This window comes from Martelella sp. FLE1502 (assembly GCF_053484255.1).
The window spans coordinates 1-57,253 of record NZ_JBAKFQ010000007.1 but is presented as its reverse complement, the minus strand read 5'-3'; the positions used below and the strand labels follow the sequence as shown (position 1 = coordinate 57,253).

General features: G+C 63.1%; 51 protein-coding genes and 1 riboswitch. Of the genes, 34 read left to right on the top strand and 17 right to left on the bottom strand.

Going from position 1 to position 57,253, the window contains the following annotated elements:
* Positions 1 to 71: 71 nt before the first annotated feature.
* From V6767_RS08265 to rpsA, 17 genes are all read left to right on the top strand, one after another.
* Positions 72 to 1,031, top strand: coding sequence for a 2-hydroxyacid dehydrogenase (locus V6767_RS08265; protein WP_448473028.1), 960 nt, complete (start codon positions 72 to 74; stop codon positions 1,029 to 1,031).
* Positions 1,032 to 1,105: 74 nt separating this feature from the next.
* Positions 1,106 to 1,327 (top strand): hypothetical protein, encoded by a 222-nt coding sequence (locus V6767_RS08260; protein ID WP_448473027.1) that lies wholly within the window; start codon positions 1,106 to 1,108, stop codon positions 1,325 to 1,327.
* 3 nt (positions 1,328 to 1,330) lie between these two features.
* Positions 1,331 to 1,570, top strand: coding sequence for a hypothetical protein (locus tag V6767_RS08255; protein WP_448473026.1), 240 nt, complete (start codon positions 1,331 to 1,333; stop codon positions 1,568 to 1,570).
* Positions 1,571 to 1,709: 139 nt separating this feature from the next.
* Positions 1,710 to 3,014: a nicotinate phosphoribosyltransferase gene (gene pncB / locus V6767_RS08250; RefSeq protein ID WP_448473025.1), complete on the top strand. Its 1,305-nt coding sequence runs from the start codon at positions 1,710 to 1,712 to the stop codon at positions 3,012 to 3,014.
* A 1-nt stretch (position 3,015) separates the two neighbouring features.
* The gene (locus tag V6767_RS08245) at positions 3,016 to 3,645 is read left to right on the top strand and encodes a GNAT family N-acetyltransferase (protein WP_448473024.1); all 630 of its coding nucleotides are present in this window, start codon (positions 3,016 to 3,018) and stop codon (positions 3,643 to 3,645) included.
* 119 nt (positions 3,646 to 3,764) lie between these two features.
* On the top strand, positions 3,765 to 4,274 hold the full coding sequence (locus V6767_RS08240) for a DUF421 domain-containing protein (RefSeq protein WP_448473023.1): 510 nt from the start codon (positions 3,765 to 3,767) through the stop codon (positions 4,272 to 4,274).
* Between the two features lie 68 nt (positions 4,275 to 4,342).
* Positions 4,343 to 4,531, top strand: a riboswitch (cobalamin riboswitch).
* A 150-nt stretch (positions 4,532 to 4,681) separates the two neighbouring features.
* The gene (locus tag V6767_RS08235) at positions 4,682 to 6,601 is read left to right on the top strand and encodes a TonB-dependent receptor domain-containing protein (protein ID WP_448473022.1); all 1,920 of its coding nucleotides are present in this window, start codon (positions 4,682 to 4,684) and stop codon (positions 6,599 to 6,601) included.
* Positions 6,602 to 7,462: an ABC transporter substrate-binding protein gene (locus V6767_RS08230; protein WP_448473021.1), complete on the top strand. Its 861-nt coding sequence runs from the start codon at positions 6,602 to 6,604 to the stop codon at positions 7,460 to 7,462.
* Positions 7,455 to 8,456 (top strand): FecCD family ABC transporter permease, encoded by a 1,002-nt coding sequence (locus tag V6767_RS08225; RefSeq protein ID WP_448473020.1) that lies wholly within the window; start codon positions 7,455 to 7,457, stop codon positions 8,454 to 8,456. Before V6767_RS08230 ends, V6767_RS08225 begins: the two co-directional genes overlap by 8 nt.
* Positions 8,453 to 9,229: an ABC transporter ATP-binding protein gene (locus tag V6767_RS08220; RefSeq protein WP_448473136.1), complete on the top strand. Its 777-nt coding sequence runs from the start codon at positions 8,453 to 8,455 to the stop codon at positions 9,227 to 9,229. The genes V6767_RS08225 and V6767_RS08220 overlap by 4 nt, the downstream gene beginning before the upstream one ends.
* Before the next feature lie 201 nt (positions 9,230 to 9,430).
* Positions 9,431 to 10,681: an aspartate kinase gene (locus V6767_RS08215; RefSeq protein ID WP_230719811.1), complete on the top strand. Its 1,251-nt coding sequence runs from the start codon at positions 9,431 to 9,433 to the stop codon at positions 10,679 to 10,681.
* A 77-nt stretch (positions 10,682 to 10,758) separates the two neighbouring features.
* Positions 10,759 to 13,026, top strand: coding sequence for a phosphoenolpyruvate--protein phosphotransferase (gene ptsP, locus V6767_RS08210; protein ID WP_448473019.1), 2,268 nt, complete (start codon positions 10,759 to 10,761; stop codon positions 13,024 to 13,026).
* 69 nt (positions 13,027 to 13,095) lie between these two features.
* Entirely contained in the window at positions 13,096 to 14,178 is a 1,083-nt protein-coding gene (prfA, locus tag V6767_RS08205) for a peptide chain release factor 1 (RefSeq protein WP_448473018.1), read from the top strand.
* Positions 14,174 to 15,037: a peptide chain release factor N(5)-glutamine methyltransferase gene (gene prmC / locus V6767_RS08200; RefSeq protein ID WP_448473135.1), complete on the top strand. Its 864-nt coding sequence runs from the start codon at positions 14,174 to 14,176 to the stop codon at positions 15,035 to 15,037. The genes prfA and prmC overlap by 5 nt, the downstream gene beginning before the upstream one ends.
* Positions 15,038 to 15,450: 413 nt before the next feature.
* Positions 15,451 to 16,221, top strand: a complete 771-nt coding sequence (locus tag V6767_RS08195; RefSeq protein ID WP_448473017.1) for a DUF4167 domain-containing protein — start codon at positions 15,451 to 15,453, stop codon at positions 16,219 to 16,221.
* Positions 16,222 to 16,512: 291 nt separating this feature from the next.
* Positions 16,513 to 17,151, top strand: a complete 639-nt coding sequence (gene cmk / locus V6767_RS08190) for a (d)CMP kinase (RefSeq protein WP_448473016.1) — start codon at positions 16,513 to 16,515, stop codon at positions 17,149 to 17,151.
* Positions 17,152 to 17,312: 161 nt separating this feature from the next.
* Positions 17,313 to 19,019, top strand: coding sequence for a 30S ribosomal protein S1 (gene rpsA, locus V6767_RS08185; RefSeq protein ID WP_448427842.1), 1,707 nt, complete (start codon positions 17,313 to 17,315; stop codon positions 19,017 to 19,019).
* Between the two features lie 77 nt (positions 19,020 to 19,096).
* Here rpsA and V6767_RS08180 read toward each other — a convergent pair whose 3' ends face one another.
* The 10 genes from V6767_RS08180 to V6767_RS08135 all read right to left on the bottom strand — a co-directional run bounded on the left by V6767_RS08180 (position 19,097) and on the right by V6767_RS08135 (position 28,676).
* On the bottom strand, positions 19,097 to 19,780 hold the full coding sequence (locus V6767_RS08180; protein WP_448473015.1) for a YoaK family protein: 684 nt from the start codon (positions 19,778 to 19,780) through the stop codon (positions 19,097 to 19,099).
* 240 nt (positions 19,781 to 20,020) lie between these two features.
* Positions 20,021 to 21,094 (bottom strand): saccharopine dehydrogenase C-terminal domain-containing protein, encoded by a 1,074-nt coding sequence (locus V6767_RS08175; RefSeq protein ID WP_448473014.1) that lies wholly within the window; start codon positions 21,092 to 21,094, stop codon positions 20,021 to 20,023.
* Positions 21,095 to 21,097: 3 nt separating this feature from the next.
* Positions 21,098 to 21,871: an amino acid ABC transporter ATP-binding protein gene (locus V6767_RS08170; RefSeq protein WP_448473013.1), complete on the bottom strand. Its 774-nt coding sequence runs from the start codon at positions 21,869 to 21,871 to the stop codon at positions 21,098 to 21,100.
* Between the two features lie 16 nt (positions 21,872 to 21,887).
* Positions 21,888 to 22,553 (bottom strand): amino acid ABC transporter permease, encoded by a 666-nt coding sequence (locus V6767_RS08165; RefSeq protein ID WP_018066810.1) that lies wholly within the window; start codon positions 22,551 to 22,553, stop codon positions 21,888 to 21,890.
* A 260-nt stretch (positions 22,554 to 22,813) separates the two neighbouring features.
* The gene (gene dapA, locus V6767_RS08160) at positions 22,814 to 23,731 is read right to left on the bottom strand and encodes a 4-hydroxy-tetrahydrodipicolinate synthase (protein WP_448473012.1); all 918 of its coding nucleotides are present in this window, start codon (positions 23,729 to 23,731) and stop codon (positions 22,814 to 22,816) included.
* A gap of 23 nt (positions 23,732 to 23,754) precedes the next feature.
* Entirely contained in the window at positions 23,755 to 24,501 is a 747-nt protein-coding gene (locus tag V6767_RS08155; RefSeq protein ID WP_448473011.1) for a 4-hydroxy-tetrahydrodipicolinate reductase, read from the bottom strand.
* 10 nt (positions 24,502 to 24,511) lie between these two features.
* Positions 24,512 to 25,912 carry an aldehyde dehydrogenase family protein gene (locus tag V6767_RS08150; protein WP_448473010.1) on the bottom strand — a complete coding sequence of 467 codons (1,401 nt, stop codon included), beginning with the start codon at positions 25,910 to 25,912 and terminating at the stop codon, positions 24,512 to 24,514.
* 7 nt (positions 25,913 to 25,919) lie between these two features.
* Positions 25,920 to 27,257, bottom strand: coding sequence for an FAD-dependent oxidoreductase (locus tag V6767_RS08145; protein ID WP_448473009.1), 1,338 nt, complete (start codon positions 27,255 to 27,257; stop codon positions 25,920 to 25,922).
* Positions 27,250 to 27,504: a 2Fe-2S iron-sulfur cluster-binding protein gene (locus tag V6767_RS08140; protein WP_448473008.1), complete on the bottom strand. Its 255-nt coding sequence runs from the start codon at positions 27,502 to 27,504 to the stop codon at positions 27,250 to 27,252. The genes V6767_RS08145 and V6767_RS08140 overlap by 8 nt, the downstream gene beginning before the upstream one ends.
* Positions 27,501 to 28,676, bottom strand: coding sequence for an NAD(P)/FAD-dependent oxidoreductase (locus V6767_RS08135; protein WP_448473007.1), 1,176 nt, complete (start codon positions 28,674 to 28,676; stop codon positions 27,501 to 27,503). Before V6767_RS08135 ends, V6767_RS08140 begins: the two co-directional genes overlap by 4 nt.
* 154 nt (positions 28,677 to 28,830) lie before the next feature.
* On the opposite strand from V6767_RS08135, the gene V6767_RS08130 reads away from it, so the two are divergent.
* Both V6767_RS08130 and V6767_RS08125 read left to right on the top strand, forming a co-directional pair.
* Positions 28,831 to 29,754 (top strand): LysR family transcriptional regulator, encoded by a 924-nt coding sequence (locus V6767_RS08130; protein ID WP_448473006.1) that lies wholly within the window; start codon positions 28,831 to 28,833, stop codon positions 29,752 to 29,754.
* A 145-nt stretch (positions 29,755 to 29,899) separates the two neighbouring features.
* Complete coding sequence (locus V6767_RS08125; protein WP_448473005.1) at positions 29,900 to 30,724, top strand: transporter substrate-binding domain-containing protein; 825 nt, start codon at positions 29,900 to 29,902, stop codon at positions 30,722 to 30,724.
* Positions 30,725 to 31,024: 300 nt separating this feature from the next.
* On the opposite strand, the gene V6767_RS08120 is transcribed toward V6767_RS08125, so the two are convergent.
* Entirely contained in the window at positions 31,025 to 31,888 is an 864-nt protein-coding gene (locus V6767_RS08120; RefSeq protein WP_448473004.1) for a LysR substrate-binding domain-containing protein, read from the bottom strand.
* A gap of 449 nt (positions 31,889 to 32,337) precedes the next feature.
* Here V6767_RS08120 and V6767_RS08115 point away from each other — a divergent pair, with 449 nt between their 5' ends.
* From V6767_RS08115 to V6767_RS08105, 3 genes are read left to right on the top strand one after another with little or no spacing between them, the layout of a single operon-like run.
* Positions 32,338 to 33,462: a C4-dicarboxylate TRAP transporter substrate-binding protein gene (locus tag V6767_RS08115; RefSeq protein ID WP_448473003.1), complete on the top strand. Its 1,125-nt coding sequence runs from the start codon at positions 32,338 to 32,340 to the stop codon at positions 33,460 to 33,462.
* A gap of 43 nt (positions 33,463 to 33,505) precedes the next feature.
* On the top strand, positions 33,506 to 34,027 hold the full coding sequence (locus V6767_RS08110) for a TRAP transporter small permease subunit (RefSeq protein ID WP_448473002.1): 522 nt from the start codon (positions 33,506 to 33,508) through the stop codon (positions 34,025 to 34,027).
* A 12-nt stretch (positions 34,028 to 34,039) separates the two neighbouring features.
* Complete coding sequence (locus V6767_RS08105; protein ID WP_448473001.1) at positions 34,040 to 35,347, top strand: TRAP transporter large permease; 1,308 nt, start codon at positions 34,040 to 34,042, stop codon at positions 35,345 to 35,347.
* A gap of 18 nt (positions 35,348 to 35,365) precedes the next feature.
* On the opposite strand, the gene V6767_RS08100 is transcribed toward V6767_RS08105, so the two are convergent.
* Both V6767_RS08100 and V6767_RS08095 read right to left on the bottom strand, forming a co-directional pair.
* Complete coding sequence (locus tag V6767_RS08100) at positions 35,366 to 36,778, bottom strand: NAD(P)/FAD-dependent oxidoreductase (protein WP_448473000.1); 1,413 nt, start codon at positions 36,776 to 36,778, stop codon at positions 35,366 to 35,368.
* Positions 36,775 to 38,262: an aldehyde dehydrogenase family protein gene (locus V6767_RS08095; protein WP_448472999.1), complete on the bottom strand. Its 1,488-nt coding sequence runs from the start codon at positions 38,260 to 38,262 to the stop codon at positions 36,775 to 36,777. The genes V6767_RS08100 and V6767_RS08095 overlap by 4 nt, the downstream gene beginning before the upstream one ends.
* Before the next feature lie 639 nt (positions 38,263 to 38,901).
* Here V6767_RS08095 and V6767_RS08090 point away from each other — a divergent pair.
* Complete coding sequence (locus V6767_RS08090) at positions 38,902 to 40,938, top strand: hydantoinase/oxoprolinase family protein (RefSeq protein ID WP_448472998.1); 2,037 nt, start codon at positions 38,902 to 38,904, stop codon at positions 40,936 to 40,938.
* A gap of 3 nt (positions 40,939 to 40,941) precedes the next feature.
* Positions 40,942 to 42,609 (top strand): hydantoinase B/oxoprolinase family protein, encoded by a 1,668-nt coding sequence (locus V6767_RS08085; protein WP_448472997.1) that lies wholly within the window; start codon positions 40,942 to 40,944, stop codon positions 42,607 to 42,609.
* 82 nt (positions 42,610 to 42,691) lie between these two features.
* Here V6767_RS08085 and V6767_RS08080 read toward each other — a convergent pair whose 3' ends face one another.
* Genes V6767_RS08080 through V6767_RS08070 form a run of 3 tightly spaced genes read right to left on the bottom strand, consistent with a single transcriptional unit; the run spans position 42,692 to position 45,475 of the window.
* Complete coding sequence (locus V6767_RS08080; RefSeq protein ID WP_448472996.1) at positions 42,692 to 43,690, bottom strand: LacI family DNA-binding transcriptional regulator; 999 nt, start codon at positions 43,688 to 43,690, stop codon at positions 42,692 to 42,694.
* Between the two features lie 42 nt (positions 43,691 to 43,732).
* Positions 43,733 to 44,722, bottom strand: a complete 990-nt coding sequence (locus V6767_RS08075) for an ABC transporter permease (RefSeq protein WP_448472995.1) — start codon at positions 44,720 to 44,722, stop codon at positions 43,733 to 43,735.
* Positions 44,723 to 44,734: 12 nt separating this feature from the next.
* Positions 44,735 to 45,475, bottom strand: coding sequence for an ATP-binding cassette domain-containing protein (locus tag V6767_RS08070; protein WP_448472994.1), 741 nt, complete (start codon positions 45,473 to 45,475; stop codon positions 44,735 to 44,737).
* Positions 45,476 to 45,628: 153 nt separating this feature from the next.
* Here V6767_RS08070 and V6767_RS08065 point away from each other — a divergent pair, with 153 nt between their 5' ends.
* From V6767_RS08065 to V6767_RS08045, 5 genes are all read left to right on the top strand, one after another.
* Positions 45,629 to 46,609, top strand: a complete 981-nt coding sequence (locus V6767_RS08065) for an NAD-dependent epimerase/dehydratase family protein (RefSeq protein ID WP_448472993.1) — start codon at positions 45,629 to 45,631, stop codon at positions 46,607 to 46,609.
* A gap of 44 nt (positions 46,610 to 46,653) precedes the next feature.
* A complete protein-coding gene (locus V6767_RS08060; RefSeq protein ID WP_448472992.1) occupies positions 46,654 to 47,646 on the top strand; it encodes a sugar-binding protein in 993 nt (330 codons plus the stop codon).
* 148 nt (positions 47,647 to 47,794) lie between these two features.
* Positions 47,795 to 48,742, top strand: a complete 948-nt coding sequence (locus V6767_RS08055) for a sugar-binding protein (RefSeq protein WP_448472991.1) — start codon at positions 47,795 to 47,797, stop codon at positions 48,740 to 48,742.
* A 96-nt stretch (positions 48,743 to 48,838) separates the two neighbouring features.
* On the top strand, positions 48,839 to 50,341 hold the full coding sequence (locus V6767_RS08050; RefSeq protein ID WP_448472990.1) for a sugar ABC transporter ATP-binding protein: 1,503 nt from the start codon (positions 48,839 to 48,841) through the stop codon (positions 50,339 to 50,341).
* A gap of 12 nt (positions 50,342 to 50,353) precedes the next feature.
* Positions 50,354 to 51,355, top strand: coding sequence for an ABC transporter permease (locus tag V6767_RS08045; RefSeq protein WP_448472989.1), 1,002 nt, complete (start codon positions 50,354 to 50,356; stop codon positions 51,353 to 51,355).
* A 28-nt stretch (positions 51,356 to 51,383) separates the two neighbouring features.
* On the opposite strand, the gene V6767_RS08040 is transcribed toward V6767_RS08045, so the two are convergent.
* Positions 51,384 to 52,289 carry a LysR substrate-binding domain-containing protein gene (locus tag V6767_RS08040; protein WP_448472988.1) on the bottom strand — a complete coding sequence of 302 codons (906 nt, stop codon included), beginning with the start codon at positions 52,287 to 52,289 and terminating at the stop codon, positions 51,384 to 51,386.
* A gap of 148 nt (positions 52,290 to 52,437) precedes the next feature.
* On the opposite strand from V6767_RS08040, the gene V6767_RS08035 reads away from it, so the two are divergent.
* The 5 genes from V6767_RS08035 (at position 52,438) to V6767_RS08015 (ending at position 57,143) form a co-directional block, all read left to right on the top strand.
* A complete protein-coding gene (locus tag V6767_RS08035) occupies positions 52,438 to 53,622 on the top strand; it encodes a muconate/chloromuconate family cycloisomerase (protein WP_448473134.1) in 1,185 nt (394 codons plus the stop codon).
* Between the two features lie 2 nt (positions 53,623 to 53,624).
* The gene (gene catC / locus V6767_RS08030; protein ID WP_448472987.1) at positions 53,625 to 53,915 is read left to right on the top strand and encodes a muconolactone Delta-isomerase; all 291 of its coding nucleotides are present in this window, start codon (positions 53,625 to 53,627) and stop codon (positions 53,913 to 53,915) included.
* 53 nt (positions 53,916 to 53,968) lie between these two features.
* Complete coding sequence (catA, locus tag V6767_RS08025) at positions 53,969 to 54,907, top strand: catechol 1,2-dioxygenase (RefSeq protein ID WP_448472986.1); 939 nt, start codon at positions 53,969 to 53,971, stop codon at positions 54,905 to 54,907.
* Positions 54,908 to 55,062: 155 nt separating this feature from the next.
* The gene (pcaD, locus tag V6767_RS08020) at positions 55,063 to 55,842 is read left to right on the top strand and encodes a 3-oxoadipate enol-lactonase (RefSeq protein ID WP_448472985.1); all 780 of its coding nucleotides are present in this window, start codon (positions 55,063 to 55,065) and stop codon (positions 55,840 to 55,842) included.
* A gap of 344 nt (positions 55,843 to 56,186) precedes the next feature.
* A complete protein-coding gene (locus tag V6767_RS08015) occupies positions 56,187 to 57,143 on the top strand; it encodes a sugar-binding transcriptional regulator (RefSeq protein WP_448472984.1) in 957 nt (318 codons plus the stop codon).
* The last annotated feature ends 110 nt before the right edge of the window (positions 57,144 to 57,253 follow it).

Here is a 57,253-nt window from a genome sequence, read left to right as displayed (position 1 = left end):
CATCTTTGCTGTTGATCATCGCGTCGAAAACATGGTGTCTGTCGGCTTCGCAAAACTTGCCGGAAGCCGTCATGACCAAACCGCCGCTGCTGATTGATCTCAAATTCTCCGACCGCGCCGCCGTCGTCGCCGCGCTAAAGCGCCATTTTGCCGGTCGCGAGGTCATCGATCTCGGCGCGGCGGAAAATGCCGGGCGCGACCTTTCCGATTGTCGCTACGCCGTGCTCTGGCAGCCGGACGCCGACCTGTTTTCCCGCGCGACAAACCTTGATGTACTGTTTTCCGGCGGGGCGGGCGTCGACAAGGTTCTGGCGCTGGAAGGCCTGCCGGAGGTCCCGCTGGTGCGCTTCGTCGATCCCTCGCTGACCCGGCGGATGAGCGAATATGTTGTGCTGCAGTGCCTTTATCACCTGCGCCAGGTCGCCGCCTATCGCGCCAGCCAGAAGGTCCGGCGCTGGCAGCCGTTGCCGCAGACGGAGGCCGGCGCGGTGACGGTCGGGATCATGGGGCTTGGCGAACTCGGCCGCGATGCGGCGGTGAAGCTGAAGATGATGGGTTTCAACGTGATCGGCTGGTCGCGGACGGCCAAGAGCATTGAAGGGATCGAAACCTTCGATGAGGCGGGCCGCGATGCCTTCCTCGCCAGGACCGATATTCTGGTCGGTCTGCTGCCGCTGACGGCTGAGACCACGAGCCTTTTCAATCTGGCGCTGTTCGAAAAGCTGAAAAGCGATGGTCCGCTCGGCGCGCCGGTGTTCATCAATGCCGGCCGCGGCGGCTCGCAGGTGGAGGCCGATATCGTCGCGGCGCTCGATCGGGGCCTTCTCGGCGGCGCATCGCTCGATGTGTTCGAGACCGAGCCGCTTCCCGCCGAAAGCCCGCTCTGGGATCGCGAAAACGTCGTGATCACCCCGCATGTGGCAGCCGACAGCGATATCGGCGCGCTGTTTGCCCATGTCGAACGCCAGATCGCGCGGTTCGAGGCTGGAGAGCCGCTCGAGCATGTCGTCGGCCGGAAGCGGGGCTACTGAGAAACGGAACAATCGGCGCGGCCTTGACGTTTTTCCTTCAGCTGAACCCGTAAGTGGCAGGCAAGGAGGAAGTCATGGCAACGCATTTCGATCCCAAGGAAGTCCGCCCCGTCAAATATCCGGGTGAGGAAGACTATCCGCAGAACAAAGAAGACAATGGCGGCGTGTCGCCGACCGAAAGCCGGCATCTCAATCGCGGGCAGACGGTGATCATGATCCTGATTGCGATCATGGTCGGCGTCGTCCTGATCTGGGGCGGCGCGGAATGGCTTTTCGATACGACGGCAGTGGAGTGATTGATGACTGAACCGAACAAACCCAACCAGACCAATGAACCGGAAACCGGAAAGTCCGAATTGTCCCCTAACGAGGCGCGACAGTCCGAGCGGGGCCGCGGCCTGATTTATGTTCTTGGCGGCGGGATCGCGCTCGCTCTGGTGGTCTGGGCGGTGATGGAACTGTTCGCGCCTAAGGGCGCAAGCCCGGACGTGGAGACCGTGACCGAGGACGCCGAACAGGTCGCTCCAGCCGCCGACTAGATGTCCGTCCGGTTAAACTCGGTTTGAGCAAAAGCGCCGCCGCGCTCTGGATTTCCGATAACAGAGCGGCTAAATCATGGGCCCTGAGGGGCGCATGACCGCCCTTCACGCGAATGACGCCTGAAGGGAGCGGGAGGCGATGGCCAAGACCGATATTGCCACACGGGTCTATGATCACAGCTGGAAGCTCGACCCGATCATCCGCAGCCTTCTGGATACCGATTTCTATAAATTGCTGATGCTGCAGATGATCTGGAAGCTCTATCCGGACGTCAATGCCACCTTCTCGCTGATCAACCGCACCGCCTCCGTCCGCCTTGCCGACGAGATCGACGAGGGGGAGCTGCGCGCCCAGCTCGACCATGCCCGCGAGATCAAACTCACCAAGAAGGAAATGATCTGGCTTGCGGGCAATAGTTTTTACGGCCGCTCGCAGATTTTCGAGCCCGAATTCCTGACCTGGCTCGCCAATTTCCGCCTGCCCGAATATGAGCTGACGCGCCATGACGGCCAGTATCAGCTCACATTTCACGGCCGCTGGATGGAAACCACGATGTGGGAGATCCCGGCGCTGTGCATCATCAACGAGTTGCGTTCGCGCGCGGCGCTGAAGGGCATCGGCCTGTTCACGCTGGACGTCACCTATGCCCGCGCCAAGGCCAAGATGTGGTCGAAGGTCGAGCGGCTGGCGGCGCTCGACGGGCTCAGAATATCCGATTTCGGCACTCGCAGGCGGCATTCCTTCCTTTGGCAGCGCTGGTGCGTGGAGGCGTTGAAGGAAGGCATCGGTTCGGCGTTTACCGGCACCTCCAATGTGCTACTCGCCATGGATAACGATCTGGAAGCCGTCGGCACCAATGCCCACGAGCTGCCGATGGTCGCCGCCGCCCTTGCCGAGACGGACGAGGCGCTTGCCGCCGCCCCCTACAAGGTGATGCAGGACTGGAACAAGCTCTATGGCGGCAACCTGCTGATCGCGCTGCCGGATGCCTACGGCACCACCGCCTTCCTGCGAAACGCGCCGGAATGGGTTGCCGACTGGACCGGCTTCCGCCCCGACAGCGCGCCGCCGATCGAAGGCGGCGAGAAGATCATCGCCTGGTGGAAGAAGATGGGCCGCGATCCACGCGAGAAGATCCTGATCTTCTCCGACGGGCTGGATGTCGACGCCATCATCGAGACCTACAAGCATTTCGAGGGCAGGGTGCGCATGAGCTTCGGCTGGGGCACCAATCTCACCAATGATTTCATCGGCTGCGCGCCGCATCGCGTCGGCGGGCTGAAGCCGATCTCGATCGTCTGCAAGGTCTCCGACGCCAATGGTCGTCCGGCGGTCAAGCTTTCCGACAATCCGCAGAAGGCGACCGGTGATCCGGCGGAGGTCGAGCGCTACCTGAAGTTCTTCGGCTCCGAGGACATGGTCGATCATCCGGTGATGGTCTGACATGCATATACGCGAAGGCAGGACAGAGGATCTCGATGCGCTTTACGCGATCGCGCTTGTAACCGGCGACAATGGTCGCGATGCGAGCGCCCTTTACGACGATCCGCGGATGATCGGCCACATCTATTCGGCACCCTATCTCATGGTCGATGGCGGTTTCTGCTTCGTGGCAGAGGATGAGGCGGGCATCTACGGTTATGTTGTGGGCACCGCCGATACCGAGGCCTTCGCGCGGACGCTGGAGGCAGACTGGTGGCCGGCGCTCAGGAAGCGCTACCCGGAGCCGGATGCGCAAAGCCGCGCGCAATGGTCGCCGGATGAATGGCGCGCCCATCTGTTTCACCACCCGGAAATGCCGCCGCTGGCAGTGGTCGAGGCCTATCCGGCGCATCTGCACATGAACCTCCTGGAGTGCGCCCGCGGCCACGGGCTTGGGCGTCAGCTTCTCGGTGCGGCGTTAAGGCGGCTCGCGGAACTTGGGGCCAGTCATGTTCATGTCGGGGCCGGTTGGACCGAGGCCGGCGGCGCCGCATTCTGGCAGGCCTCGGGGTTTGAGGTGCTGGACGAGAGCGAGCGCGGCGTCGTCTATCTCGGCCGCGCCGTCCCTCCGCTCGATGGGCCGATACGGTAGGATTCGCCGGGGGAAGGCGGTCTTCTCAAAAGCCTTGCCCCGTCGCCGGTCGCGGCGTTGCGAAACGATCCGACACCTTTGGCTCTGTCATGCGTTCTCTCCTGATAAAGGGAGAACACATGTTTTTTGAAAGCTGGAACGGCATTATCCGCGTCCTCGTGGTCGGCGGAGCCGCCTATATTGCGCTGGTGCTGATGTTGCGGATCAGCGGCCAACGCACGTTGAGCAAGCTCAACGCCTTCGATCTTGTCGTTACCGTCGCGCTCGGCTCGGTTCTGGCAACGGTCATGCTCAGCAAATCGGTGCCGCTGGCGGAAGGCGTTCTGGCGCTTGCGGTGCTGATCTTCCTGCAGTTCGCCATCACCTGGCTCTCCGTCAGGTCGTCGGCCGTAAGCCGAATGATCAAAAGCGAGCCGGCGCTGGTCTTCAGCGATGGGGTCTTCCTCGAAAAGGCGATGAAGCGTCAACGACTGACTAAGGACGAGGTGCGCGCCGCCATCCGCTCCTCCGGCACGGCGGAGCCCGAGGCTATCTCCGCGGTGATCCTGGAGACGGACGGATCGCTCAGCGTCGTGAAGCGCCCCGAGGACCCTCAACTGGCCGGCGTTCCCGGCGCCGAAAGCCTGTAGGTCGTCCACGCAGGTTTGTCCGCAGAAATCCGCATTCCGCCGCATTGACTTGGCTTGTCGCAGACCCGTAAATAGGTCCCGGATCAGGTTCCGTTCGCAAGAACGGATGAAAAGGGAACGCGGTTCAAAACCGCGGCTGCCCCCGCAACTGTAACCGTTGAGCCATTTCCACCACGTCACTGGGCACATGTCCGGGAAGACGGAAATTCAGGCGATGACGCGGAAGCCAGGAGACCTGCCCGATCCGGTCACCCATGCTTGAACACGGGGTTCTTGTTCAGGCGCGGTCGTCCGTCGCGGTGACATTCGAAAACGATGTTGCCGTGGATGGATGGTCGGGCCAAGCCCTCTCCCAATCCCCACGGTGCTTTTTTGCCGGCCGCGGCCGGCGCGAATGGGGATTTGACATGAGAGAATTCATTGCGGCCGGCATGGCCGTCGCCGTGCTTGCTTCGGCCGGAGAGGGGTTGGCGCAGGATGCCGGCGCCACGACGGTTCTGGAACCCATCTATGTGACGACGCCTCTGCGCCGTCCCTCCACGATCGTGCAGTCGACCTCGACGGTCACCGTGGTCACCGAGGAGGATATCGAGCGCTCCGCCGCTGTCGATCTTCCCTCGCTGCTGAGAAGCTATCCGGGCGTCAACGTCACCACCAATGGCGGCATGGGCGCCAACGCCGGCATCACCCTGCGCGGCACCAATACCGGCCAGACGCTGGTGCTGGTCGACGGCATGCGGGTCGCCTCCGCCACCGGCGGTTCGACGGCAATCGCCAATATTCCGCTTGCCAGCATCGCCCGCGTCGAGATCGTCGAGGGCGCGCATTCGGCCCAGTGGGGCGCGGACGCGATCGGCGGCGTTGTCAACATCATCACCAAGGATGGCAGCTTCTGTGAGAGCGGCGCGTCAATCTGCTCCAGCGTGGAAACCGGCGTGACCTATCCCTGGGGCGGTTTCGGCACGCTCTCGACCCGCGGCGTCACCGGTTCGGGCGTCGATTTCAATGTCGGCCTCTCGGTGATCGGCACGGAGGGTTATGATTTCACCACGCCGTCCAACTCCGTTCACGAGCCGGGCCGCGACGGGTTCCTGCAGGGCGGGTTCAACTATTCGGTCGGCAAGGATTTCGCCTGGGGCCGGGTTTATTCGCAGGGCTTCTATGCCCGCTCCAATCCGCATTTCGACAGCGCGCCCTATGCCGACTGGATGACCGGCGACATGGTCTACGGTGCCAATCAGTCGATCCAGACGAACGCCGCCTTCAAGCTCGGCGCGGAATTCGACCACGCCGACGACTGGTCGTCGGTGTTCGAGATTTATTCGGCCTTCGATTATCAGAAGAATTTCCGTGACGATCATCCGGAAGCCGATACCCATTACGATACCAATCGCTTCGGCATTTCCGGTTCGACCACCAAGGAAGTCATGGCGGGCGATGCGCTCAACATCTTCACGCTCGGCTTCGACGCCTATCGCGAAACGGTCGATTCCTCGGTCGACTACACCGAGACTGGACGAAATGTCGGCGCCTTCTACGGCCAGTACAGCCTCGAGCTGGACGCGCTCACGGTGAATGCCGGCCTGCGCTACGATGCCGACGAGCAGTTCGGCGGCGCGCTGACCTATAATGCCGGCCTCGGTTACGAACTGGTCGAAGGGCTGACGGCGCGCGCCTCGTTCTCCACCGGCTTCAACGCGCCGACCTTCAACGACCTCTACTGGGCGTTCGACGGCTCCTATGTCGGCAACCCCTATCTCGACCCGGAAACCTCAAAGAACTGGGAAGCCGGTCTGAACTGGGATTCCGGCGCGGGCAGCGTGGTCGACCTCGTCTACTACGAGAACTATATCGACGACATGATCGTCTTCGTCTCCGACCCGGTCACCTATATCGGCACCATGGAGAATATCGAGGAGGCCAAGGTCAGCGGCGTGCGCGCGACCTATTCGCAGATGCTGCTCGATGATCGTCTCGGCCTTGATTTCGGCCTCGAATACCGTCTGCCGAAGAACGAGACCGATGATGAGTATATCGCCAACCAGAACCGGCTGAAGCTGACGGCGGCGGCAAGCTGGCAGGCGACCGAGCGCCTTAATCTGAACGCCGGTATCGAATATGTCGGCAGCCGCTGGACGAACGAGTCGAATTTCAATCCGCAGCTTGGCGACTATACCGTGGTCGATATTTCCGCCAATTATGCCGTGGATGACTTGTCAAACGTCAAATTCGCGGTCGAAAATCTCTTCGACGAGGATTACCAGACAATTCCCGGATATAACGCGCCCGGCACCACCGTGACGCTTTCCTACCGAAGGACCTTCTAAATGCCGCACCCGGCGCACGCCAAACGCAATGCTTTCAGCGTCTTCGCAGCGTGCGCCGGGTTTTTTCTTTTTTCCTTCACCGCCTGGGCCGCGCCGCAACGCGTGGTCTCGATCAATCTGTGCACCGACCAGATGGCGATGCTCGTTGCCGGGGAAGGGCAGTTGCTGTCGGTGTCCAGGCTTGCGACCGATCCCGCCATCTCGGCGATGGCAGAGCAGGCTGAAGGCTACCGGCTGAATGACGGGCTGGCGGAGCAGGTGTTCCTGATGAAGCCTGATCTGGTGCTCGCCGGCAGCTATACGACGCGGGAGACGGTCGATCTCCTGAAGCGACTCGGGATCGCGGTGGCGGAATTCCAGCCGGAGGCCTCGCTCGATGATGTGCGGCACAATCTGGAACGGATCGGCGTGCTGCTCGACAGGAAGCAGGCCGCGGCGGATGTGATCGCCGCGATGGATGAAGGCCTCGCCGATCTCGCCGAAACGCCGCCTGGCAAGCGCACGGCAGCACTTTATTACGCCAATGGTTATACCTCGGGCAAACACACACTCGCCGGCGACATGATCGCCCAGCTCGGTCTCGTCAACATCGCCTCTAAGGCCGGCGTCGACAGTCTCGGGCGATTGCCGCTGGAACGGCTGATCATGGCCGCGCCGGATGTGATCGTCGGCGGCGACGCGGATTACGACGCCCCGGCGCTTGCCCAGGCCGGGTTCAGGCATCCAGCCTTCGTGGCCGCCACCGAGCGGAGCGATTACGTCAACCTGCCGAGCCGCTACACCATCTGCGGCGGGCCGTTCAATGTCGCGGGTATTACCCTGCTCGCCGAACAACTTGGCGGAGGCGGAGCGGATGAATGAGCGCCGGCGCTATTGGCGGCTGATGGTCGGTCTCGGCGTTCTCGTGCTGGCGCTGTTTACCGCCTCGCTTGTCATCGGGCCGGCGGGCATCGGGTTTCGCCAGAGCGTCGCCGGCCTGTTCGGTCGCGATGCCGCGTCCATCGTTCTGATCATGCAGGAAATCCGGCTGCCGCGCGCCATTTTGGGGCTGATGATTGGGGCCACGCTCGGGCTTTCCGGCGCGGTGCTGCAGGGCTATCTGCGCAATCCGCTGGCCGAGCCCGGCCTTCTCGGCGTCTCGGCCTCCGCCTCGCTCGGCGCGGTGATCGCGATCTATACCGGCCTTTCCGCGCTGTTTTCGCTGGCGCTGCCGCTGATGGCGCTCGCCTTCGCCTTTGCCGCGGTCCTGCTGGTGCGGTTTCTGGCCGGCGGCGGGGCGCGCAGCCTGACGATCATTCTCGCCGGCGTCGCCGTGACCAGCTTTGCCGGCGCCATGACCTCGCTGGCGCTCAACCTTTCGCCCAATCCCTTCGCGGCGATGGAGATCATGTTCTGGATGCTGGGTTCGCTCGCCGACCGCTCCATGCTGCAGGTATGGCTGTCGGCGCCGTTCATGCTGGCCGGCTGGGTGCTTCTGTTCGGCTGCGGTCGCGCGCTCGACATGCTGACGCTCGGCCATGAGGCCGCGGCCAGTCTCGGCATGTCGCCGAAGCGCACGGAGCGGATGGTGATCTGGGGCGTGGCGGCAAGCGTCGGCGCGGCGACCGCCGTTTCCGGCGCGATCGGCTTCGTCGGCCTCGTGGTGCCGCATATCCTGCGGCCGCTCGTCGGCTCGGTGCCATCCAGGCTGCTGCCGGCGAGCGCGCTTGGCGGAGCGGCGGTGCTGCTGGCGGCCGATGTCGCGGTCAGGCTGGTGGCCCCGGAACGTGACCTGAAGATCGGCGTGGTGACGGCGCTGATCGGCGCGCCGTTCTTCCTCTGGCTGATCTACAAGACGCGGCGGGAACTGGTCTGATGCTGCTGTGCGCCGAAAACCTCACCGTTGAAAGAGGCGGCCGCGCCATCGTGAATGGCGTCGATCTGAAGGTCGGGGGCGGCGAACTGGTCGGCCTTATCGGTCCAAACGGTGCAGGCAAGACCACGCTTTTGAAGGCGCTGATCGGCGTGACGGCGGCTTCCGGCGCGGTGTTCCTGCAGGATAGCCCGCTGGAGGACCTCAGCGCCAACGAACGCGCACGCCGGGTCGCCTTCCTGCCGCAGGACCACGAGATCGCCTGGCCGGTGAAGGTGCGCGAGGTGGTGGCGCTTGGCCGCCAGCCGTGGATCCAGAACAGTTGTTTCGGCGATTACGCCCGCGGCCAGATCATCGCCGAGGCGATGGCGCGCATGGGCGTCGAAACCCTTGCCGAGCGCACCGCCGACACGCTTTCCGGGGGCGAGCGCGCCCGCGTGCTGATCGCCCGCGCGTTGGCGCAGATGACCCCGCTGCTGATTGCCGATGAACCCGTGGCCGGGCTCGACCCCGCCCACCAGATCGGCCTGATGGAGGTGTTCGTCTCGCTTCTGCGCGAGGGCCGCTCGGTGCTTGTCTCGCTGCACGATCTAGGCCTTGCCGCGCGTTGGTGCACGCGGCTGATCATGATGGATGGCGGCGGCGTGGTGGCCGACGGTCCGCCCGCCGCGGTGCTGACGGCGGAAAACCTGCGCCGGGTCTATGGCATCGAGGCCTATTTCGGAAAAGCCGATGGCGGTCCGGTGATCATGCCGACACGACTTTCGCCGAAATGACGCGGCGGCAAGGCCGGCGTCCCGTTCCTGCCGAAAGCGCCATTGCGCGAAGGCAGCGATTTCGCTAAGAAACCGCAGTTTTCCCGGCATGCGTCGAAATCTGGCTTTTACGAGCCAGACCTGCGACCTGACGGCGAACGCGGCATGGATGAGGCGTCCGGTTCCGGACGCCCTGGAATTTTGAGTTTTGGAAAGTCTTCAATGGCCCGCATCGTCATGAAATTCGGCGGCACGTCTGTCGCCAATATCGAGCGTATCCGCAATGTGGCGCGCCATGTGAAACGGGAAGTCGATGCCGGCCACGAGGTCGCCGTCGTGGTCTCGGCCATGGCCGGAAAGACCAACGAACTGGTGGAGTGGACGCGCGAGGCCTCGCCGATGCACGACGCCCGCGAATATGACGTCGTCGTCTCCTCCGGCGAGCAGGTGACCTCCGGTCTTCTGGCGATCGTGCTGCAGGCGATGGGCGTCAACGCCCGCTCCTGGCAGGGCTGGCAATTGCCGATCAAGACCGACGGCACCCATGGCGCGGCCCGCATCGTCGATATCGACGGTTCGGACATCATCAAGCGCATGGGCGAGGGCCAGGTCGCGGTCTGCGCCGGCTTCCAGGGCATCGGTCCGGATAACCGGGTTGCGACGCTTGGCCGCGGCGGCTCGGATACCTCCGCCGTCGCCATCGCCGCCGCCGTCAAGGCCGACCGCTGCGATATCTACACCGATGTCGACGGCGTCTATACCACCGATCCGCGCATCGAGCCGAAGGCCAGGCGCCTGAAGAAGGTGGCATTCGAGGAAATGCTGGAAATGGCCTCGCTCGGCGCCAAGGTTCTGCAGGTTCGCTCGGTCGAGCTTGCCATGGTTCACAAGGTGCGCACATTTGTGCGTTCAAGCTTCGATGCGCCGGACGCCCCCGGCATGGGCGATTTCGACAATCCGCCCGGTACCCTGATTTGCGACGAGGATGAGATTTTGGAACAGGAAGTCGTAACCGGCATCGCGTATGCCAAGGACGAGGCTCAGATTTCGCTGCGTCGCGTCGAAGACCGCCCCGGCGTTGCGGCCGCCATCTTCGGCCCGCTCGCCGATGCCCATGTCAATGTCGACATGATCGTGCAGAACATCTCGGAAGAGGGCACGCATACCGACATGACCTTCACCGTGCCGGCCTCGGATGTAGAAAAGGCCAAGGCCGCGCTTGCCGCCAAACAGTCGGAAATCGGCTATGACGTGATCCAGAGCGAGACGGAACTGGCCAAGATTTCGGTGATCGGCATCGGCATGCGTTCCCATTCCGGCGTCGCCGCCTCGGCCTTCAAGGCCCTGTCGCAGAAGGGAATCAACATCAAGGCGATCACCACATCCGAGATCAAGATCTCTATCCTGATCGACGGCGCCTATGCCGAGCTTGCAGTCAGGACTTTGCATTCCTGCTACGGTCTCGATAAATAGACCCTAAAAAGGGTGGTCGGTGAGTCCCGGTCACCCATGGAAGCCGAACGGACTTCCGCCACCGGGGACAGACTGTGATGAACCACCAGGCATCGAGCCCGCGCATCTTGCTGAAGCGGCTGAGGGAACTGATGGCGGAGCCATTGGAGCCGCAGGACCGCCTCGACCGCATCGTCGGCCAGATCGCCGACAATATGGTGGCGGCGGTGTGCTCGGTCTATGTGCTGCGCGCCGACAGCGTGCTCGAGCTTTATGCCACGCAGGGCCTGAAGCGCGACGCCGTTCACCTGGCGAGCCTGCGCATGGGGCAGGGCCTCGTCGGCACGATCGCGGCGTCTGCCCGACCGCTGAACCTTTCCGACGCCCAGTCGCATCCCGCCTTTCGCTACCTGCCGGAGACCGGTGAAGAAATCTATCACTCCTTCCTCGGCGTGCCGATCCTGCGCGCCGGGCGTACGCTCGGCGTTCTGGTTGTCCAGAACACCGACGAGCATGCCTATAGCGAGGAGGAGGTCGAGGCGCTGCAGACGGCGGCGATGCTGCTCGCCGAACTGATCGCCTCCGGCGACCTGAAGAAGATCACCCGCCCCGGCATGGAGCTCGATCTCACCCGCTCCGTATCGCTGTCGGGCGATGCCTATGGCGAAGGGATCGCGCTTGGCCATGCCGTGCTGCACGAGCCGCGCATCGTCATCAACAATCTCGTCAACGAAGACAGCGACGCCGAGATCGCGCGGTTGCGCGCGGCGGTGGAGAAACTGCGTTTCTCGATCGATGAGCTGTTGCAGCGCAATGACGTGCCGTCGGAGGGCGAGCACCGCGAGGTGCTGGAAACCTACCGGATGTTCGCCCATGACCGCGGCTGGGTCCGCCGGCTGGAAGAGGCGATCACGCTGGGGCTGACCGCCGAGGGCGCGGTCGAGAAGGTGCAGAGCGACACCAAGGCGCGGATGATCCGCCTGACCGATCCGTTCATGCGCGACCGGATGCATGATCTCGACGACCTTGCGAACCGGCTGCTCAGGCAATTAACCGGCGGGGATATCGACCGCAACGGCGAGAATTTTCCCGATGATGCTGTCGTCGTGGCGCGGGTCATGGGCGCTGCCGAGCTTCTGGACTATCCGCGCGAAAAGCTGCGCGGCCTGGTGCTGGAGGACGGCGCCGCCACCAGCCATGTCATCATCGTCGCGCGCGCCATGGGCATTCCGGTGATCGGCCAGGCGACCGGCGTTGCCGCCCAGGTCGAAAACGGCGATGCCATCATCGTGGACGGCGATGATGGCGAGGTGCATGTGCGCCCGCTCGATGCGCTCGTCGTCGCATACGAGGAAAAGGTCCGCCTTCGCGCCCGCCGCCAGGAGCAGTTTCGCGCGCTGCGCGCCGTCGAGCCGGTCTCCGCCGATGGCGTGCGCTTCAAGCTGATGATGAATGCCGGCCTATTGGTCGACCTGCCGCAGCTCGATGATTCGGGCGCGGAGGGCATTGGGCTGTTCCGCACCGAGCTGCAGTTCATGATCGCCTCGCGCATGCCCAAGGCGGCCGAGCAGGAATCGTTTTATCGTCAGGTGCTCGACCATGCCGGCGACCGGCCGGTGACCTTCCGCACGCTGGACATAGGCTCCGACAAGATGGTCTCCTTCTTCCGCGCCCAGGAGGAGGAAAACCCGGCCATGGGCTGGCGCGCCATCCGGCTTGCGCTCGACCGGCCCTATCTTCTGCGCATGCAGCTGCGCGCGCTGATGAAGGCGACGGCGGGCGAGACCCTTCGCGTCATGGTGCCGATGGTCTCCGAGGTCGGCGAATTGCGCGAGACGCGGGCGCTGATGGCAAAGGAAGTCCAGCATCTCGTGAAATTCGGCCATCAGGTGCCGAAGAAGATCGAGCTCGGCGCCATGCTGGAAGTGCCGGCGCTGCTTTACGAGATCGACGAGCTGATGGCCGAGGTGGATTTCGTCTCGGTCGGGTCCAACGACCTCTACCAGTTCTTCATGGCGATCGATCGCGGCAATGCCCGCGTTTCCGATCGCTACGACACCATCAGCAAACCGTTCCTTCGGATGCTGCGCGATATCGTGCGCGCCGGCGAGCGCAACAATGTGCCGGTGACGCTGTGCGGCGAATATGCCAGCAAGCCGATCTCGGCGCTGGCGCTGTTTGCGATCGGCTACCGCGCCGTCTCGATGTCGCCGACGGCGATCGGGCCGGTGAAAGCGATGCTGCTCGGGCTCGATATCGACGCGGTCAGTGCCGAGATCAATGCCGCGCTCGACGATCCCGGCAACGGCACCCCCGTGCGCGCATTGCTTGAACGCTTTGCGAACGACCACAATATTCCGCTATAGACGGCATTAAGCGGTCGGCGCGCGAGCGCTCCATAAGAAAACCACCATAACCAGCGGAGTGATCCCGGCGTGGCAAGGCTACCCAAAGACAAGATGCGCGAACTGGAACGGCGGTTCTCCGAGGTCGAGGCCCGGATGTCGTCCGGTCCCGACGCGGAAACCTATGTGAAGCTCGCATCTGAATATGCCGAGCTGGAACCGGTGGTGAAGAAGATCCGCGACTATCAGGCCGCCGAAAGCGAGCTTGCCGACCTGGAAACCCTGCTCGCCGACAAGGCGACCGACCGCGAAATGCGCGAACTTGCCGAAATGGAGATGCCGGACCTCGAGGAAAAGATCGAGGCGCTCTCGGGCGAAATCCAGATCCTGCTTTTGCCGCGCGATGCCGCCGATGAAAAGAGCGCCGTGCTTGAAATCCGCGCGGGCACCGGCGGTTCCGAGGCGGCGCTGTTCGCCGGCGACCTGTTCCGAATGTACGAGCGCTACGCCTCTTCCAAGGGCTGGAAGGTGGAGGTGCTTTCGGCAAGCGAGGGCGATGCCGGCGGCTACAAGGAAATCATCGCCTCGGTCAGCGGCAGGGGCGTGTTCTCGCGGCTGAAATTCGAATCAGGCGTTCACCGCGTCCAGCGCGTGCCGGAAACCGAGGCCGGCGGGCGCATCCACACTTCCGCCGCCACCGTTGCCGTGCTGCCGGAGGCCGAGGATATCGATGTCGATGTGCGCCAGGAAGATATCCGCATCGACACGATGCGCTCTTCCGGCGCCGGCGGCCAGCACGTCAACACCACCGACTCGGCCGTGCGCATCACCCACATCCCGACCGGCATCGTCGTCACCAGTTCGGAAAAATCCCAGCATCAGAACAGGGCCAAGGCCATGCAGGTGCTGCGCGCCAAGCTCTACGACATGGAACGCCAGCGCGCCGATGACGCGCGTTCCGCTGACCGCAAGAGCCAGGTCGGTTCCGGCGACCGCTCGGAACGCATCCGCACTTATAATTTCCCGCAGGGCCGGGTCACCGATCACCGCATCAACCTCACGCTTTACAAGCTCGATGCCGTGATCGCCGGCGATCTCGACGAGGTCGTGGATGCGCTGGTGGCCGATTATCAGGCCGGCCAGCTCGCCATGCTCGGCGTTGAGGCGCATTGAGGTGACGCTTTCGGAACTCTATCGCCAGACCGTCGACGCCTTCGCGGCGGCAGGGCTCGATGCCCCGCAGGAAGATGCCCGTCATCTCGTCAGCGGCGTGCTCGGTCTGACGCTGACCGAGATGGTGACCGAAGGCGCGCGGGTGATAGATGCCTTCGAGATGCAGGCGGTTGCCGAAGCGGTCGAACGCCGCAAGAACCTCGAGCCGGTCTACCGCATTCTTGGCGCGCGCGAGTTCTACGGGCTCGATTTCCTGCTGTCGCCGGAAACGCTGGAGCCGCGGCCCGATACTGAAATCTTGGTTGAGCAGTGCCTGCCATTTCTGAAGCGTCGGATTGCCGAGACCGGGCGGGCGCGTTTCGTTGATCTCGGCACCGGAACCGGGGCGATCGCGATCACGCTGCTGAGCCAGTGTCGCGAGGCCGAGGGCGTTGCAACGGATATTTCCGAGGGCGCCCTTGAAACGGCACGCGGCAATGCTTTGTTAAATGGCGTGGCCGACCGTCTTGCCCTCAAGCAGGGGTCGTGGTTCGAGGCAATCGACGGGCGTTTTGACATGATCGTGTCAAATCCGCCTTATATCGTCTCGAACGAGATTGCGGCGCTTCAGCCCGAAGTTCGCGATTTCGATCCGCCGACAGCCCTTGATGGCGGCGAAAGCGGCCTGGATGCCTATCGGGCGATCGCCGCCGGCGCAGGCGACCATCTCGCCGAGGGCGGGATCGTGGCGCTCGAAATAGGAGCCGAACAGAAGACGGCGGTGACCGCGGTGTTTACCGAGGCCGGTTTCAAACTCTCGGTTGCAGTGAAGGACCTCGGCGGAAACGATCGCGCGTTGATCTTCATCAGGGCCGAATGAGGCCGGAGACGAAGGCGGCGGCTTTTTGGCCGCCGGCAATGGGCCTATCTAAATATTTGAAACTGCGCGGCGTTCCTGTCGCGAAAGATTGCGATTTTCCGGCTAAAACGCCCGGATTTTTTTGAAATCAGCCAAAGAAAGGGCTTGGAATTTCTCCACAGGCGGGCTAGGTTGCAGCCACGCAAAACGGCGACTGAAACAAACAGCGATTCGTCGCTTGGCCTCAGTCTACAGGTTTTCCGTCCAGTGTTTGTTCATTGCGACTTACCGTCTTTTGCGTGATTCAGGTCCTTAAATTCCACGAATGGCAGCGCTGAGATGCCCTGCCGGATGGACTATGCCGCCGTGTGTTCATGACACCGCCCGGCAAAGGGCGTAGCTCGACCATAAACAGAAATTCAGGTGAAGTTTTCATGAGGTCAGGACAGCAGAATAAACGCGGACGCGGGCGCGGCGGCAATAATAACAATTTCAACCGCAAGGGCGCCAATCCGCTGACCCGGACCTATGACAGCGCCGGTCCCGATGTGAAGGTCCGCGGCACCGCCCAGCATGTGGCGGAGAAATACATGACGCTGGCGCGCGACGCCCAGAGCGCCGGCGACCGCGTGATGGCTGAAAACTATCTTCAGCATGCCGAGCACTACAACCGGATCATCGCCGCCGCCCAGGCGCAGATGCAGGATCGCCACCAGCGCGACGACCGCTCCGACAATGATGATAATGACGATAACGCCGCCCAGGCCAACGGCAACCGCGCCGATGATCGCAATGACGGCAATGATCGTAACGACCGCGGCGAGCGCAATGATCGTAATGATCGCAATGACCGTCGCAACAATCGCCGCCAGGAGCAGGCCGTCGACGCCGACGGGCCGCAGCCGGTGATCGAAGGCACGCCCGCCGAAGTGATGGCTGAGGACGCCAACGGCCAGCCGGTCGACAAGCCGCGCCGCCGCGCCTCGACCGCCGCCCGTCCGCGCCGCACCAAGCGCGCCGCTGCTGAAACCGCGGCGGAAGGCGAAGCGCCGGCAACCGAGGACAAGGCGCCCGCGGCCGAAGCAGCCCCGGAAGGCGAAGCCCCCAAGAAACCCGCCCGCCGCCGTCGCACACCGAAGGCCGAAGCCGGCGACAATGACGGCAACCGCGACGCCAAGGCGCTGGCCGACGCTGCTTCGGAGTAAGTTGTGGCTGCGTTGCAGCAAGGTTTTGCCGGTCGGCGAGGCGAGGTCCTATCAGTTCCCAATCTCCCCCCTTGAGGGGGAGATGTCGCGAAAGCGACAGAGAGGGGTATGGGCAGAAGCCGCAAGCTCCGAATGTGTTGAAAGGGTTCACCCCTCTCTGCCCCTGTCGGGGCATCTCTCCCTCAAGGGGAGAGATTGATTGTTGCGAAGCCTCCGATCTAGATCGACCAAAGCGAACGAGGCTGGCGCGTTACATAGATTGAAACCGGCCCCGGCCGGTGGCGGGGACGAATGGCACTGGTGATTGCAATCGACGGGCCGGCGGCGGCCGGCAAGGGGACGCTGGCGCGCAAGCTCGCCGCCCATTACGGCCTGCCGCATCTCGATACCGGCCTGACATACCGCGCCACCGCCAAGGCCCTTATCGATGCCGGCAAGCCGCTCGATGACGAAGCGATTGCCGCCGAAATGGCGGGCGCGATCGATCTCTCCGGATTGGACCGCGCAGTGCTTTCCGACCACGCGATCGGCGAGGCAGCCTCGAAGGTGGCGGCGATGCCCAAGGTCCGCACGGCGCTCGTTGCCGCCCAGCGCCGCTTTGCCGAAACGGGCGCCGGCGCGGTGCTCGACGGGCGCGACATCGGCACGGTGGTCTGCCCCGACGCGACGGTTAAGCTTTATGTGACCGCCGATCCCGAACTGCGGGCCAGACGCCGTTATGACGAGATCGTCGCCGGCGGCGGCGCTGCCGATTTCGACGAAATCTTCGAAGACGTGAAGCGCCGCGACGCGCGCGACATGGGCCGTAAGGACAGTCCGCTGAGGCCGGCGGACGATGCGCACTTGCTTGATACGTCCAAAATGGGTATAGAGGCCGCGTTTCAGGCCGCGCGCGCGATTATCGACGGGCAGCTTGACCGGAATAACTGAAATTGGCGGGTTTTCCCGCATATAGAGGTTTTCACAGCATCCACGCGCCGGAATGCTCTTTGCCATAAGGGAAAGAGGGGTGCTCTGACTACCTGATATCAACACCAGCCACCGGCGCATCCGTGTCAGGCTTTTTGAGCCGGCACGCTCCAGGAGTTTCTATGACTGCACAAACCCCCACGCGCGACGATTTCGCCGCAATGCTGGAAGAATCCTTCGGCGCCAACAATGATCTGGCCGAAGGCTATGTCGCCAAGGGCCTCGTCACGGGCATCGAAAAGGATGTCGCCATCATCGATGTCGGCCTCAAGGTCGAAGGCCGCGTGCCGCTGAAGGAATTCGGCGCCAAGGGCAAGGAAGGCGAACTGAAGGTCGGCGACGAGGTCGAAGTCTATGTCGAGCGCATCGAAAACGCGCTGGGCGAGGCTGTCCTGTCGCGCGAAAAGGCGCGCCGCGAGGAATCGTGGATCAAGCTCGAAGCCAAGTTCGAGGCCGGCGAGCGCGTTGAAGGTCTGATCTTCAACCAGGTCAAGGGCGGCTTCACCGTCGATCTCGACGGCGCGATCGCCTTCCTGCCGCGTTCGCAGGTGGATATCCGTCCGATCCGCGACGTTTCCCCGCTGATGCACACGCCGCAGCCGTTCGAAATCCTTAAGATGGACAAGCGCCGCGGCAACATCGTCGTTTCGCGCCGGACCGTTCTTGAGGAAAGCCGTGCGGAGCAGCGTTCGGAAATCGTCCAGAACCTCGAAGAGGGCCAGGTTGTCGAGGGTGTCGTCAAGAACATCACCGATTACGGCGCATTCGTGGATCTCGGCGGCATCGATGGCCTGCTGCACGTCACCGACATGGCATGGCGTCGCGTCAACCATCCGACCGAGCTTCTGACCATCGGCCAGAACGTCAAGGTTCAGATCATCCGCATCAACCAGGAAACGCATCGCATTTCGCTGGGCATGAAGCAGCTTGAAGCTGACCCGTGGGATGGCATTTCGGCGAAGTATCCGGAAGGCAAGAAGATTTCCGGTACGGTCACGAACATCACCGATTACGGTGCGTTCGTCGAGCTGGAGCCGGGCATCGAAGGCCTGATCCACATCTCGGAAATGTCCTGGACCAAGAAGAACGTTCACCCCGGCAAGATCCTGTCGACCACGCAGGACGTCGATGTCGTCGTTCTCGAAGTCGATCCGGCCAAGCGCCGCATTTCGCTCGGTCTCAAGCAGACGCTTGAAAACCCGTGGGAAGCCTTCTCCTTCTCCAACCCGCCCGGCACCGAAGTCGAGGGCGAGATCAAGAACAAGACCGAATTCGGCCTGTTCATCGGTCTCGAAGGCGATGTCGACGGCATGGTCCACCTTTCCGATCTCGACTGGAACCGTCCGGGCGAGCAGGTCATCGAGGAATACAACAAGGGCGATATCGTCAAGGCTGTCGTTCTCGATGTGGACATCGAAAAGGAACGCATCTCGCTCGGCATCAAGCAGCTCGGCAAGGATGCGCTGACGGAAGCGGCCGCTTCCGGCGATCTGCGCAAGGGCGCGGTGGTTTCCTGCGAAGTCATCGGCACCAATGACGGCGGCGTGGAAGTGAAGCTCGTCAACCACGACGACATCACCGCCTTCATCCGCCGTTCGGATCTGGCCCGTGACCGCGACGACCAGCGCCCCGAGCGTTTCTCGGTCGGCCAGGTCTTCGACGCCCGCGTCACCAACTTCTCCAAGCGCGACCGCAAGGTCATGCTCTCGATCAAGGCGCTGGAAATCGCCGAGGAGAAGGAAGCCGTGGCACAGTTCGGTTCGTCCGATTCGGGCGCTTCGCTCGGCGACATCCTGGGCGCGGCTCTCAAGAACCGCGACGACCAGTAAGCCTCGCTTGCTTCACGAATAGAAAAACCGCCGGGTGGCAACGCCCGGCGGTTTTTTGTTTGCCCTGATATCGGGTTTTAGGCCGAAGCGTTCTCGGCCTTTTCTTCCCGCCTGAAAGCGTAGAATGCAAGCATGATGACCACCGGCGGAGCTAGAAAACAGAGCCGGCCGACAAGTCGGTATGCAAGGGCTGCGAGCCCGCAGCCCAGCGCGAACAGGAACAGCGCCGGTATAAGTCGCTTCAGCCGGCGTTTCAGCGGTTGCTTGTCGATCGCGCCGCCGAAGAGGAGATCGGTCACGTCCAGCATGATCTGCGTTGTCGTGCCGGTCATCAGCGTGGAGGGCGGAAGGTCGGGGAGGTGGACCCGGTGCACCGCGTTCTGAATCGCCATCGCCACGACAAGCGTCATGCCGGTGGTGATTTCGCCGGCGCTGTTTGCGGCTGTCGGCAGCAGGAACACCAACGCCGCCGCTGCCGAAAACAGAACGAACTGAAGCTTAAGGAGCACGGGAATGACCGGCCGCTCATGTCGTCCAAGCCAGCGTGCGAAATAGCGCGCCGCCATGACCGAAACGCAGAAGACCGGCAGCGCCAGCGCCTTTGCCAAAAGGCCGCCGGTTCCGGTCGCTATCGCAGCGCCCAGCGTCACGAAGTTTCCTGTGACATGGGCCGTAAATAGCCCGTGGAGCGCCACGAAGCCCATCGTATCAACATAGCCGCCATTGAGGCTGAGGGCCGAAGCAAGCAGGGAACGCGACATACACCATCTCCGCCCGGACCATGACCCGTTCGATATGCGCCGGTCCGCAACGGACGCAGAGGCGGCGGACAGTATCACGTCATGCAACAGAATAGCTGTCCACGCCGCGTGAACATAGAGAGGTTAGCGGACAAGCGTAAACAGATGTTTATGCCGAACCGGCGGCATAGGAGAACGATGGACTCTCATTTTAAAAACCGCGACCGGCAAGCGCGTCGAGATCGCGATCGACGCCTGCATTCACGCCACGAGCAGCCGCTTGAGGAAGGGGGTTTCCAGCAATTTCTCGCTCTCGATACGGTTGTGGGCCACCATGCCGCTTGCGCCGAACGCGCCCTTGCGCAGAAGGTCGATCAGGCTTGCGGCGTAGGCCGCGGCGACCGAGGTCATGGCGTTGAACGGCTGATGCCTGTCGGAGCGGAAGCGCAGCGACAGAGACCGTTCGGCGGGACGGTTGCGATGCGTGCTGCGCGCCGTCAGGAACAGCAGGAGTTCGTCCTCGTCGATGACCGGCAACCCGTTCATCAGCAGGGATCGCAGCATGTCGCGGCGTGTTTTCAGACCCAGGTCGTCCAGCAGGAAGCGCATATAGTCGAGATGGCCGGGATAGCGCAGGGTCTTGAAGGTGACGTTCCGCACCCCCGCCTCCAGATAGGGCGTCAGGTCGGAAAGGCCGCGCGCGGTGGTGAAGCACTCATAGACCGTGCCGTCGAGCGTGACCTTTTCCAAATGCTCCAGCGGGTTCAGGAACAACGCCTTGCCATCCTGCACGGCTTCGCAGGCCCGGGTATATTCCTCGATCATCGCGTCGATGTCCCAGATCTGGCCGTAACCCAGCCGGTTGGTTGGGTAGCGGGGCAGCGAGCCGACCCGGATCGTCAGATCGCTGATCGTCCGGCCGGGCTCCATCAGCCCCGAGGCGATGTTGTCCACCAGCCCCGGCGCCACGCCTGCGCCCGAAAGCACCAGGCGCGTTTCGGCAAGTTTTTTCAGCAGGGAAAGGCTTTCAGGCCGCGCCGGGGAGAAATCCAGGAAATGCGCGTGTGAAGCGCCGGCAAGTTCGGCAATGCCGGAGGCAGCCCAATCAGGGGCGGCGGCAACGATCAGATCGCTGCCGCGCGCCTCGGCGGGCATCTTCTCATTCGGGCGCTGGCGCAGCGCCTTCACCGGAAGGCCGAGGGCGGCAAACGCGTCGAGCGCCTCCTCGGAAGGGTCGATGATCGTGACGTCGATATCGCCCGTGAGACATAGCGTTGCCGCAAGCGCCGAACCGACCTTGCCCGCGCCGAAGATCGCAACCTTGAACCTGTCCATGGTCTACCCCCTGAAGCGGGAAACGAAGGCCTGAAGCCTCGGATTTTGCGGATTGAGGATCACCTGGTCGGGCGAGCCGGTTTCCGCGATCACGCCCTGATCCAGGAACAGAACCCGGCTCGAGACATCGGCGGCAAAGGCCATTTCGTGGGTCACGATCGCCATGGTCATGCCGTCTTCGGCGAGCTTGCGGATAACGGCGAGAACCTCGCCCACCAGTTCGGGGTCAAGTGCACTCGTCACCTCGTCGAGCAGCAGCACCTCCGGCTCCATCGCCAGCGCGCGGGCAATCGCGACGCGCTGTTTCTGGCCGCCGGAAAGGTGATTGGGGTAGGCGGCGTGTTTTTCGGCGAGACCGACCTGGGCCAGAAGGTCCATTGCGTGCGCGATGGCCTCCTTCTTCGGCTTGCGGCAGACGATCACCGGCCCTTCGATGACGTTTTCCAGCACCGTCTTGTGCGGAAACAGATTGAAATGCTGGAACACCATGCCGACATGGCGGCGAAGCGTGCCGATCCCGATCTTGTCGCCGGCATCGCGGAAGCTTGCGCCGACATCGCACCCGCGAAAGCGGATCGTGCCGCCGGTGGGCGTCTCCATCACGTTGAGGCAGCGGATGAAGGTGGACTTGCCGGACCCCGAGGGGCCGATCAGGGCAACCACTTCGCCGCGCGTCAGGGTCAGGTCGATCCCCTTCAGGACCTCGTGAATGCCGTAGCTTTTCTGAAGGCCGGCAGCTTCGAGAACCGGCGCGCCGGTCTGGCTTTGCTGTGTCATGTTCATCTTCCTTCCCTCAGTCGCTGACCCTGAGCCGTTTTTCAAACCAGTCCGCGGCCTGCATCAAAGGCAGGAGCACGACGATGTAGAGCACGGCCATGACCGTGTAGGATTCCAGCGGCCGGTAGGTCTGCCCGTTCACCACCGCGGCCATATAGGCGAGGTCGGCAACCGAAATGACCGAGACGAGCGAGGTGTTCTTGAACTGGATGACCGACTGGTTGATGAAGGACGGCAGCACCCGTTTCAGCGCCTGCGGCAGGATGATCCGGCGCATCGACTGGAACGGGCTCATGCCGATGGCGGCCGCCGCCTCGCGCTGGCCCTTGTCGATCGACACGATCCCGCCGCGGAAGATCTCCGCGTAGAAAGCGCCGACATAGAGCGACAGGGTCAGCATGGCCGCGAACCGGTTGTCGATATTGACGCCGATCAGGAGCGGGAAGGCGTAATAGAACCACAGCAGTTGCACCAGAAGCGGGCTGCAGCGGAAGATTTCCTGATAGATCCGCCCGATCCAGTTGAACACCCTGAACCGCGACAGCCGGGCCGCGCAGGTGATGAAGCCGAGGATCACGCCGAAAAAGATCGATCCGAACGTGTAGACGATGCTGATCCCGAGCCCGTACAGGAACAGGTCGCGATACTGCCATACCGAATGAAAATCCCAGTTATACTGCATCACCTTGCTCCCTGGCTGTCACATCGATGCCCTGTTCGGGCCGAGCACCCGCAACACTGCTCTTGATGCCATTCTCTGTTCATTTCGGTTCCCCTCGTTATGGTGAAGTCCGGCTCCTCCCGAGACGGAGAGCCGCTCCTGCCGTTCGTGTCCGGCGCGCTGAACCGGCATTCTGTTAGCCGTTACCGCGCGCCGGGCAATTGTCCTTGCGCAAGTCCGGACCGAAAACAGGCGGTTTTCCGTCTGGCTGCCGCGATGCCTCAGCGCGCACCGAGCACGCTTGAGGCCGCCGATGTATAGCGGTTCAGGATGCCGGCGAGACGCTCGCGGTTGGCATCAGAGACCGGCACCATCGGCAGGCGCATTTCCGGGCCTGAAAGGTTGTTCAGCGCCAGCGCCGCCTTGACGGGGCCGGGATTGCTCTCGACGAACATCCCGTCGGTGAGTTCGGCCACCAGATCGTGCAGCGCAAGCGCATGGGCGGTATTGCCCTCATGCCAGGCCCTGACCATGGCGACCATTGATTCCGGCGCAACATTGGCGACGACGGAGGTGACGCCGACCGCGCCGAGCGACAGGAACGGCAATGTCAGCCCGTCATCGCCCGAATGCACGATCAGCTCGTCGCCGCAGGCGCGGCGCAGTTCGCTGACCCGGGCCGCGGAGCCGCCGGCCTCCTTGATGGAGAAGATGTTGGCGTGGTTGCGCATCAGCGTCGCGCAGGTTTCGGCTGCGATCTCGACGCCGCAGCGGCCGGGCACGGAATAGAGCATGACGGGCAGGGCGGTCGCCTCGGCCACCGCGCCGTAATGGGCAATCAGGCCCGCCTGGGTCGGCTTGTTGTAGTAGGGCGTGACGACGAGCACGGCATCGGCGCCGGCCGCTTCGGCGCGGCGGACCTTTTCGACCGCCTTCTTGGTGTCGTTGGCGCCGGCGCCTGCCATCACAAGCGCGCGGCCCTTGGTTTTCTCGACCGTGCGGGCAATCAGCTGATCGGCCTCGTCGTCGGAAAGGGTTGCGGCCTCGCCGGTGGTGCCGACGGGTACGAGGCCGGCGACGCCGGCCGCGATCTGTCGCTCGATCAGCGCATCGAAGGCGTCAAAATCGATCGCTCCATCACGAAACGGGGTGACGAGGGCGGTGAAAACGCCGGTAAAGCGGCTCCTGAGTTCGTTCATTGTCTTCTCCTCTGATTGGGTTTTCACCGGGCCGCAAGGCTGTCGGCGAGTGCATAGCGGCGGGGTTCGCGATGACCGGAGCTCAACCACTGGGCCGCGGTAATGGCGCCCTCGGCATAGGCCGAGAGCGTGTGAACCTGGTAGGTGAAACGGGCCTCCGCCGAACCGAGATCGAAGCTGACGGTGTTGATGCCGACGGTATCGCCTTCGCGGAACACGGTGATCGGCGTCTTTGCCGCGGCAAAGCCCATGACCGCGCTTCTCGCCTCCTCGATCTGTCCCGCAAGCAGTTTCGATGTCCCCGAAGGCTCGGCCTTTTTGCGGGTATGATAGGTCTCGGTTACACGCGGCTCGCCCTCCGGCATCATCCGGGCAAAGCCCAGAACGTTCAGGCGGAAGGCCTCGAAACCACGGGCGAAATTCGCGCTGATCAGCATCGGCCGGTGGGCGCAGCAGGCCGACAGGCGAGCATCGTCCTCGGCAGAGAAACCAGTGGTGCCGATGACCACCGGTATGTTCTTCAGGCCAATGGCGTCCTGCAGCGCCATGCTCGCCTGAGGCGTCGAAAAATCGATGATGACGTCGCAATGGCTCTTCATCGCCGCGTCCGCGGGGCGGTATTCAATGCTGCTGCCGGCGACAGGCTTGCCGACAAGCTTAGAACCCGGCGACACCATGGCCGCCGCAAGCTCAAGGCCGGGATTGGAGACGATCAGCTCCACGAGACTGGTTCCGACACGGCCCGAAGCGCCGAGTATTCCGATACGCATTATGCTCTCCTCAGTCGATCACGACCTTCTGTTCCGACATTTCCCGGATGGCGACGCGCACGCCCTCGCGGCCGAGGCCGGAGCGCTTGATGCCGCCGAAGGGCACATGCTCGGCGCGGAAATCGGGCCCCTCATTGATCATCACGCCGCCAACGGCGAGGTTGCGGGAAAACATCCGGATCAGGGCGTGGTCGTTGGTGAAGACGCCGGCCTGCAGCCCGTACTCCCCTGCATTGACCTCGGCGATCGCCTGGCCGGCATCGGTGAAGCGGCGGATCGCGATCACGGGACCGAAGGTCTCCTCGGCGATGACCGGGGCATCGACGGCGACATCGGTCAGAACGGTCGGTGCGAAAACGGTGCCATCATGATTACCGCCGGCAAGCAGCCGGGCCTTGCCGGCGCTGACCGTCGCCTCGATCCTTTCGGCGACCATGCGGGCCGCAGGAAGGTCGATCACGGTGCCCATGTCGGTGTCGTCACGCGCGGGGTCACCGAATTCGATGGCGTCCACGGCGGCCATCAGTCTGTCGGTGAAAGGCTTTTCAATATCGGCGTGGAGGTAAAGTTTCTTGACGGCAGCGCAGCTCTGTCCGGCAATCTCGAATCGGTGCCCGATCGTGGTGGCGACGGCGCGGTCGAGATCGGCATCGGGCAGGACGAACAGCGGGTCGTTGCCGCCAAGCTCCATCAGGCATCGCACCAGGCCGCTTGCGTTCTTCAGCGCCAGACCGGCAGCCGGGCCGCCGGTGAACGAAAGAAGATCGATCGGCGCGCGGGCAAGGGCAAGCGCTGCCTCAGCCCCGCCATTGACGACCTGGAACAGGTCCTCCGGCCAGCCCGCCTTGCGGGCCAGTTCGCAGAGCCTGTTGGCCGCAAGCGGTGCCTTCGGCGAAGGCTTGGCGACCACCGCGTTGCCGGCGGCAATCGCCGGGCCGAGCTTGTGGCAGAGAAGATTGACCGGATAGTTGAAGGGCGTGATCGCGCCAACCACGCCGACAGGCTCATAGGTGACGGTCGCAAGCCGGTCGGCGCCGCCCTCGACGATGGCGCAGTGCAGCGCCTCGCCGTCGAGGAAGGTCGCGGCGTCGCCAGAAAGCTTCAGCGTGTTCTGGGCGCGACGGATTTCGTTGCGGGCCTCCCTTATGGTCTTGCCCATTTCCGAGGACACGAGGCGCGCCAGGTTCTCCGCATCAGCGGCTATCTCGGCGGCAAGCGCGTTCAGTAGCGCGCGCCGCGTGGCTGGCGTCGAGAACCGGAAGGCGCGGGCGGCGGCCTTGGCGTTGATCACGGCGGCGTCGATCTCCGCCGGCGTGTTCACGCAGAGCTCGCCCACCGGCGCGCCGGAAAACGGGTTGCGGACGGAAATCGTTTCTGTTTTCGGCAGGATCGCCGCCTGTGCCTGTGCCATGGGTGCCTCACTGGTCTTTCGGTTCAATTGGGGAGTGTGCCGCGGTGATCATCGCTTCGATCGCGACCGGGCGGACCGGCCATCGCCTGCCGGCCAGGTTTTTGGCCGCGGGGACAGTTTGGTCCGGTCTGAGTTCGGCCATCAGCGCTGCGGTATTGTGGGCGCAGAACCGGCCCTGGCAGGCGCCCATGGCGAAGCGGCCATTGTGCTTGATCTCGCGCTCGGACGGCGCATCGACGCCAAGCACGAGCCGTTTCAGGTCCCCCGTCGTCTTGCCTTCGCAGCGGCAGAGGATCGTGTCATCCGGCAGCGCCGCAAGCGATTGAGCGCCCGCCGCCGGTGCGAAAATCCGGTCGAGCACCGCCTGCGCCGCGCGCATGCGCGCCAGCATTGCTTCGGGCCTTGGCGCCTGTCCGGAAAGCGCCGCAATTACCTGGCCCGCGGCCTTGCGGCCGTCGGCTTCGGCGGCGATGCTGCCCAGCGCCTCGCGCCCGTCGCCGGCATGGAGGATCAGGGGGTGGTTGGGAGAAGGCTGGCCTTCAGGCGGCAATGCGAAATCATTGGGCCGGATACCCTCATGGAGGCCAACGCGATCCGCGACGATTTCCCGGCTGCGGCCATTCCGCCCGGCAAGCGTGACGACAAGCCCCTCGTCGGTCCGGCGGATATCGCGCACCGTTGTCGCCTGCAGGACCGGGATCCGCCGGGCAAGGAGCGTCGCCATATAGCCGAGGGATTCCATCAGCAATCGGGGGAACTGGAAAAGCGCAAGGCCGGCGGATACCGCCCTGAAGGGCGCGCCCGCCTCGACGACGGCGACCGGCGGATTGCCGAGCCGCGCCATCTGTGCCGCAACGGCCATAAGGAGCGGGCCGTTTCCAGTGAGCAGAACGCGGCCCTGCGGCGGCCGTCCGGTTTCCTTCATCATCACCTGCAGGCCGCCGGCGGTGGAAACGCCGGGCAGGTGCCAGCCCGGACGCGGCAGGACCTTCTCGACCGCGCCGGTCGCGATGATCACCGCCTTGGGCTGCCGCGTTTCGATACGTCCCGTCCGGCGGTTCTCGGTCACCACCCAGCCATCGCCGTCGACCGCGATAAAAACCTGTTCATGGTGGATCGGAATGTTTTCGGCGGCCTGTCTCAGCCGCGCGAAACGTGCCTTGGCCGCGCGCGGCTGGGCAACCGGCGTGACGCCGTCGATGGGCTGGCGGAAGATCGCGCCGCCGATCGTCGGCCGCTGTTCGATGATCTCGACCGAAATGCCGGCGCGCTTCAGCGTGGCGGCGGCAGACAGTCCCGCCGGACCGGCGCCGATGACGAGCACGTCTATCGCGGGTTCAGACATAGCCGCCCTCCATGCTTTCCACCTGCATGCCCTGGCGGGCAGGGGTCAGGCAGGTTTCGCGCACGATCCCGTCAACCCGCGCGACGCAGCCCTGGCACGCGCCGATGCCGCAGAAATAGCGGGTCGGCTGCCCGAGCCCGTCGGCGCCAAGCTGCGTCACGCCTTCGGCAACAAGAGCGGCCGCGATGGTTTCGCCCGGGCGGAAGGCGACTTCGCGCCCCATGAAGAAGAATGTCCCCCGGTTCATGCCGCCACCTCGCAGATGCCGAAGCGGGCGGGATCAAACGGACTGATATCGATCGATGGACGCTCTCCGGTGACCAGTTCGGCGATCGTCCTGCCGGTGACCGGACCGAGACAGATGCCATCACCTTCAAAGCCGGTGGCGATGAAGCCGTTTTCGATGCCGGGCAGCCTGCCGATCAGCGGCAATCCATCGGAAACCGCGGTGCGCGCGCCGGCAAAGGCCCTGAGAAGCCGCAGCCGGGCAAGGCCAGGCACCAGCGCGACGGCGTCGCTCAGGATGCGGGACACCGCCTCGAGATCGTTGACCTTGCGGTCGCCAAAGGCTTCGCGCGTGCCGCCGATCAGAAATTGCCCCGTCTCCAGCGGATCGATGACAAGGCCGAAGCCGCGTCCGGGCCGGGCGGCTTCGCCGCTGCCGGAACGCTTGGAAAGCAGATATCGGCCCGACATGATCGCGCCGGGCATGGAGGCGTTGAGGGCGAAGGCGCGTTCGGTCACGAGCAATTGCCCTTTGCGCGGAATGAGTCCGGCGCCGACATTGACGAGACGCTCGGAGCCGGAACCGGCGCAGATGACGACGGCGTCGGCGGAGAGAAACCCGTTGTCGGTCTCAACGCCCTCGACCCGTTCGCCATTGCCGGCAAGCCGCAGCCGGCTGGCGCGGGTGTTGCGATGCACGGCGATGCCGGCGGCTCCGATCAGCCGGTGAACGATCCGGTAGCCGATCGCGTGTCCCTCCGCATGGACTTCGACGGCGAGCGAGGCGCTGTCGGAAAGCGCCGGAAAGCGCCGGCGCAGTGCGCAAGCGTTGAGATGCTCCACGCTCACGCCGGCGGATGAGAGGGCCGCCGCATGCGCCTCGAGCACCGTGCATTCTTCCGCGCTGGAGGCGATGATGAAGGTCGAGCGCTGCTTGAACAGGCCGGCGAACAGCCCGTCTTTCGCAAGCCTGCGGTAAAGCGCAATGCCCTCCAGGGCCGTCGTCATCATCGGACCGGGACGCTTGCTGGCCACGGAGACCGCGCCATCGGCAGCGCCGGTCGCCTCCGCCGCCGGCGCGCTGCTGTCGATCAGCGTGACGCGGACGCCCTTTTTCGCCAGAAAATAGGCGGTCGCCGCGCCGACGATGCCGGAGCCGATGACGATGGCGGATGGTGAGGAGCGGGCATGCATTTGGTTTGACCGGTATGATGACGTTCGATATCGGTCATATTGACGGCTGTCGGCTTCGGGCGTCGATACAAGAGAATGGCCTTCAAAGGTCATGTTTTTTGTATCAGGCTTGCGGCCGGCCACCCCTTAAAAGAGAAGAAAGGGGATTTTCGCGATGGCAAAGATCAGTCTTACGCTGGTGCAGACATTCTATCATGTGGCGCGCTACGGCTCCTTCTCGGCGGCGGCGCGCGAGTTGAACCTGTCCTATCAGTCCGCCGCCAACCACGTGCGACGGCTTGAGCAGATACTGAAGAACAAACTGATCGAATCCGAACAGGGCGCCAAGCGCATCTCGCTCACGCCGCGCGGCCGCGCCCTGTACAATCTGTTGCATCCCGAACTCGACATCATGCTGGAGCGGCTGACGACGCTGATCGAGAACCAGCGCTCCGCGCTAAGGGTAGGCATGCCGCAGGCGATCTTCTTCTATCTGTTTCCCAAGGTTCTGGCCCGCTTCCGAGAGGCTTTTCCCGAGATGGAGTTTTCCGTCTACGAACGCGATACGGTGTTGGCCGAACTGGTCAAGAACGGCAGCCTCGATGTCTGCATCTCGGAACGCTATTTCGGCGACCCGGTCGTGCCGCAGCGCATGCTCGGCAGCTACCGGCTCTCACTTGTCTTCCCGCGCGACTGGGGCGATGTGCCGGCGCAGGAGGATATTCCGGCCTGGGCCGCGGACAAGCCGTTCGTCACCTATGAACCCGGGCAGACACTGCGCAATGTCTCGGTCGATTTTCTCGGCCGCGAGGGCAGGGCGGTTCATCCCGCGATTTCGACCTCGGGCAGTTCCAGCGTGAAGCTGTGCGTTGAAGAAGGGCTCGGCTTTTCCATCATTCCCTCATGGTGCGTGGCCGCCGATGACGAGAAAATCGCCTCGCTCCGCCTGACCAGCCTGCCGGAAATCCGGGTCTATTTCGGCAGCGCCGGATTCCTGCAAACCCACCCCATGGTCCAGCAGCTATACGAGGATTGCCAGCGCGAGCTGGTGGGTCCGGTTCTCGACCCGCCGAGCGGCGATATCCTGCCGCCTCTATGACCCGAACATACAAAAAAGCGCACAAGCGCCGTCTTTTCTCTAGCATTGCCTGGATCGGCTGAGCCGCTAGCCTGTTCCCGGACGTGGCCGATGGGGGTTGCGGTTCGAAAAAACGATCAATCCGGGGAATTATGGAGATCTCTCAATGAACTTGTTTGCCAAGATCTGTGGCGTGACGGCGGTGGCGCTTTCGCTGTTCTCAGCCTCCGCCAGCGCCGACACGGTCAGCGACATCCGCGAACGCGGCAAGCTGCGCATTCCGGCGATCCTGAACGAAGTGCCCTATTTCAACAAGGACCCGCGCACGGGGGAATGGACCGGCTTCGTTATCGATATGGCGTCGGACATCGCCAAGACGCTTGATGTCGAGCTGGAAGTGGTGGAATCGAGCTGGTCCAATGCCATTCTGGACGTCCAGAGCGGCAAGGTCGACATGGCCTTCGCCGTCACCGCGACGCCGGTGCGCGCGCTGTCGGTTTCGTTTTCCGACCCGACCTATTACAACAGTTTCGTGCTGATCTCCGCCGATGAAGCGCTTGCGGGCAAGAGCTGGAACGAGCTCAACGATCCGCAATACACCTTCGCCGTTGATCTCGGCTCCGCGCAGGATCTGATAGCGCAGCAATATCTGCCGAAGGCCAATATTCTCCGCTTCAAGACCCGCGATGAGGCGATCGTCGCCGTCACCACCGGCAAGGCGCAAGGCCTGATCAACACCATGCTCAACGGGCTGGTGATCTCCAAGAAGGCTGCAAGCGTCGGCAGCGTCAAGGTGCCGACCCCGGTCCTGTCCACGCCTTCGGTGATTGCCGTGAACTACGGCGCGGACGAGACCTTCAAGAGCTTCGTATCCGCCTGGGCCGAGTATAACCGCCGCATCGGCAACAACCAGACCTGGATTCTCAAGAGCCTCGAGCCGTTCGGCATCTCGTTGACCGACATGCCCCCCGGCTTCGGCTTCGGCGGCTGATCGGGACCACGGATTGCCGTCCATTTCAGCAGACGGAAAGACGCCCGGCGCGTGTGCCGGGCGTTTTTTGCGTGCGGCCGTTCGCCAGCCGGATGGAGGAGAGGGGGCGATGCCCTGCAGCTCTTTTGCGCCGCGTTCGACGGGACGCTGGTGTCCATGCGCGTGGCGTGTCGCGCTGATTAGCCATGGCTGGCGAGTAGCTGACGTCTGAGCGTCACGGGCGTCCTCGTGCATCCCGAAGTTCAGCGCCTACCTTCGCCGGGCGACGGCCAAGTGGTGAGAAATTGCAGGGTTGAGGCTTCAGTTGCGTTCGATATGGGTCATGAGGGTCTCGACGAACCGGTCGGCGCTCTCCTTGTGAGGTGCGCCTGGTTGTATGACGAAGTAGGGGTTTGGGGCGGGGACCTCGATATCCAGCAATCGCACCAGTGCGCCGCTGCGAAGGTCGTCGGCGCACAGGATCGAGGTGCCGACCGCGATCCCGCATCCTCGTCTTGCAGCCTGGAGCGACACCGCGGCATTGGGGAAAAAGATCTGCTGGGCGAATTGCAGCGGTTGCGATGACGACGCCATGCTGAGCAGACGCATCCAGTCGGCGCCCTTGTCGGCATGCAGGGCAATGCAGCGGGCAAGGTCGGACGGCGTCTTGATATCCCATTCATATCTCAGTTCCGGGCGACCGACCGGGAAATAGATTTCGTCGCCCAGGATTGCCTCGCGCGTGCCGGGGACCGGGCGTTCGCCGTAGGAAATGATGACGTCCATGCTGTCGTCAGCCATGTCGATCGTGAAGACCCGCACCGTCATCAGCGGATATTGCTCACAGAACAGCTTGATGATCGACGGAAGGCGCGAGCCGGCGAAGGCGGGCGCGCATGCTATCCTCAGCTCGCCGTCCATGCCGGAATCCGAAGACAATGACTGGCATGCCCGTTCCATATCCCGGAAGACATTGCTCAGCCGGCTGTAGAGCGACGCGCCTGCGGATGTCAGCGCCAGGGTGCGCTTGCTGCGGACGATCAGGGTTTCGCCCAACTCCTCTTCCAGTCGCCGGATCTGGTACCGCACAGCGCCATCGGTCACATTGAGCTGGGCGGCTGCAGCGGAGACACCGCCGCTGCGGGCAACTTCATGGAAAGCCTTCAGCGCTGTCAGATTGAGCATTGTTTCCACTTTTTTGGAAATTGATTTAACATATCTCAGCAATATTATTCGCTTGCGTCAATTTATCTCGCGAATAATCTTTCTATAAGAAAAAAACGACCGATGGTCCGGGAAGCCGGCCTTCGGTACGGAAGGGGATCATAAAGCGGAGCTTCAGCGTCGTGCGCGATCGACGGTCTCAAAGGTGTGCATGAGTGCGACGTCTCGAACGCAGGAAAGGCGTTTGACGGAGCCATGCCAACAACGGACATCGGTCAGGAGACGCGCCTCTTTCTGACGACTTCCTTCAATCTGATTTCGGGCGCGGCGAATGCGCGGAGCCCGGCATTTTCGGCTGGTGCTTGCGCACCATAAGGCGCCGCCCACATCGAAGTGACGATGTCCGGGGCCGGACGGAGCCACCGGGCCGAGAAATAGTATTGACGTCCGATAGCGAAAGGAATGAGGCTATGAAACGCTTTGCCGGAGTACTCTTCATCAGTTTCCTCGGCGCCGCGGCCGCACCCGCCACGGCAACCGAGATTACCGCCAGTATCTGGTTCCCGGACACCTATCCGCTGGCCAGGGATGGCTACATGGCCCTGTCCGAGACGCTTGAGGAAAAATCCGACGGCGAACTGACCATGAAGGTTTTCACCGGCGACTCGGTTCTGCCGCCGGGCGCGCATCTGTCCGGCCTGCGTGACGGGATTGTCGACATGACCTATCATGCCGGAACCTACACCCCGTCGGATCTTCCGCCTGACAATGTGCTTGCGGCGCTCGGGATTTCCTACAATGACAGTATGGTGCTGACGGCGGCGGTCGCCGATTTCTATCTCAACGACGCCGAGATGCAGGCGATGTTCGACAGGCACGGCATCGTCTTTCTCGGCAGCTACGCCTCGCCATCCTATGTGCTGATGTGCAACACGCCCGTCGTCACGCTCGACGATATCGCGGGCAAGAAGATCAGGATGCCGAGCCCGGTGCATGCCGCCTGGGCGGCCTCGGTGGACGCCGTGGCGGTGAACGTCCCGTCTTCCGAGATGTTTACCGGGCTTGAAAAGGGGCAACTCGACTGTGCCGCCAATTCGCCGAATGACCTGAAGACGCGCTCCCTTTGGGACGTGGCGAAGGAAGTGACGCTTCTGGATCTCGGCCAGTATTTCGCCGGCTGGCAGTACGCCATGAACAAGCCGGCCTGGTCCGGGCTTTCGCTGGAAGAGCGGCAATTGCTGGTCGACAGCATATCCGACAATCTCGTTGATATGACCCATGCTTTCGAGGTCTCGGTTGACGAGGCTCTCACTGAGGCCAAGGATCACGGCGTCACGCTCCACGAACCGGGCGAGGGGCTGACCGATGAGCTCCACACCTTCATCGAAACGGATGTCGAACCGATGGCGATCGACGTCGGCGAACGCCTTGGCGTTCAGGATCCCCAGTCCCTGATCGACCGGTTTGAGACAACGCATGAGAAGTGGCGGCAACTGCTTGCCGATGTCGACCGCGATGATACCGATGCTCTCAAGACAATCTTCCGCGAGCAGATATTCGGAAACATCGATGTCTCGACCTACGGCACGAATTGAGGCGTAATATCAGGGACAGAAGACCAGGACCGAGGACCAGCGCATGATATTGCGATCGATTAAACGCCTTGCCATGCTGCTGGCCGTTCTTGCGCTCGCAAGCCTGTTCTTCATGATGCTTCAGACCGTGATCGATGTGCTGGCCAGCAATCTCGCCGGCCGGCCCATCGCCGGAAACCTCGAGATCATCTCGGTCTATCACATGGTGCTCGTGGTCTTCCTCCCGCTCGCCTTCGTCGAGCGGAACAACGAGCATATCACCGTCGACCTTCTCTATAATGCCTTGCCCGCGCGGCCGCGGCGCTGGGTCCTGGTCGCAGGCTATGGCGTCACGGCCTTCTTCTTCGGTCTTCTCGCCTGGCAGACCGGCGCGGACGCGCTGCGGTCTTTCCAACTCAACGAAATGATCATGGGCGCGGTCTATGTGACGATCTGGCCGGCGAAGCTGGCCCTGCCGATCGGCTTCGCCGCCGCATGCCTCATGGTTCTCGCGAATGCCTATCAGGCGGCGACCGATCCCGACTACGACCCGTCGCCCGCCGCTCCGGAAGAAACCGGCACGTAAACAGGGACAATAATGGACAATCTGACGATCGGTTTTCTAGGCTTGGGCGCCGGGTTTATCCTGCTGCTGTTGCGGGTGCAGATTGGCGTCGCGCTCGGACTGGTCTCCTTCATCGGCATTGCCGTCTTGCTCAACATGCGCGCGGCGCTGGGCATGCTTACGGCTGTTCCGTTCAACTTTGTCGGCGACTGGAATCTGACGGCCATTCCGATGTTTCTCCTCATGGGATTTGTCGCCTCGGAGACGGGAATTTCGGCCAGTCTTTTCCGCGCCATGCGGATACTGCTCGCCTGGTTGCCGGGCGGTCTTGCGGTGGCAAGCGTCGGGGCGTGCGCGATGCTCTCGGCAGCGTCCGGTTCCAGCGTCGCCACATCGTCCGCCTTCGCGCGCATCGCGACGCCGGAAATGCTGCGCTACCGTTATGACGCGGGGCTGGCGACCGGCGTGATCGCCGCCGCCGGCACGCTCGGCTCCCTGATCCCGCCGAGCATTCTGATGGTACTGTACGGATATCTCGCCGAGGTTTCGATCGCGAAGCTGTTCATGGCCGGATTTCTGCCGGGGCTTCTTTCGGCCGCGATGTTCATTGCCATGATCGTCATCCGCTGCTGGCTCAATCCGCGCCTGGCACCCGCCGTCTCCGAGACCTTCAGCCGTCGCGACCTTATCGATGCCATAAAGGACATCTGGGCGCTGCCGACCATCATCGTCGGCGTTCTCGCCGGCATCTTCATCGGTCTGTTCAGTCCGACGGAGGCCGGCGCGGTCGGCGCAATGCTGGCGATCGGCCTGGGCGCGATGCGGCGTTCGTTGACATGGCAGTCGCTCTATCGCAGCGGGCTTGCGACGCTGTCCAGCACGGCGGGCATTTTCATGGTGGTGATCGGCACGACGCTGCTCGGCAAGTTCATGACGCTCAGCGGCGTCCCGAACTATATCGCGTCCTCCTTGCTGGCGTTCGGCTCCTCCGATCTGCTCGTGATCGCGATGGTTGCCGTGCTGTACCTGATCCTTGGCTGCTTTCTCGACTCCATCGGCATCATGCTTCTGACCATGCCGATTATCCTGCCGGTTGTGCGCGACTCCGGAATCGAGCCAATCTATTTCGGCATCATACTGGTGAAGCTCCTGGAAATCGGGCTGGTCACGCCGCCCGTGGGTCTCAACGTCTACATTGTCAAGGCGGCGCTGGGCGACAGGGTGGGGCTCGTCTCTATTTTCCGGGGCGTGAGCTGGTTTGTCGCCGTCGACCTGATCACGTTGATCCTGCTGATCGGCTTCCCGATCATCACGCTCTATCTTCCGTCGCTGATGTCATAGTGACCGCAGCGGACGTCGTCAGGAATCGAAGCCCACGCCGAAGGCATCGAGCATTTTGTTGAATGCCGAGCGCCGTCCGGTTTCGTCTTCGCGCGCCAAACCGTGCTGGGCCATGCGGATGCCGAGCCAGCGGAACGGTTCGGGCGGGAAGGGGAAGGGAGGCCGGCGAAGCATTGCCAGCTTGGTCCGCTCCGTCTCTCGTCCCTGTAGCAGATCGAGCATCGTGAGAGCCGCAAACCGGGTCGCCGAAACGCCCTGGCCGGTGAACCCCATCGCATAGGCGACGCGGCCGGCATGGGCCGTTCCCGCAAAGAAGGTGGTGCGCGCGGAGGTATCGATCACGCCGCCCCAGGCATGCGTCACGGAGACATGCGAAAGCGAGGGCAGGGCGCGGACGAAATTGTTCGCAAGCCGGTCGAAGCTTTCGCTTTCCGTCAGAAAGGCTTCGTCCCGGCGCGACCCGTAGTGATATACCGCATCATAGCCGCCCCAGAGGATGCGGTCGTCCGCGGTCTTGCGGACATAGTGGAACTGGTTGCCGCAGTCGGCGATGCAATGCCGCTCAGTCCAGCCGATCGACGCCAGTTCGTCCGCCGCAAGCGGCCGTGTCACGATCGCGTAGTCGAAGATCGGGATGGCTGCGGAGCGGAGGCGTTTCAGCAACGGCGGCGCGGCATTGGTGGCAAGGACGACCTGTGCTGCGCGAATAACGCCACCCGGCGTTTCCAGCTCGACGCCACCTGCATCGTCGCGCACCGCGGTGACCGGCGTGTTTTCGTGGATTGCAACGCCCCTCGCGAGTGCGACGCGGCGGAGCTCTGCTACCATCTTGCCGGGGTTGAGGACGGCGTAGTTCGGCTCGTACAGACCGGCGGAATAGACCGGCGAGTTGAAACGTTCCCTGAGCGCGTCCCCGGTCAGCAGCTCGCTCTTGATGCCGAAGCGGCTGTAGAGCTCGGCCTGTGTCTGCAGTCCCTCGATCTGCCACGGCTTTTCCGCGACCGTCACTTTCCCCTTGCGTTCGAACTCGACCGACATCCCGAATTCGGCAAGGTCGGCCTCGAAGCCATCCAGATTGGCGCGCCCGAATGCCACGAGCGCGTCGGCCTCGGCCGGCCAGCGCTTCACGGCATTGCCCACGCCATGCGAGATCGAGGGCGCGCAAAAGCCGCCATTGCGGCCGGACGCGGCGTTGCCGCAGGCGCCGGCCTCGACCAGCACGATCTGGGCATCCGGCAGGCGACGGCGTGCCTCAAGTGCCGCCCACAGCCCCGTGAAGCCGCCGCCGACAATGGCGAGGTCACAGGTCGTGTCGGCATCAAGGGCCGGACATTGCGGCTGCTCGCCTACCGTGTCGCGCCAATAGGGCCTTCGTGCGGCGGTTTTCAAGGTGTCGCGAATGCCGGAAGCGACCGTGCCTGTGTCTTTCATTCCGAGGCTCCAAGATACCAGCCCCAATGTTCACGGTGGTCGAAGCGCGTGACCTGCTTGGTTTCAAAATATGCATCGAAGCCCGCGCGGCCGAGTTCGCGGCCGATGCCGGACATCTTGTAGCCGCCCCAGGGCGCCTGGACGAAGGTCGGCTGTGAACAGTTCACCCAGACAATGCCCGCCCGCAGTTTCGCGGCGACGCGCTCGCAACGCTCCAGGTCGTCCGACATCACGGCCGCGGCAAGACCGTATCGGCTGTCGTTTGCGAGGACGAGCGCTTCTTCCTCCGTGTCAAAGGCGTTGACGCAGACGACGGGACCAAAAACCTCCTCCCGCCAGATATCGGAATCCGTGGGTACGTCCGCAAAGATCGTGGGTGTCAGATAATAGCCGCGTTCAAGGCCCTCCGGACGGTCGCCGCCGGAGACCAGACGCGCGCCGGTGCGCTTGCCTGCCGCGATGGCGGCGCGCACCTTGTCATATTGACCCTGCGAGACCAGCGGGCCGAGCTTGACGCCGGGCGTTGCCCCCGCGCCGATCGTGATCGCCTCCGCAGCGTCGCGCAGGCGGTCCAGCAGCCGCGCGTATTTCGGCCGCTGCACCAGTATGCGCGAGGTTGCCGAGCACACCTCGCCCTTGTTCCAGAAGATGCCGAACAGGATCCATTCGACGGCCTTTTCGATGTCGCAGTCGTCGAAAATGACAAAGGGCGACTTGCCGCCGAGTTCCAGGGAGACGGTCCGGATGCCGGCGCTGGCCGCCTGCATGACCTTGCGGCCGGTCGCGACCGAGCCGGTGAATGCAACCTTGTCGACGAGCGCATGGTCGGCAAGCGGCTGGCCGGCCGCCGGCCCCGTGCCGGTGACGAGGTTGAAAACGCCGGCGGGAAGCCCGGCCGCATCGATGATCCGCGCAAGCTCATGACAGGAAAGCGAGCAGAGTTCAGACGGTTTCAGCACGATGGTGCATCCGGCGGCAAGCGCCGGCGCAACCTTCCAGACCGCCATCAGCAGCGGAAAATTCCAGGGCGTTATGGCGGCGACCACGCCGAGCGGTTCGCGCACGATCTTCGAGTGGAAGCGGGCATCGCCGACATCGACCTCTTCCTGCGGACGCGCTGCGTCGTTCTCGGCAAGGTCGGCATAATAGTCGAAACAGAAGGCTGCATCGGCGACGTCCCATTCCGCTTCGGGCAGCGGCTTACCATTGTCGCGGACTTCCAGAAGCGCGATCTCCTTCAGCCGCGCGCGGATGCCCTCGGCGATCCGCCGTAGCGCGGCGGCGCGTTGCCTGCCGTCAAGGCTGGACCATTCTCCGGCGTCGAATGCCCGCCGCGCCGCGCGCACGGCGCTGTCGATATCGGCTGCCTGTCCGGCTGCGATCTCTGCGAATGGCTCCTCGGTGGCGGGGTCAATCGCCGGAAAGTAGCCCGCCTCGGACGGGGCGGTAAACATGCCGTCAATGTAAAGACTGGTCCTGTCCATCGAAACTTCCTTGTCACTTGCCTGCGGCGGGAATGCCGGCGCGCGTCGCTCGGCGGCGCCGCCGCCCTCCTTCAGGCCTTCAGCAGATCGAGAAGAGCCGTCCGTTGTCGGGTGTCTGCCATAGGCCACGGGAGGAGTGCGGCTGCCTTCCGGCGGTCGGGCGGTTGTCCTGCAAACTGCCCGGCCTCTGCTCAATACCCGTCACGAGGGTACAACCAGGAATTCAGCTGACGCAAATCAATAAACTTGCCGATCAACGTTAAAGGATTTGACGCAACCAGGGGGCTTCACCGCCATTCCCGACTTGGTCCGGCCGCGACCGCGCGGTTGCGCGGACCGCACCTGAAACCGCTTTCATCTTAGAGAAGGCGTTCTCTTCCTTTTGTGTTAATTTTGCTAACATTATTGGGAAATAATATTCGCTTGCGTCAAATGGATTCACGAATAATCTTTTCCCGGGAGAGGAAACCGGATTTCCGGTCCGCAGGAGGGTCCTTCATCCCAACGCGTGAGTGACCGACGGCGAGCGCAGGCGCTCGACCAAGGCATCTCGGCGGCATTCGCGTTCGGCGGACAGGCCTGCCGATCAGACAATGTATTGAAAAACGTATCGCCCTTGAGGCGCACAGGACGGATACTATGGTGAAAATGGCAATCGAGGTCGGTGGCACCTTCACGGATCTCATCTGGATCGAAGACGGCGTGGTGCACAGCCATAAGGTTCCTTCCACGCCGCACGATGCATCGATTGGCGTTCTGGATGGCCTCAACTCCGCGCTCGAGGGCGACCTGTCGGGGCTGGAGCAGTTGTTTCACGGATCAACCGTGGCGACAAACGCCGTCATCGAGCGGAAGGGATGCCGGACCGCATTGCTGACCACGTCCGGCTTCAAGGACCTGCTGCGTCTGCAGAGACAGTTGCGGCCCAACGTCTACGCTATTGCCTGCCGCAAGCCCGAGCCCCTCGTTCCGCTCAATCTGACCATCGAGGCTGAGGAGCGCGTCGACGCGGACGGCCAGGTTGTCACGCCGCTTGATGAAGACGCGCTTGTCGCTACGGTTGAGGGCCTGCTTGAAACGGAAAAGCCTGAAGCGCTCGCCGTCTGCCTGATGCATGCCTATCGCAATCCCGAGAACGAGCAGCGTATCCGTGAAATCATCGGCAGGCTGAAGCCGGATCTGCCTGTTGTCCTGTCCTCGGACGTGCTGCCGACGTTCCGCGAATATGAACGGGCCTCGACGACGGCCATGGCCGCCTATCTCGTCCCGCTGGTCGGTCGCTATCTCGAAAGGCTCGAGCAGCATCTTCATGCCGGATCGCCCGGAAGCAATCTGTTTGTCATGCAGTCCTCCGGCGGCGTCCTCCCAAGCACCGGCTCGCATGCGCGCGGCGTGGAAATGCTCAATTCCGGCCCGGCGGCCGGCGTCATCGGCGCGGTCAGCATGGCCGGCGCGATCGGCGACAAGGATGTCATCACGCTCGATGTCGGCGGGACCAGCGCCGACATCTGCCTGATCGCAGGCGGCGCGCCCGGCATCACTTCCGAAACGGAAGTGGATGGCCTGCCCGTCGGCCTTCCCAGCATCGATATCGCCAATATCGGGGCTGGCGGCGGCAGTCTTGGCCATATCGATGCCGGCGGCATGCTGCAGGTCGGCCCGCGTTCGGCGGGCGCTCGCCCTGGCCCGGCGTGCTATGGTCATGGCGGCGAGGTGCCGGCGTTGACCGACGCCCTGGTGGAACTGGGCTGGATCCGTCCGGAACGGTTTCTCGGCGGGCGCATGCCGCTCTATCCGGAGCGCGCCACGGCGGCATTGCAGACGCTTGCGGTGGGCGAGGGCGAGACGGCCGCTTCGATGGCGCAGGCGATGGTCGATATTGGCGTCGCCCATGTCAGCCAGGGCATCCGGCTCGTCTCGGTGCAGCGCGGTCATGATCCGAAAGGCTATGCGATCTACGCCTATGGCGGCATGGGGCCGATGATCGGTGCGCTTGCCGCCACCGAACTCAAGGTGAACCGCGTTGTGGTGCCGCCCTATCCCGGCCTGTTCTCCGCGCTCGGCCTTCTGGTTGCCGACCTCAAGCGCATTTATCGCGAAACCAATCTGATTAGGGTGACTGACGATGTCGCCGGCGATGTGCGCGCCACGTTCGAACGCATCCGGAAGCAGGCGGAGGAGGAATTTGCAGCCTTCGGCTGCAAGCCCGAGGAGATTGCCTTCGAATACGAGCTGGAAATGCGCTTCGTCGGCCAGGGTTATGAATTGCTCTCGGATGTCGATCTCGACCGGGTCGAGCGCGAGGGCAAGGCCTATATTCTCGAGCTCTTCAAATCCACGCATGAAAAGCGCTATGGCGCTGTGGCATCCATGGGGGACGTGGAAATCGTGACCTTCAGGCTGACGGCGGCGGTTGCCGCGGCCACCGAAGTCATGTCGTCGCTCACCCGACCGGTCGTCTCGACCGAGGCGCCTCAGCCGACCACCACCGGCGAAATCACATTCGGCGGTTCGCCGGTTGGCTGCCAGTATTTCTGGCGCGGCGATCTTCTTCCCGGAACGGTGATCAAAGGCGCGGCGGTGATTGAGGAGCCGACCGCCACAACGCTGGTTCCACCGGACTGGACCGCGACGGTCGATCCTACCGGCGCCCTTATCCTGACAAGCGAGGCCTAAACAATGTCCGACAAACTCACGCCAGCGACATTCAACATCATCAGCAACGGGCTTCACGGCATCGCGCAGGAAATGGGCGAAAAGCTCGTTCGCTCCGCCTATTCCACGATCATCCGCGAGGCGCGGGACTGCTCGACGTCATTTCTCGACCGGAATGGCAGGATCATCGCCCAGGCGCAGTTCTGCCCGATCCACATGAATTCCTTCGGCAAGGTCTTCGAGGCCTTTGCAAACAAGTTCGATCTGTCGACCATCCAGCCGGACGAGGGACTGATCACCAATGACCCTTATAGCGGCGCACAGCATCTCAACGACATCATCCTGTTCACGCCGGTATTCTATCGCGAAAAGCTGGTAGCGTTCAGCGCCTCGCTCGGCCACCATATCGATACCGGAGGCGGCGCGGCCGGCCCGAATGCAGGCGCGAACGACGTCTATTCCGAAGGGCTTCGGATTCCGCTCTCCCGCTTCAACGTCCACCGGGATCTCGGCGACGGCCTGCTTGAACAGTTTATCCGCATCAACGTTCGCCCGCCCAATGAGGTCATGGGCGATATCTACGCCCAGTTTGCCGCAAACCGCACCGGCGAGGCGCGTTTCATCGAAATGCTCGAGCGGTTCGGCGAAGACACGGTGCTGGCCGGCGCGGCCGAATTGCAGGATTACTCGGAACGCCTGGCCCGCGAAGCGATCCGCGCGATCCCGGACGGCGTCTACCAGGCCGAGGACTTCGTCGATGACAACGGGTTCACGTCCGACCCCCTTCGCGTGGCGGTCAAAATCACGGTGGAGGGCGATTCCCTCGAACTGGATTTCTCCGGAAGCGCTGCCCAGACCAAGGGCATCATCAACTCCCCGCTGGCCGCGACGATCTCCGCGGCCTATGGCGCCATCGGCATCCTGCTGGGCGGCGGCCGCATTCCCGTCAATGACGGCCTCTATCGCCCGATCCGCGCCGTCCATGTGCCCTATGGCAGCTTCCTCAACCCGAGCGAGCCGCGGGCCGTGCGGGCGCGCAACAATGCCTGCCATCGCGTCTACAACGTCATCATGCTGGCGATGTCCGAAGTGGTCCCGAATCAGGTGCTGGCCTCCGGTCACGATACCACCAATGCGATCGGCATGGGCCACATCGCGCCGGATCGCTATCGGGTCTACATGGAGGTCGTCGGCGGCGGATGGGGCGCTTCAGCTGGGGCGGACGGGGCCGATGTCGTCGACGGCTATGTCGGCAATTGCTCGAATGTCCCGGTGGAATCGCTGGAGACCGACTATCCGTTCATGCGGGTCGAGGAATATTCGCTGCGGCGCGGCTCTGCCGGCGCGGGCGAGCGGCGCGGCGGACTGGGCGCCCGCCGGGTCTATCGGATCCTCGCCGACGGCGTCACCTTCAATTCCTACTCCGACCGTTTCAAGGTCGCGCCCTGGGGGCTGTTCGGCGGCAGGGAGGGCCAGCACTCACGCTTCGCGGTCGAGCGCAACGGCGAACGCATCGAGCTCCCCTCCAAGGGCAACACCGAACTCCTCAAGGGCGACCGCCTGATCATCGAGACAGCCGGCGGCGGCGGCTATGGCGATCCGAAAAAGCGCGACCGCGCGGCAATAGAGCGCGAGATCGCCGAAGGTCTGCTGACAGCAAGCGAGGGCGCGGAGATTTACGGCTATTCGTGACGTGACCTGGCTCGGTCCCACAGGACACCCGGGCCAAACGCGAAGCCATATCCCTTCAGCCGGCACATGGCAGGCCGCTCGGCTAACCCGAAACCCGCTCGATCAGAGTGCACTCGACCTTGAGTTGGTCATGGGCGCTGGTCAGCCCGCCCATCATGTCCTCGAGCAATTCGACGGCCATCGCGCCCATTTCGAACATGGGGAGATGGTAGGTGGTAAGCGGGGGCATGGTGAACTGGGCGATATCGCGATTGTCGAAGCCGACGACGGCGACGTCGGCGGGGATGGATTTTCCGAGCTCCTTCAGCGCCTCAAGGCAACCGATCGCCATCAGGTCGTTGGCGCAGAAAATGCCGTCGGGCGGGTCGGGAAGCTTCATCAGTTCGTGGGTCTTTTCATAGCCGGATGACGGCTCCCAGTTGCCGTAATGCACGAGCTTCGGATCATAGGCGAGGTCGTTGCTGGCGAGCGCCTGCTTGTAGCCGCGCAGCCGGTCGCGCGGGTTGTCGAGCCCTTCCTGGCCGTTGATCAGCGCGACCCGCCTGCGCCCGCCGGCAATCAGGCGCTCGGTCGCGGCGCGTCCGCCGGCCACATCGCCGGGCACAATCGAGGGTAGGCGGCGTTGCTGGTCGTAGCAGTTGACGAGCACGGAGGGTGCATCGAGAAGCGCCTGCGGCGGATCGACCTTGCGGGTCAGGATCGTGCCGAAGATATAGCCCACCAACGTCTGGCTTTCGCAGATGGACAATACCCCATCATCCGGATCCTCGCCCTTGCGGAACACGCCAAGCGTCACGATGATCCCGTTCTCCAGCGCCTTTTCCCGCGCGCCCTCGAAGGCGAGCGCCATCCAGGGGTCGGTGGTGAGCTCATCGACGAGGAAGACGATGACCTTGGCGGCCGCGTGGCTGGCGGTCGCCGTCTTGTTGGACAGCCGATAGCCCAGCGCCTCGGCGGCATCGAACACTCTTTTGCGCGTCGCTTCGCTGAAGCGGGCGCCGGAACTGCCGTTGAGAATGAGGGAGACGGTGGCCTGGGATACGCCGGCGCGGGCGGCGACATCCATCATTGTCGGTTTCAATGCATTCTCCAAGACGATCGGCGCAGTCGCCACTGGCAGGCCTCATGATCTGAAATGCCTGATTCGGTCGAAGGCCACCGCGATAATTATGAAGGTACCTATGAACATTCCTTGCCAGAATGTCGAGATGCCGAGAAGGATCAGGGAGTTTCGAATGACCTCGATCAGAAGCGCGCCGACGACCGCGCCGATTGCCGTGCCCTCGCCGCCGGCAAGGTTGGCGCCGCCGATCACCGCGGCTGCGATTACGGTCAGCTCCAGCGCCTGGCCGAGATTGGTGGTCACGCTGCCGAGCCATCCGGCCATCAGGATTCCCGCCACGCCCGCGGTGAAGGCGGAGAACATGTAGATGCTGACCTTCAGTCGCTTGACCGGAATGCCGGTCAGCCGCACGGCGCTCTCATTGCTGCCAATGGCATAGACATGCTGGCCCCAGCGCGTCCATTTGAGCGCGAGCGACATGATGAGCGTCAGGAATGCCAGCGCGTAGAGCGGGTGCGGAATGCCGAGTGTCGAGCCGCCGCCAATCCACAGCAGGAGATCATGGTCGGGCCCGAATTCCCAGATCATCTTGTTGTCGGAAAGCACCATGGCGAGCGAGCGTGCGGCGGAAAGCGTGCCAAGCGTGATCACGAAGGGCGGCATCCCGCCATAGGCGATCAGCACGCCGTTCACCAGCCCCACCAGAAGTGCTGCGCCGATCGCCATGGGGGCGGCGAGCCAGAAAGACATGCCGCCGGCCATCAGCACACTGATCACCATCGCGCTCAAAACCACGCTTGAGCCCACCGACAGATCGATCCCGCCCGAGGCGATCACCACCGTCATGCCGATCGCGATGATGCCGACGAAGGCGAAGTTGCGGGCGACGTTGAACAGGTTTCTCTCGCTTGCGAAAGTATCGGTCATGAGGCTCAGCGCCAGGCAGGCCGCGACCGCGGCGACGAACACCCAGAAAAGCTGCTGGGTGGCGAGCTTCGATGCCCAGTTGCGGTGCTGGCTTCTTGATATAACGTTGTCCATGGTGGTCATCGGTTCGCCTTTCTATGCCGCTTCGATTGCGCCGGTGATGAGACCGGTGACTTCTTCGGGAGAGGAGCCTGCCGCAGGCTTGCTGGCGACAAGCTCGCCCCGCCGCAAGACGGCGATCCTGTCGGCGACGCCGAAGACATCGGGCATCCGGTGGCTGATCAGGATGACGCTGATGCCCTGGTCCTTGAGCCTCAGGATCAGGTCGAGCACCTCCTTGACCTGACGAACCGAGATCGCCGCCGTCGGCTCGTCCATCATCACGATCTTCGGCTTCGAGAGCAGCGTGCGCGCAATGGCGACCGCTTGGCGCTGGCCACCGGACATTTTCCTGACGAGATCACGCGGATGGGTTTCGGATTTGAGTTGGCGGAAGAGGTCTGCCGCGGTCTCGTTCATCTGGCGATAGTTCAGATATTTCACCAGCCCGACCCGGCGCATGGCCTCGCGGCCGAGAAAGACATTCGAGGCGGCCGACAGGTTGTCGCAGAGCGCCAGGTCCTGATAGACGACCTCGATGCCTTGCTCCTGCGCATCGCGCGGTCGGTGGAAGGTCACGGGCTTGCCGTCGATGCTCATTTCGCCCGCAGACGGCGGAAAATTGCCGGCGATGATCTTCACCAGCGTGCTCTTGCCCGCGCCGTTATCGCCCATCAGGCCCAGCACCTCCCCCGGCGCGATTTCCAGCGACACGGATGACAGGGCCTGAATGGCCCCGAAATTCTTCGATATTCCCGACAAAACAAGTCTCGACACAGGTCCCCTCCTTGTTGTTCAGCGCCGCTCCTGAGAGCCGAGAGCTTAATCGGCTGCCTCCTCCGGCACCATAACTAAATCGATAATAACTTGACTTAATATTATTAGTAAATAATTATCACGACCGACACAAGGAAATATCGAGGGGTGCGGATGAAGCTGCTGGTGACCGGCGCGGCCGGAAAAGTGGGACAGGCGTTCTTGCCCGCCTTTCTGGCCGAGCAGCGTTTTTCGGATTTCGAGGTGGTGGCGCTTTGCAACAATCGCCTCATCGAAACGGATGATCGCCGGGTCACCGTGATCCGCGGCTCGATGGCCGATGAACAGGTGGTCGAGCGGGCGCTCAATGGCGTCAGCCATGTCGTTCATCTGGCCGCGGTGAAGGAATCGCCCGATCTCGCCATCGATGTCGCGTTGAAGGGACTTTACCTTTTGCTCGACCGGTTCCGCCGGTCTGCTACAGGTCGCCAGTTCCTGCTGCTCAGCGGCGATTGCGTCGTCGGCCATATTTTTCAGGGCTACGCCGCGCCAATCACCGAAACGTCGCCGCGCCGCGCCTATCCGGGCGTCTATGCGCTGACCAAGGTGATGGAAGAGGTGATGCTGGAACAGTTCGGCATCCAGTATGACCTTGGCTACACGATCCTGCGCGCGCCGTGGATCATGGAAAAGGATGATTTCAGATATGCTTTTGCCCTCGACGACACCCAGTTCGGTGGCCCGCCTTGGGAAACGCTCGTCGAAGCAGATGATCTTGCGAAAATGCGCAATGGCGACGTCTTTCCCACCATGCGCGATGCCGAAGGCCGTTTTCTGAAGCGCAACTTTATTCATGTCGACGATTTGGTGAGCGCGATCCTGCTTGCGATCGACAATCCTGAGGCCCATGGCGAGCTCTTCAATATCGCCATGAACGAACCCGTCGATTACGGCGCGGTCGCGGCGATGGTGGAGACCAACGGCAGAGACCGGGCCGAGATAACGACGCCGTTTCACAGCAATTGGCTGGACAATGCCAAGGCCCGCAAGGTGCTGGGCTGGACGCCGTCTGTCGGCCTCGAGGAGCTCATTGAACGTGCATGGAACTACAGGCGCGGCGAAAACGACCCGCGCATTGTCTGGTATCCCGGCTGAGGAAGGAGCCTTTGCCGGCGATTGCGAAGAGGAGGAGAATTGCAATGAATATCAAGTATCTGGCTATAACCGCCCCGTCGGCGGCCATGCTTCTTGCCGGTCAGGCGGGAGCGCAGGACAAGAAGACGCTGGCCATCGTGGTCAAGGGACTCGATAACCCGTTCTTCGAGCAGATCAATCTCGGCTGCAAGAAGTGGCTTTCGGAAAACAAGGACAGCGAATACGAGTGCCTCTACACCGGGCCCGCCTCGTCGTCCGACGAAGCCGGCGAGGTGCAGATCGTTGATGACCTCTTGACCCGCGGCGTTGCGGCGATCGCGATTTCGCCGTCGAACGCGCCGGCCATGGCCAACCGCATTCGCGAGATCGCGCCGGACGTTCCGGTCATGACCATCGATGCCGATTTCCTTGAGCAGGATCGCGATCTGCGCAAGACCTATCTCGGCACGGACAACTATCTGATGGGCGTCAAGATGGCGGAAGAGGCGAAAAAGCTTCGCGCTGACGGCGGCACGGTCTGCCTCCAGCTCGGCAATGTCGCCGCCGACAACATCAATGCCCGCGCCCAGGGCTTCCGCGACACGATCGCGGGCGAAAAGAAAGTCGACCGGCTCACCGGCCAGAACGGTTGGACCGAGATCGAGGGTTGCCCGGTCTTCACCAACGACCAGGCCGACCTCGCCAACCAGCAGATGTCTGATGTGTTTACCGCCAATCCGGATCTCGATGCCTTTATCCTGATCGGCGGCTGGGCGCAGTTCGCCCCGCAGGCCTACACCCAGGTGACGGATCAGGTGATGGACAGGCTGAAATCCAAGGATCTGATCATCATCGCCGGCGACACGCTGCCGCCGCAGACCAAGGCCTTCCGCGAGGGGCGCAGCCATGTGCAGGTCGGCCAGCGTCCGTTCGAGATGGGCTACCGCGCGCCCGACGTCATGATCCAGCTTATCAAAGGCGAAAGCGTCGACGATCCGCTGTTCACCGGGCTCGACGTCTGCACCGCGGACGAACCTGGCTTCTGCGAGAACAACTGAGACCCCGGCGGGCGGCTTGCCCTTCAGGCGGTCGCCCGTCCGCGCCAGCGCATGCCACGGCGTCGGGCAAGGCCCGCTGCGGCGTTGCCGTGCGCCATTTTCAACCCGGTAAGAGCGATCCTGGAGGAGAGGGTCGCGGGAGGACATCATGAACAAGACATCCCTATTCCTGGCTGCAGCGGGCTTCGCTGTAACCGCAACCGCCGCAATGGCCGACGACAAGCCTCAGCTTGCCTTCGTCGTCAATGCCGCATCGGACTTCTGGAAATTGGCCGAGGCGGGTGTCACCGCAGCCCAGGCCGAGCTGCCGGGCTACGAGCTGCAGTTTCGCTATCCGGCCCAGGGCACCGCCGCTCTGCAAAACGCGCTGATGGACGATCTGGTCGCCGCCGGCACGGACGCGATCATGATTTCGTCGGCCGATCCGAAGAACTCGATCGACGCCTTCAACCGGATTGCCGCGCAGGTGCCGCTGTTCACCACCGACAGCGACGCGCCGCAATCCGACCGGATCGCCTATCTCGGCTCGTCGAACACCGCCGCTGGCGTTCAGGCTGGTGAAATCGCCGTCGGCGCGATGCCGGATGGCGGCAAGTGCATGGGCTTTGTCGGCTTTCTCGGCGCGGACAATGCCAAGGAACGCATCGCCGGCTTCCGTCAGGCGGTCGAAGGCAAGGGCATCGAACTGGTGGATGTGCGCGGCGACGACGTCGATTTCGCCCGCGCCCGCTCCAATGTCGATGACGTGCTGGCCGCAAGCCCGGATATCAACTGCATGGTGGGTTTTTATTCCTATAATCCGCCGAAGATCTACGAAGCCCTTCAGGCGGCCGGAAAGCTGGGCGACATCACCGTCATCGCCTTCGACGAGGACCCGATCACGCTCGGCGCTGTTCGCGAAGGCTCGTTCGCCGGCACCGTCGTGCAGGACCCATACCAGTGGGGCTATCAGGGCATGAAGCTGATGGCGTCCTACCTGGAAGGCGACAGGTCGGAAATTCCGGCGGACGGGCTGATCATCGTGCCCACCAAGATCATCGACAAGGACAATGTCGATGCCTTCGAGGCCGAGCTCAAGAAGCGCATCAACGGCTAGCCCGGGAAATGCGGCGTCCCTCCTGTCGCCACAGGCATTTCCCGCCCGTGCGGACATCATTGTCCGCACGGGTCAATCGGACGGTTTGAGGAAACGATGGCACCGATCGGCACACCCATTTCCCTGACGTTGAGCGGCATCACCAAGGTCTATTCCAGCGCCATTGCCCTCAACGATGTTTCGCTGGAGATCGCCGGCGGCGAGGTCGTCGGCCTGATCGGCGAGAACGGTGCCGGCAAGTCCACGCTGATGAAGGTGCTCGGCGGCGCAATCCGGCCGGACAACGGCGCAATCATCATTGACGGTCATCGCATGGAAAGCCTGACCCCCGCCCGCGCACTGTCGCATGGCATAGCCTTCGTGCACCAGGAACTGAACCCGTTCTCAAATCTCGATGTGACCGGAAACGTGATGCTGGGTCGGGAATTGCGCAAGAGCCTGTTCGGCTTCATCGACCGCGCGGCGATGGAAGATCGCGTCCGGCCCTTGCTCGCCATGCTCGGCACACGCTTCGGCCCGTCCGATCCCGTGGCCGAGCTTTCGCTTGCCGACCAGCAATTGCTGGAAATCGCCCGGGCGCTTTCGACCAATGTTCGCCTGCTGATCCTGGACGAGCCGACATCGAGCCTGACGGTTTCGGAGACGCAGCGCCTGCTGGACGTCATCCGGCTTCTGCGCGGCCAAGGCGTCGCCGTCCTGTTCATTACCCATCGTCTTGGCGAGATAGAGGCGGTCGCCGACCGGGTCGTCGGTCTGCGCGATGGCCGCAATGCCGGCGACCTCGTCGGCGTCGATATCCGCAAGGATGCCATGGTGCGCCTCATGATTGGCCGTCCGGTTTCGGAATTCTACGAAAAGCCCGCCGACAAGCGCGGAGACATCGTGCTCGAGGCGCGGGGCCTGCGCACCGCCGCCGATCCGCATGAAAGCGTCGATCTTGTGTTGCGCGGGGGCGAGATTCTCGGGCTTGCGGGGCTTGTGGGCGCGGGGCGCACAGAGCTCGCCCGCGCCATTTTCGGCATCGACCCGATCGAAGCCGGAACGGTGACCGTGGCGCAAGAGCCGGTTGCGCCCGGCTCGGTGCCGGACGCGATCAGGGCCGGGATATGTCTGGTGCCGGAGGACCGCAAGTCCGAAGGTCTGTTTCTCGACTTCGCGATTGCCGGGAATATTGCGATGCCGAGCCTTGCCGCATTGTCGCGACGCGGTTTCGTCGACCGGCGGGCCGAGCTCGCTCTGGCGGTCGCCGCGCGCGACAATCTCGCGATCAAGGCGAGCCGGCTCGACCGGCCGGTTGCGGAGCTTTCGGGCGGCAACCAGCAGAAGATCGTGCTGGCGAAGTGGCTGGCGACACGGCCGAAGGTCATCATCCTGGACGAGCCGACGCGGGGGATCGATGTCGGCGCCAAGGCGGAGGTCTATCGCCTGATGCGCGAACTCGCCGCGAACGGCACGGCGCTTCTGATGATTTCCTCCGACATGGAGGAGGTGCTCGGCGTGTCGAGCCGCGTCGCCGTGATGAGCCAAGGCCGCATCGCCGGAATTCTGGAACATGAGGAACTGTCGGAGGAGAACATCCTGCGGCTGGCCGTCGGATAGAAGGTTACGATAATGCATAGAAAAGATATCGGGCTTGCGGTTCTGGTGATCTGCGTCGGGGCGATCGTGGCGCTGGTCAATCCGCGCTTTCTGTCGCCGATCAATCTTGCGAACACGGCCAACCTGATCGGGCTTTTCGGCCTGTTTTCCATCGCCGAAGCCTTCGTCATCGTGACCGGCGGGATCGAGCTTTCGGTCGGCTCCGTCATCGCGCTTCTTGGGGTCATCTTCATCGATCTGATTGCGACCCATGGCGTGGCATGGCCGGTTGCCCTCGCGATCGTTCTTGTGCTCGCCGTTTTCATCGCCCTGCTGCACGGCCTCTTGGTGACCAGGCTGAAGCTCCAGCCCTTCGTTGTGACCCTGTGCGGGCTGCTGATCTATCGCGGCATTGCCCGTTTCTACACCCGCGACGGCACGGCCGGCTTCACCTTTGGAACAGATTTTCCGGCGCTCGAATATCTCGTCGCCGGGCGCAGCTTCGGCATCCCGCACGCGGTGATCGCCTTCGCCCTCGTCGCCGTCGTCTCCTGGTTCGTCCTGCATCGCACGGTGTTCGGGCGGCATCTGTTCGCCGTCGGCAAGAACGAGGAGGCGGCACGCTATTCCGGCATCAATACGCGAAGGGTAATCGTCTCGGCCTATGTGCTGTGCATGCTGCTGACCGGCCTTTCGGCGGTGTTCTTCGCGATGTATACCCGCTCGGTGCAGCCGGCATCGCACGGCAATTTCTACGAGTTGTACGGGATTGCCGCCGCCGTGCTTGGCGGGTTTTCGCTACGCGGCGGCGAGGGCTCGATCATCGGCGTGGTGCTTGGCGTCATCCTGCTTCAGGTGCTGCAGAACCTCGTCAACCTTCTCGGCATTCCCTCATCCCTGAACTTCGCGGTCATGGGCAGCGTCATCCTGGCCGGGGTGATCGCCGACACGCAATTTTCCGCCTATCGCGAAAGACGCCGGCATCAGGCGGCAATGTCTCTGCTCGACAGAGCAACAGGGAGCGCCGACGACTGATCCTCATGCGGCTGCCTTGTCTGCTCTCTCATTGATCCTGATAACCCGGCGCCTTGGTGGCGAGGTCCGCAGTCAGGCTGTCAATCAGCGTCAGCCAGCGCGATTTCTCGCCTTGGCGGCGGTACAGGATCACCGGCGAGGTTGCTTGGGCATCGGCGAGCGGGCGATAGTGCACATCCGAGCGCATCTGCCGGGCCGAAGCCGGGATCACGCAGACCCCGGCGCCGGCCGCGACCAGGCCGAGCGCCGTCTGCAGTTCACGCACCTCCTGGACCTCGCCGGCGCGCGCGTCGGACTGAAGCAGGAGGTTCAAGACCTGATCAGCGTAGCTCGGCCGCGGTTCCTTCGGGTAGACGATCAGCCTATGCTCGCCCAGCTCGGCGAGAGGCAAAGGCCCGTCCGACTCTGCGAGTTTGGAGCCCGGAGGGACGGCCAGAACCAGCCTCTCCTCGTAAAGCACTGTGCTGACGATGTTTGGATCGGTCTGGCGCAGCCGGCCGAAACCGAGATCGATACGCCCCTCCTTCAGCGCCGGAATCTGCTGTATGGAGAGAAGCTCGACAAGCTGGATGTCGAGCTCCGGCGCCGATTGCCGCAGCCGGCCGATGAGCGCCGGCAGGCCGGCATAGAGCATCGAGGCTACGAATCCGATGGATAGAACCTGCTTCTCCCTCAGCCCCGCCCGGCGGGTGGAGGCCACCATCTGGTCAATCCGCCCCAGAACCTGAAGCGCCTGCTCGTAGAACAGACGGCCGCCATCGGTCAGGCGGACGGGACGGCTTGACCGGTGGAACAGAGCCACCCCCAGTTCCTCCTCGAGCAACTGAATCTGCCGGCTGAGCGGCGGTTGCGTGATGTTCAGGATCTCGGCGGCGCGGGTGAAGTTGCGCTGCTGCGCCACGGCGACGAAATAGCGCAGCTGTCGGAGTTCCATGTCTTCTCTCGCAAATCAAGGTATTCGGTATTCTGAGGAACGAAAGAGGCCTGTTTCGCAGATTTTTCGCCATACTATGCCCAATAGGTATCGAAACCAACAGAAATAGTGTTGGACGCGGCGGATGAATGCGCGCCAGTATTCGAGCATGAAGAGCTATCCAGATTACAATACCGTTCCGTCCGCAGCGTCCGGCCCCGTCGTCGAACGCATTGAAACCGTGCTGGTCGATCTGCCCACGATCCGGCCGCACAGACTGTCCGTCGCGACCATGGACGGCCAGACCCTGATGCTCGTGAAGGTGCATTGCAGGGACGGCATTACCGGCATCGGTGAAGGCACGACAATCGGCGGGCTCGCCTATGGCGGCGAAAGCCCCGAAAGCATGAAGCTCGCGATCGATACCTATTTCGCGCCGCTGATGACCGGGCAGGACGCCACGCGCATTCAGGCGCTGATGGCGCGGATCGGCAAGATGGTAAAGGGGAACCGCTTCGCCAAATGCGCGGTGGAGACCGCGCTCCTGGATGCGCATGGCAAGCGCCTCGGCCTGCCCGTCAGCGAGCTTCTGGGCGGACGCCGGCGCGACCGTCTGCCGGTCGCCTGGACGCTGGCCTCTGGCGATACCGGGCGCGACATCGCCGAGGCCGAGCGGATGCTGGACCTGCGCCGCCACAATATTTTCAAGCTGAAGATCGGCGCCCGGCCGCTCGCCGAGGACATCGCGCATGTCGCCCGCATCAAGGCGGCCCTCGGCGATCGCGGCGCGGTCCGGGTCGATGTGAACATGGCCTGGGACGAGATCGAGGCTGCGCGCGGCATGGCGGCGCTCGCCGATGCAGGCTGTGAACTGGTGGAGCAGCCGGTCGCCACGGCCTCGGGGCTCGCGCGGCTGGTTCGCCGTTTCCCGATCGCGCTGATGGCGGACGAGACGCTCACCGGGCCGGAATCGGCATTTGAGCTCGCCCGTGTGCATGGCGCGGATGTCTTTGCCGTCAAGCTGGAGCAGAGCGGCGGCGCGTTCAATGCGCTCAGGGTGGCCGCCGTCGCCGATGCCGCGGGCATAGGGCTCTATGGCGGCACCATGCTGGAAGGTGCGGTCGGCACCATCATCGCGGCCCATGCCTTTGCCACATTCGCGAACCTGCAATGGGGCACCGAACTGTTCGGACCGTTGCTCCTGACCGAAGAAATCCTGGCTACGCCGCTGGAATACAGCGATTTCTCGCTGACCGTTCCGGATGGCCCCGGGCTTGGCATCACGCTTGATCATGATCGCGTGGCCTTCTTCGCCCGCGACGGGTTTCACCGCGACACAACGTTCAGGAGATAGAAATGCTGTTTCATGTGCGTATGGATGTAAACATCCCCCGCGACCTGCCGAGCGACGAGGTGGCCGATATCCTCGCGCGCGAGAAGGCCTATTCCCAGGATCTGCAGCGGCAGGGCAAATGGCGCCATATCTGGCGGATCGCCGGGCAATACTCGAACGTCAGCATTTTCGACGTGGCCGACAATGACGAGCTGCACGTTCTTATTTCGGGTTTGCCGCTGTTCCGCTTCATGCGGATCGAAGTCGCGCCGCTGCTGCGTCATCCCTCTGCCATCCGCGAGGACGACAGCTGAACTCAAGATGGGCGCACCGCCCGGAAAATCATGTAACGCAAGGAGGAGAAATCATGACCGTAAAAATCTTCGACCGTCCCGATGTGCAGGAATTCCTGAATGTCGTGAGCGGACTGGACAAGGCGGACGGCAATCCGCGGATGAAGGAAATCGTTCACCGGCTGATGTCGGACCTGTTCAAGGCGATCGATGACCTGAACATCACGCCCGACGAATACTGGACCGGCATTGCCTGGCTGAACGATCTGGGTGCCGCGGGGCAGGCTGGCCTGATTTCGCCTGGCCTCGGTCTCGACCACTTCATCGACGAGCGCCTGGATGCCATCGACGAGGCGCTGGGCATCGAAAACCCGACGCCGCGCACCATCGAGGGTCCGCTTTACGTCGCCGGCGCGCCGGAATCGACCGGCTTTGCCCGTCTCGACGATGGCACAGACACCGATGGTCAGACGCTGATCATGCATGGCGTGGTCCATGGCGCGGACAAGAAGCCGCTGCCGGGCGCAAAGGTGGAAGTCTGGCACTGTGATACGCGCGGCTTCTATTCCCACTTCGACCCGACCGGCAAGCAGGCGCCGTTCAACATGCGCCGCACCATCATCGCCGACGAGAATGGCCGCTACAAGTTCCAGAGCATCCTGCCGAGCGGCTATGGCGTGCCTCCCGGCAGCCCGACCGAGAAGCTGCTGTCCGCGCTTGGCCGCCATGGTCAGCGTCCGGCCCATATTCACTTCTTCATCAGCGCGCCGGAACACCGCAAGCTGACGACCCAGATCAATATCGAAGGCGATCCGCTGATCAACGACGATTTCGCCTATGCGACCCGCGACGGCCTCGTGCCCCGCATCGTCGAGAGAACTGACGAGGAGAGCATCCACGCCAACAACCTGAACGGACCGTTTGCCGAGATCACGTTCGACATCTACCTGACCGCTCTGGTCGACGGCGTTGACAATCAGGTCAACGAGATGCGCAAGCGCGCCGAAGGCTGATCTTGGCCTTTGCGCCGCCCGGCTTCAGGCCGGGCGGCGCGGATGAGAATCTGTTACCATGCCTTTAAAGGCACCGGCGTCAGCCTCGCCGAAGCGAAGGCGGGGTTGTGTTTCAAGCGCGGGATGCCTTGCCTGAAAACAGCTGGAGCCTGTCCATGCCGCATATCGATCTGCCCTCCCACCGTCTGCATTACCGTATCGACGGTCATGCCGGACCGTGGCTGGTGTTCTGTAACTCTCTGGGCGCGGACCTGACGATGTGGGATGCGCAGGAGGCCGATCTGAGCGACCGTTTCCGCATTCTGCGCTATGACCGGCGCGGCCATGGCGGATCGGGCGCGCCGGCCGGGCCTTACACGATAGATGATCTCGGCGGCGATGTTCTGACGCTGATGGATACGCTCGAGATCGACCGCGCGCATTTCTGCGGTCTTTCCATCGGCGGACTGACCGGGCAATGGCTGGCGCTGAACGCGCCGGAGCGTTTCGATCGCATGGTCTTGTGCGCAACAGCCGCCCGGATCGGCAGCGCGGAAAGCTGGAGAGACCGTATTGAAGCCGTCCGGTCCAGCGGCCTTGCCAGCATGACCGGGGCGACGAGGGAGCGGTGGTTTTCGCCGGAATTTGCGGCGCAGAACCCTGCCGCCGTCGATGCGATCCTCGATCGGTTTGCCGCAACAGACGCCGAAGGCTATGCCGGCTGCTGCGCCGCTCTCGCGCGCGCGGATTTCCGGGATGCGCTGGGCGATATTTCCAATCCCGTTCTCGCTGTCGCAGGCGCCGATGACGCCGTCTGTCCGCCCGCGGATCTCGCAATGATCGCCGATAGGGTGCAGGACGGAAAGCTCTGCGTACTGCCCGGCCGTCACATCGTGAACGTGGAATCGGCAACGGCGTTTAACGAGGCGCTGACCGCGTTCCTGTTGCAGGAATGAACCAGGCCGGCATCCCGGTTCGCCAGGCATGGGGCCCCGCGCCACGCGCTGCGTCAATCGAATTGTCAGAGCACCAGCGCCCGCCACAGCGCGACGAGCAGGAACGTTGCGAGCTGGATCGCGACGAAGGGGATCACAGCCAAATAGATGTCGCGAATCCGGACGTCCTTCATCGCATTTTGAGATAGAACAGGGCCATGCCGAGCGGAACGGTCCGAGTTTGGTGATTGTATGTCATACCGATATCTTCTGTTGTTCTTTAGATGTTGCCCGGCCTATATGGGCCAAGCCTCGGCTTGGTCTCGATGGCCCGATAGCCGACCAGAATGATGGGTGAAGCGAGCGTGGATGATCTGAACGAAAGCCTTCCGGAACAGCTTGAGCGCGCGCGCGTCGCCTGGTTCTACTTTGTCGGCGGGTTGACGCAGCAGGAAATCGCGGCCCGGATGAACATGACCCGGCTCAGGGTGAACAAGATCATCGGCCAGGTGCGCGAGGACGGAGCCGTCCAGATCGATGTCAAGCTGCCGCTCACCGGCTGCATTGCGCTCGCCGAAGCGGTTGCCGAGCGCTACGGCCTTGCCGAAGCCACCGTGGTGCCCGATGTGCAGGACTTCCTGGAACAGAAACGGGTGATCGGGGAGGCGGCCGGCGCGATGGCCGGCGGTCTGATCGAGCGGCGGGATCTCGGCATCGGCATCGCGACCGGCCGCACGCTGAGTTTCGCCGTGCGACGGCTGAACGCGCGACCGCATGCCAATAGCTGGGTCGTCGGTCTGACGGGAGGCGCGACGCGCTCTTCCGGCACCAACACATTCGAAGTGGCGACGAGCCTTGCCCGCAAGCTCGGCGTCGAATGCCATTATCTCACAGCGCCGCTCTATTGCGCCTCGCCCGAAAGTCGCGAGGCGCTGCTCCTGATCGACGAGTTGACGGATGTGCTGGCGCGCACCGAAATCGCCGATCTCGGCATCGCCTCCTGCGGCTGGCTTGCCGAGGACACGACGCTGACGCAGATCAGGGTGGTGAAGGACAATCTGGACGAGATCCTGAAACGCGGCGCGGTCGGCGAATTCCTGGGCTGTTTCCTGGATGCGCAGGGACAGCCGGTTGATCATTTTCTCAATGACTCGATCATGGCGCTCGCCCCTGAGAAGATGAAGCTGAAGCCGATGTCGATGCTGGTCTCCGGCGGGATCGAGAAGGTGCAGATCATCCGGGCGATCCTGCGCGGCGGCTATGTCAACCGGCTCGCCACCAACGAAGCCGTGGCCCGGGCGCTGATGGCCGGGCCACGGTAGAGCAATTCCAGGTGAAGTGGATACCGTCCGGAATCGTGTAAGAACAAAGTTCTTATCAGACTGCTGACAAAGCCCCAAGCTTTGACCATCGTGTGCCATCGACCCTTCGT

What these genes read in the sequence shown, in the direction of transcription:
- V6767_RS08265 (WP_448473028.1), top strand. Translation starts at nt 72, where the DNA reads ATGACCAAACCGCCGCTGCTGATTGATCTCAAATTCTCCGACCGCGCC.
- V6767_RS08260 (WP_448473027.1), top strand. Translation starts at nt 1,106, where the DNA reads ATGGCAACGCATTTCGATCCCAAGGAAGTCCGCCCCGTCAAATATCCG.
- V6767_RS08255 (WP_448473026.1), top strand. Translation starts at nt 1,331, where the DNA reads ATGACTGAACCGAACAAACCCAACCAGACCAATGAACCGGAAACCGGA.
- pncB (WP_448473025.1), top strand. Translation starts at nt 1,710, where the DNA reads ATGGCCAAGACCGATATTGCCACACGGGTCTATGATCACAGCTGGAAG.
- V6767_RS08245 (WP_448473024.1), top strand. Translation starts at nt 3,016, where the DNA reads ATGCATATACGCGAAGGCAGGACAGAGGATCTCGATGCGCTTTACGCG.
- V6767_RS08240 (WP_448473023.1), top strand. Translation starts at nt 3,765, where the DNA reads ATGTTTTTTGAAAGCTGGAACGGCATTATCCGCGTCCTCGTGGTCGGC.
- V6767_RS08235 (WP_448473022.1), top strand. Translation starts at nt 4,682, where the DNA reads ATGAGAGAATTCATTGCGGCCGGCATGGCCGTCGCCGTGCTTGCTTCG.
- V6767_RS08230 (WP_448473021.1), top strand. Translation starts at nt 6,602, where the DNA reads ATGCCGCACCCGGCGCACGCCAAACGCAATGCTTTCAGCGTCTTCGCA.
- V6767_RS08225 (WP_448473020.1), top strand. Translation starts at nt 7,455, where the DNA reads ATGAATGAGCGCCGGCGCTATTGGCGGCTGATGGTCGGTCTCGGCGTT.
- V6767_RS08215 (WP_230719811.1), top strand. Translation starts at nt 9,431, where the DNA reads ATGGCCCGCATCGTCATGAAATTCGGCGGCACGTCTGTCGCCAATATC.
- ptsP (WP_448473019.1), top strand. Translation starts at nt 10,759, where the DNA reads ATGAACCACCAGGCATCGAGCCCGCGCATCTTGCTGAAGCGGCTGAGG.
- V6767_RS08195 (WP_448473017.1), top strand. Translation starts at nt 15,451, where the DNA reads ATGAGGTCAGGACAGCAGAATAAACGCGGACGCGGGCGCGGCGGCAAT.
- cmk (WP_448473016.1), top strand. Translation starts at nt 16,513, where the DNA reads ATGGCACTGGTGATTGCAATCGACGGGCCGGCGGCGGCCGGCAAGGGG.
- rpsA (WP_448427842.1), top strand. Translation starts at nt 17,313, where the DNA reads ATGACTGCACAAACCCCCACGCGCGACGATTTCGCCGCAATGCTGGAA.
- V6767_RS08180 (WP_448473015.1), bottom strand. Translation starts at nt 19,780, where the DNA reads ATGTCGCGTTCCCTGCTTGCTTCGGCCCTCAGCCTCAATGGCGGCTAT.
- V6767_RS08175 (WP_448473014.1), bottom strand. Translation starts at nt 21,094, where the DNA reads ATGGACAGGTTCAAGGTTGCGATCTTCGGCGCGGGCAAGGTCGGTTCG.
- V6767_RS08170 (WP_448473013.1), bottom strand. Translation starts at nt 21,871, where the DNA reads ATGACACAGCAAAGCCAGACCGGCGCGCCGGTTCTCGAAGCTGCCGGC.
- V6767_RS08165 (WP_018066810.1), bottom strand. Translation starts at nt 22,553, where the DNA reads ATGCAGTATAACTGGGATTTTCATTCGGTATGGCAGTATCGCGACCTG.
- dapA (WP_448473012.1), bottom strand. Translation starts at nt 23,731, where the DNA reads ATGAACGAACTCAGGAGCCGCTTTACCGGCGTTTTCACCGCCCTCGTC.
- V6767_RS08155 (WP_448473011.1), bottom strand. Translation starts at nt 24,501, where the DNA reads ATGCGTATCGGAATACTCGGCGCTTCGGGCCGTGTCGGAACCAGTCTC.
- V6767_RS08150 (WP_448473010.1), bottom strand. Translation starts at nt 25,912, where the DNA reads ATGGCACAGGCACAGGCGGCGATCCTGCCGAAAACAGAAACGATTTCC.
- V6767_RS08145 (WP_448473009.1), bottom strand. Translation starts at nt 27,257, where the DNA reads ATGTCTGAACCCGCGATAGACGTGCTCGTCATCGGCGCCGGTCCGGCG.
- V6767_RS08140 (WP_448473008.1), bottom strand. Translation starts at nt 27,504, where the DNA reads ATGAACCGGGGGACATTCTTCTTCATGGGGCGCGAAGTCGCCTTCCGC.
- V6767_RS08135 (WP_448473007.1), bottom strand. Translation starts at nt 28,676, where the DNA reads ATGCATGCCCGCTCCTCACCATCCGCCATCGTCATCGGCTCCGGCATC.
- V6767_RS08130 (WP_448473006.1), top strand. Translation starts at nt 28,831, where the DNA reads ATGGCAAAGATCAGTCTTACGCTGGTGCAGACATTCTATCATGTGGCG.
- V6767_RS08125 (WP_448473005.1), top strand. Translation starts at nt 29,900, where the DNA reads ATGAACTTGTTTGCCAAGATCTGTGGCGTGACGGCGGTGGCGCTTTCG.
- V6767_RS08120 (WP_448473004.1), bottom strand. Translation starts at nt 31,888, where the DNA reads ATGCTCAATCTGACAGCGCTGAAGGCTTTCCATGAAGTTGCCCGCAGC.
- V6767_RS08115 (WP_448473003.1), top strand. Translation starts at nt 32,338, where the DNA reads ATGAAACGCTTTGCCGGAGTACTCTTCATCAGTTTCCTCGGCGCCGCG.
- V6767_RS08110 (WP_448473002.1), top strand. Translation starts at nt 33,506, where the DNA reads ATGATATTGCGATCGATTAAACGCCTTGCCATGCTGCTGGCCGTTCTT.
- V6767_RS08105 (WP_448473001.1), top strand. Translation starts at nt 34,040, where the DNA reads ATGGACAATCTGACGATCGGTTTTCTAGGCTTGGGCGCCGGGTTTATC.
- V6767_RS08100 (WP_448473000.1), bottom strand. Translation starts at nt 36,778, where the DNA reads ATGAAAGACACAGGCACGGTCGCTTCCGGCATTCGCGACACCTTGAAA.
- V6767_RS08095 (WP_448472999.1), bottom strand. Translation starts at nt 38,262, where the DNA reads ATGGACAGGACCAGTCTTTACATTGACGGCATGTTTACCGCCCCGTCC.
- V6767_RS08090 (WP_448472998.1), top strand. Translation starts at nt 38,902, where the DNA reads ATGGTGAAAATGGCAATCGAGGTCGGTGGCACCTTCACGGATCTCATC.
- V6767_RS08085 (WP_448472997.1), top strand. Translation starts at nt 40,942, where the DNA reads ATGTCCGACAAACTCACGCCAGCGACATTCAACATCATCAGCAACGGG.
- V6767_RS08075 (WP_448472995.1), bottom strand. Translation starts at nt 44,722, where the DNA reads ATGACCACCATGGACAACGTTATATCAAGAAGCCAGCACCGCAACTGG.
- V6767_RS08065 (WP_448472993.1), top strand. Translation starts at nt 45,629, where the DNA reads ATGAAGCTGCTGGTGACCGGCGCGGCCGGAAAAGTGGGACAGGCGTTC.
- V6767_RS08060 (WP_448472992.1), top strand. Translation starts at nt 46,654, where the DNA reads ATGAATATCAAGTATCTGGCTATAACCGCCCCGTCGGCGGCCATGCTT.
- V6767_RS08055 (WP_448472991.1), top strand. Translation starts at nt 47,795, where the DNA reads ATGAACAAGACATCCCTATTCCTGGCTGCAGCGGGCTTCGCTGTAACC.
- V6767_RS08050 (WP_448472990.1), top strand. Translation starts at nt 48,839, where the DNA reads ATGGCACCGATCGGCACACCCATTTCCCTGACGTTGAGCGGCATCACC.
- V6767_RS08045 (WP_448472989.1), top strand. Translation starts at nt 50,354, where the DNA reads ATGCATAGAAAAGATATCGGGCTTGCGGTTCTGGTGATCTGCGTCGGG.
- V6767_RS08040 (WP_448472988.1), bottom strand. Translation starts at nt 52,289, where the DNA reads ATGGAACTCCGACAGCTGCGCTATTTCGTCGCCGTGGCGCAGCAGCGC.
- V6767_RS08035 (WP_448473134.1), top strand. Translation starts at nt 52,438, where the DNA reads ATGAAGAGCTATCCAGATTACAATACCGTTCCGTCCGCAGCGTCCGGC.
- catC (WP_448472987.1), top strand. Translation starts at nt 53,625, where the DNA reads ATGCTGTTTCATGTGCGTATGGATGTAAACATCCCCCGCGACCTGCCG.
- catA (WP_448472986.1), top strand. Translation starts at nt 53,969, where the DNA reads ATGACCGTAAAAATCTTCGACCGTCCCGATGTGCAGGAATTCCTGAAT.
- pcaD (WP_448472985.1), top strand. Translation starts at nt 55,063, where the DNA reads ATGCCGCATATCGATCTGCCCTCCCACCGTCTGCATTACCGTATCGAC.